Origin of the sequence: Escherichia sp. MOD1-EC6475, from assembly GCF_003046645.1 — a bacterium.
In the GTDB taxonomy this organism is placed as follows: Bacteria; Pseudomonadota; Gammaproteobacteria; order Enterobacterales; family Enterobacteriaceae; genus Escherichia; species Escherichia ruysiae.
In genome coordinates this window covers 1-43,176 of the sequence record NZ_PZKQ01000037.1, presented here as the reverse complement: position 1 = coordinate 43,176, position 43,176 = coordinate 1, and the positions used below count along the sequence as shown (strand labels likewise).

Genomic DNA, 43,176 nt, shown 5'->3' with positions numbered 1-43,176 from the left:
ATATAGGGGCAAATCCACCCTGTCAGTTTATTATTGCTTTTGATATGCCAGATATGAAAAATATTTGTTTGTTTTTTTCACCATCATATATATCACCATTTTACAATGGAGTATTCTCACTGGTAATATTTCCTTCAAATTAATACCGGCAAGGCGTTAATTTGAAGAGTGAGTGTCATACTGAGAGAAGGGGAATATATTGCTGATGTTTTTAGGGAGTGGAAGGTTGCTATATAGATATGTATGGTTATAAAAAATTATAGAAATATTGCATGTGTTATTTTTAATATTTTTATTTCGACCGTGTCAGGGTTACCTTGCACAGTACATAATCGCTCTGTTACTAATGTTAAAAAGAAAACCGCGATTACCCTGTGTTTGTATATTATAGCTTATCATTTTTCCTGAAAAGACATAGAAGTCAGGAAGGAGTAGTGCGAGTTTATTATCTTCAACTTGATCAATAATATCGAACTTATTTATTTTGTTGGAGGTGAGATGCAACGTATTATAATTTTCAGTCCATGTATATTCAATATCACGTCGAATTGCTTTATAAGCCTTTGTGTTTTGTTTCCATGTACCGCTGAGTGCAACTATACCTGTCTTTTTGTTTTTATTATACATAAAGTCAAGAGTAAGATTGGCTTGTCCCTGGTCATTAAAAATAACCCAGTTAGCTGTACATTTTTCATTGTATGCGATTTGCTGTTTAGAATAATGATAGGTAATAAAAAGAACAAATCCGCTAATAAAACATAAAATAAGTATCAGGGCTTTTTTATAACGAGTCACGATTAATCCCACGATAAGATAAAGTTAAACAACTTGCAACTTCGTTATTTATATGGCTTTTTTTGCAGGCCATAACAATCAAGCCCGGAAACGATCTGGCGAGAGGGAAATATAGCCATGGATATTTCTTGCAGTCAATTCCTGACGCTAATATATGCTTTTTATATTTATCAAAATCTTTCAGGCCATTAATGCTATCTTCTGTTACATTAAAATGACAACCATTTATTTCTGCAACAGTCCTGTAATCTCTAAAGAATGGTTTGGGTTGATTATTATTCCATAGTAAAAATGCGGTAAGCAAACCCACACCAAATGCACTTAACATGAGTAAATAAAATTTAGAGTGCCGGAGTATGTTCCTGACATGATTATCTGGAGCAGAATTTATCTCTTTAACCCCATCTGTAACGTTCAAACTGAGGGGAGAGTTGTGCTTTTGAACATCTATTGCAGAGAGGGGGGTATGATTTTCTATGTTGATATCGTTATTGAGTTTGAACCCTTTTCTCGGCACGGTTGCAATAAGCGAATGAGTCGTATCACCAACCGCGCGAAACCCACGCCTGATAATCGATATGTTTTGGTATAACGTGTTGACCGGTACACGCATACCTTCTTCTTCCCAGACTCTGGAGAAAAAGTCCTGCTGGGCGACCACATCTGGAAAAGCTTCGAGTAGCAACGATAAACACCTGCTTGCGGGCGTTGTCAGAACAACGTTCAACTCGGCGTCATGTACCGAAATTAATTTCTTGTGTTCCGGCCAGAACTCAATATTATTGTTAATAATCCAGTACATAGGTCAATAAAACACAGCATCAAGAAAATTCAAATGAGATAGTTTGGTAAGTATATTAGTATTCATCTAATAAATATATATTAATTTTATATTCATTATGACAATTATAATTGCAATATATTAATGCAACTTAAATAACCATATGTGTTAACAAATTTAACGGTTATAACGTCTACTTTTATGGTTTTTTCTCTCATGAATTTTTGAATAACACACAAAATTCACATGATTAAACTAAAAATTAACAAGCGGACTTGAAGCTCATCGTATAAAACACGGGCATCATTATAAATGCCCGTATATACAATAATTATTATTGCCGATAGTTACGCTTCAATGCTGAACTGAGTTTGAGCGTATAAATAATTCGTTTATTTTACCACCCATCCTTTTTTCAATTCTTTGCTTGTAGGCGTAGATGCTACGGATATCCATGTCGAGAGTGTCTGCAATCTGATATGGATTATAGCCAGAGACCATATGCCCCATTATGGTGAACTCCATTTGAGTCAACGTATTGCCTCTGGTAAATGACAGGTAACGACCAATAAACAACTGCCTGATCTTCTCGTTAGCAACATCCAGTCCATCATCATTATATATAATGGCTGATATTGCGGGGTTGTGTTTTCTCCAGTAATTAGCAAGAGATTGCATATTCCTGTCGCTTATCAACACAATTCCCATTTCCGTACTTGCAAGATACTCAATCCAGTCTTTATCCAGGAAAAGACGTAAAAAACTTACTGAAAAATCCACAAAAATGTATCCGCTTAATCGAGCATTGTGATTTTTACTTAATATGCCTTCAACCACGCCACGATTAAAATACGAACTATCTTCGGGCCACATACAAAAACAGGCGTTTGCACAATACTGCAAGCGCGGTGACTTTTCTGGCATTATTTGGCAATGCATTGAGCAACTATTGCATGTAAGACTTTTATATCTACTACAAAGTCTCATGTTAATAACCTCCCTATTCATAGATAATCGCATAATTTCATTGGTTATTGATGATGTCAATACACCCTGATTTAATAAGCTTTTAATTGGAATTTGCGTTTAATCTGTATTTGATATTATTCTCAATAAGATATTTAAGAATGCATCATTAAGTTTTAAATATGGCTTGATTTCACTCATTTAACCATGTTTGGCTTATCGCAAATCAGATAAATGCTTAATGCATTAGGAATATCTATACTGCAAATTGTTTTCGAATAACCAGACGATATCGTGTAAATCTAAGTGACGCATCTTAAATAGTCTTATTTAAGATGTTCAGATTTTTACTGAGGATAACAGCTTGATATTGTTTGTTTATGCTATAGATAGTCAGGAGGGTGATTAATGGTGGAGAGGCATTGTAAGAACTGGAATGGTTCAAAATAATGACTATTTTGAACCATTCTCATCAGCGATTAACTAAAGAACATTACCGATACGCACAGGATACCCACGATCAACGTAATTAGATTTCCGATGGAGCGCCAGGGTTTAAGGGCTGGGATGAGATACGTAGACAGTGTTGGCATGATAAAAAGAATCATGGCAATGAGCGGACCACTGATCGCGTAAATCATCGAAATTGCGTTAGGGTTGATGCAGCAAACGATGAAAGTAATCAGTGATACCAACATAATTGACAGCGCGCGGTTAAATGCACGGCTTTTTTTAACGCCCGCCTGCTGTAACGTGGTTTTGACTAATTCCGTCGCACCTTCAATAACGCCAAAGTAGGTGCCTAAAAATGATTTAGACATTGCAACTACCGCGACTATAATCCCAGAAATTGACAACCATGCAGGGGAATTTGGCAGCATAGACAGTGCCGATAAAATGGTGACGCCTTCCTCTTTGGCTGCCTCAATATATGAAGGTGGAATTGATAACAGGCAGCTAAACACGAAGAACAGCACGCTCACACAGATGATGAGATAAGCGACCTTCATAATTTTTTTGCATTTATCCATAGCGTGTTCGCCGTATTTTTCTCGTCTGTCGATGGCAAACGTAGAAATAATCGGAGTATGGCTAAAGGCGAAAACCATCACGGGAATCGATATCCATATCTGGTGAAGGGTATTCTGATTGAACTCTACCTGGGTTGTTAATAAAGAAGGCTGCCAGCTACCGACCAGGTAGATGGAAAGAAATAAGAAGTAAGCAATCAGCGGGAAAACCAAAAATCCCATTACCCGAATTGTGGCATGACGCCCCATCAGAAAAATAAGATTCAGGATTAACACAACGCCAAGACTCACCAGCATACGGATGCGTAGATCAATGACCATATGCTTCGCCAGCTGTTCAGTGAGTGAGTTGGTGATTGCCACTGCGTATATCAGTACAACGACAAAAAAGGCAATGAAGTACAGAGTGGTAATCAGATTACCGATCTTCTTGCCATAGTAGTGAGTTACCGCGCCAGTGATCCCTTCGCCTGCCGATGTTTTTGAAGAAAGGATGAACTGGCACAAGGCCTTATGTGGCCAATATGTTAAAGGCCAGGCGACCAGTGCAGTAATAAACAGGACCACCGCTCCTGCTGAACCTAATTGAATAGGAAGGAAGAGCGTGCCTGCGCCAACGGCTGTGCCGTAGAGTGCGAAGCTCCAGAGAGTTTCTTCTTTTGACCAAATTTTAGACATTATTTGAACGTATCATCTACAAATTAAACAAAATGGAGGGCAATTTACCATAAACCAGGCCGGACATGGGAGATTAACGCTATATCAACCTCTGGATTGGTGTGTTAGTAGATGCAAACCTTGCGTGCCAGTCAGATATCATCCTCCCTTCTTACGGTAAATTTCCTTTGTGATAAAAATCACTTTTTTTAAACATTTTGGATAATTGAAATTAACAATCATTTACTATTGCGCTGTTAATTGGTGCGAGGTTGTGATGAAAGATGTTGTGATTGTCGGTGCGTTACGAACACCTATCGGCTGCTTTCGTGGCGCGTTGGCTGGTCATTCTGCGGTAGAATTAGGCAGTCTGGTCGTGAAAGCATTATTAGAGCGCACCGGCGTTGCTGCACATGCGGTGGATGAAGTGATTCTTGGACAGGTTCTGACTGCCGGGGCAGGGCAGAATCCAGCACGGCAATCTGCCATTAAAGGTGGTCTTCCCAACAGCGTTTCGGCAATTACCATTAATGATGTTTGTGGTTCCGGGCTAAAAGCTTTGCATCTTGCTACTCAGGCGATCCAGTGTGGCGAGGCTGATATTGTTATTGCCGGTGGTCAGGAAAATATGAGTCGTGCGCCACATGTTTTGACTGATAGCCGCACCGGAGCACAGCTTGGCGATAGCCAATTGGTTGATAGCCTGGTGCATGATGGCTTGTGGGATGCATTCAATGATTACCATATTGGTGTCACTGCCGAAAATCTGGCGCGCGAATATGGTATCAGTCGTCAGTTACAAGATGCCTACGCACTTAGCTCACAACAGAAAGCGCGGGCGGCCATTGATGCCGGACGATTCAAAGATGAGATCGTCCCGGTCAGAACGCAAAGTAACGGGCAGTTACTGATTGTTGATACCGATGAGCAGCCGCGTACTGATGCCAGTGCCGAAGGGCTGGCTAGTTTAAATCCGTCATTTGATAGTCACGGTTCTGTTACCGCAGGAAATGCCTCATCCATCAATGATGGCGCGGCTGCGGTAATGATGATGAGCGAAGCTAAAGCACATGCGTTGAATTTACCCGTGCTGGCACGTATTCGCGCCTTTGCCAGCGTTGGTGTTGATCCTGCACTGATGGGTATTGCTCCTGTGTATGCGACTCGCCGTTGCCTGGAGCGTGTAGGCTGGCAGCTGGCTGATGTTGATCTTATTGAGGCTAATGAAGCATTTGCCGCGCAGGCGCTTTCTGTTGGCAAGATGCTTGAATGGGATGAACGCCGGGTCAATGTTAATGGCGGCGCGATTGCATTGGGTCATCCGATTGGCGCCTCTGGTTGCCGCATTTTGGTTTCTTTGGTTCATGAAATGGTGAAACGCAACGCTCGTAAAGGATTGGCTACACTCTGTATTGGTGGTGGTCAGGGGGTGGCGTTAACTATTGAGCGTGACGATTAGATCTGTATTTCTTCCTTATCAGTTAAACCTCTACCGCCATCAAGCTGCTTTATAATGATGGCTGGCACGTCTATGCATATCCCATATAGAACCTGACTTTTTCCTTTCCCCGGCTTATTCGTGATCGACACTACACTTTTCACAATCGCCTTCTTAAAAATGAAACAATGTTTTATTTTTAATTGAAAAGAGCACATCACGGGCTTATCATCCTTCAATAGAAAAACGAAACGATGTTTCACAATCGTTCTAATTTCACACTTCAATGATTATCGGAGGTTGATGTGGACGTAAGACAGAGCATCCACAGTGCGCACGCGAAAACGCTGGATACCCAAGGGCTGCGCAATGAATTTTTGGTTGAAAAGGTATTCGTCGCGGATGAGTACACCATGGTTTACAGCCACATTGACCGTATTATTGTTGGCGGCATTATGCCGGTAGCAAAAACGGTTTCCGTTGGCGGGGAAGTAGGAAAACAACTGGGCGTGAGCTACTTTCTTGAGCGTCGTGAGCTGGGCGTTATCAATATTGGCGGAACCGGTACGATTACCGTCGATGGCCAATGTTATGAAATCGGTCACCGCGACGCCCTCTATGTTGGTAAAGGTGCAAAAGAAGTTGTTTTTGCCAGCATTGATAGCGCCACTCCGGCGAAGTTTTATTACAACTGCGCACCTGCTCACACGACGTATCCCACCAAAAAAGTCACGCCGTCTGAAGTGTCTCCGGTTACGCTGGGCGATAATCTCACCAGTAACCGCCGCACGATTAACAAATACTTTGTGCCGGATGTGCTGGAAACCTGCCAGTTGAGTATGGGGCTAACGGAACTGGCACCGGGAAACCTGTGGAATACCATGCCGTGCCACACCCACGAGCGCCGGATGGAAGTTTACTTCTATTTCAACATGGACGATGACGCCTGCGTTTTCCACATGATGGGGCAACCGCAAGAAACGCGTCACATTGTGATGCATAACGAACAGGCGGTGATTTCCCCAAGCTGGTCTATCCATTCAGGTGTAGGAACCAGGGCTTATACCTTTATCTGGGGCATGGTCGGTGAAAACCAGGTCTTTGATGATATGGACCACGTTGCCATTAAAGATCTGCGCTAGTCGCGGATATACATGAATAAGGTATTCTCATGATTTTAAATGCATTTTCTCTTGAAGGTAAAGTTGCAGTTGTCACCGGTTGTGATACTGGGCTGGGGCAGGGAATGGCGTTGGGTCTGGCGCAAGCGGGCTGTGATATTGTTGGCATCAACATTGTTGAACCAACAGAGACCATTGAACAGGTCACTGCGCTGGGGCGCCGTTTTTTAAGCCTGACCGCCGATCTGCGTAAGATTGATGGTATTCCAGCACTGCTGGATCGTGCAGTGGCAGAATTTGGTCATATTGATATCCTGGTGAATAACGCCGGATTAATTCGCCGCGAAGATGCTCTCGATTTCAGCGAAAAAGACTGGGACGATGTGATGAATCTGAACATCAAGAGCGTGTTTTTCATGTCCCAGGCGGCGGCGAAGCACTTTATCGCGCAGGGCAATGGCGGCAAGATTATTAATATCGCGTCAATGCTTTCATTCCAGGGCGGGATCCGCGTGCCCTCATATACCGCATCAAAAAGCGGCGTAATGGGTGTGACGCGCCTGATGGCGAACGAATGGGCAAAACACAACATCAACGTTAACGCGATTGCTCCGGGTTACATGGCGACCAACAATACTCAGCAACTGCGGGCTGATGAACAGCGTAGTGCGGAAATTCTGGATCGTATTCCAGCGGGGCGTTGGGGGTTGCCGAGCGATCTGATGGGGCCGGTGGTGTTTCTGGCGTCCAGTGCTTCTGACTATGTTAATGGCTACACCATTGCCGTGGATGGTGGCTGGTTAGCACGTTAATTCATTTAGCTTACATTTATGACCCTGTCACATTGGCAGGGTTTTTTATTTCTGATAATCAACATAATCCATATCACGGCTATTAAATAATCCATATTAATTATCAATTGATAAGTTTTGTTGGTTTTATCTGCTTTAAAATTAGTTGCTTAATAATAATGTCATTAATTTCACTTAATTTTAAAAGTGTAATGTCCATCACATAACTGCATGTGGCAGCAATTTAATCCATATTTATGCTATTTCCGACCTGACACCTGAGTTAATTGTTCACGTATTTTTTCACTATGTCTTACTCTGTGCTGGCAGGAAAAAATGGTTACTATCAATACGGAATCTGCTTTAACGCCGCGCTCTCTGCGTGATACGCGGCGTATGAATATGTTTGTTTCGGTAGCTGCTGCGGTCGCGGGATTGTTATTCGGTCTTGATATCGGGGTTATCGCAGGTGCATTACCGTTTATCACCGATCACTTTGTGCTGACCAGTCGTTTGCAGGAATGGGTCGTCAGTAGCATGATGCTTGGCGCAGCAATCGGTGCGCTGTTTAACGGCTGGCTGTCATTCCGTCTGGGACGTAAATACAGCCTGATGGCTGGTGCTGTGCTGTTCGTATTGGGCTCAATAGGGTCAGCGTTTGCCACCAGTGTCGAAATGTTAATCGCGGCCCGTGTGGTTCTGGGGATTGCGGTGGGGATTGCCTCTTACACTGCGCCACTGTATCTCTCTGAAATGGCGAGTGAAAACGTGCGTGGCAAGATGATAAGTATGTACCAGTTAATGGTCACACTTGGCATCGTTCTGGCGTTTTTATCCGACACAGCATTCAGCTATAGCGGTAACTGGCGCGCAATGTTAGGTGTTCTTGCCTTACCGGCAGTTGTGTTGATTATTCTGGTGGTCTTCCTGCCGAATAGCCCGCGCTGGCTGGCGGAGAAAGGGCGTCATATTGAGGCGGAAGAAGTGCTGCGTATGCTGCGCGATACGTCGGAAAAAGCGCGAGAAGAACTCAACGAAATTCGTGAAAGCCTGAAATTAAAACAGGGCGGTTGGGCGCTGTTTAAGATCAACCGTAATGTCCGTCGAGCAGTGTTTCTCGGTATGTTGTTGCAGGCGATGCAGCAATTTACCGGTATGAACATCATCATGTACTACGCGCCTCGCATCTTCAAAATGGCGGGCTTTACGACCACAGAACAACAGATGATTGCGACTCTGGTCGTGGGGCTGACATTTATGTTCGCCACCTTTATTGCTGTCTTTACAGTAGATAAAGCGGGGCGTAAACCAGCACTGAAAATTGGTTTTAGCGTGATGGCATTGGGAACTCTGGTGCTGGGCTATTGCCTGATGCAGTTTGATAACGGAACTGCTTCCAGTGGTTTGTCCTGGCTCTCTGTTGGCATGACAATGATGTGCATTGCCGGTTATGCGATGAGCGCCGCGCCAGTGGTGTGGATCCTGTGCTCCGAAATTCAGCCGCTGAAATGCCGCGATTTTGGTATTACCTGCTCGACCACCACAAACTGGGTGTCGAACATGATTATCGGCGCGACCTTCCTGACTCTGCTCGATAGCATTGGTGCGGCAGGTACGTTCTGGCTCTACACTGCGTTGAACATCGCGTTTGTTGGCATCACCTTCTGGCTTATTCCGGAAACCAAGAATGTCACGCTGGAACATATCGAACGTAAACTGATGGCTGGTGAGAAATTGAGAAATATCGGTGTCTGATTTCACAGGCCGGATGTGCTGTACATCCGGCCTTTTTTTCGCTAATAGAGATCTGGCACCAGGCCGTTGAGGCGTTTGTCTCGTTCCTTAATCAGCCCTGTTGCGGTAACTCACACCAGGAGAGAGGAATGAAAACAATTGGTTTGCTGGGAGGAATGAGCTGGGAATCCACCATTCCTTACTATCGCCTGATAAATGAAGGTATTAAACAGCGACTTGGCGGGCTTCACTCTGCGCAAGTGCTGCTACATAGCGTCGATTTTCATGAAATAGAAGAGTGCCAACGTCGCGGTGAGTGGGACAAAACAGGAGAGATTCTTGCCAGTGCGGCGCTTGGATTACAGCGGGCTGGAGCAGAAGGTATTGTGTTATGTACCAATACGATGCACAAAGTTGCAGATGTCATCGAGTCTCGTTGCTCACTGCCTTTCTTACATATTGCGGATGCCACCGGGCGTGCCATCACCCGTGCTGGAATGACGCGCGTGGCGCTGCTGGGAACGCGCTACACCATGGAACAGGATTTTTATCGTGGACGGCTGGCAGAGCAATTTTCTATCGATTGTCTGGTGCCTGAAGCGGATGAGCGGGCGAAAATTAATCAGATTATTTTTGAAGAACTGTGTCTGGGGCAATTTACCGAAACGTCACGCGCTTATTATGCACAAGTCATTACTCGTCTCGCAGAACAGGGGGCACAGGGCGTGATTTTCGGTTGTACTGAAATTGGTTTACTGGTGCCAGAGGAGCGCAGTGTCCTGCCCGTGTTCGATACCACCGCTCTTCATGCCGAGGATGCCGTCGCCTTTATGCTGTCGTAACTCGCTACAAAATAGCGTTAAGTGAGGCAACCAGATTCGGTAAACCTGCCTGTAAGTGCTCACTAAATGCCTGCACCAGTGCTGATGACGGGCGGTGAAGGGGGCGAATCAGGCTAACGGTAAACGGAACTGCAATGCTAAATCGTCGCACCACTAAACCGCTTGCCGCATAATCCAGTGCGGTGAGCGGGTTAACCACGGAAACTCCCGCCCCCGCCCGTACCATCGCGCAGACTGACGCGGCGCTGTGGGTCTCCACAATCATGCGGCGTTTAACCTGATGTTCATTAAATAGTTGATCCAATAACTGGCGATAGCTGTCAGTACGGGAAAGGCTGATGTAATTCTCACCCTGAAAATCTTCCGGCGTTAATACCTCTTTTGCTGCCAGCGGATGCCCCTGCGGTAAAACACATACTTCATCTAAAGACAGTAATTCAGTACGTTCCGTACCCGCAGGTGTATGCAGCGTCTCGGTGAGGCCTAAATCATGGCGCTGGGCCGAGAGCCACTCTTCAAGTAGCGGCGATTCCTGCGGCACTATGTTTAAGCTGACTTCAGGATAGCGAGCCAGAAACGGTTGCATCAGTGGCGGCAAAAAAGACTGCGAAAAGACCGGCAGGCAGGCAATAGACAGTTCGCCCTGGCGAAACTCGCGCAAACTTTCTGCGGCACTGACAATGCGATCCAGGCCGTACCAGGATCGCTGCACCTCTTCGAACAGCCGCAGCCCTTGCACGGTAGGATGTAATCGTCCACGTACGCGCTCAAACAATTTCAGCCCAATCACTTTTTCAAAGCGCGCCAGTTCGCGGCTGACAGTGGGTTGTGAAGTATGTAGCAGTTGTGCCGCTTCAGTCAGGCTTCCGGCGGTCATCACCGCATGAAAAATTTCAATATGACGTAAGTTAACGGCGGCCATCTGCTTAATCTCATTCTTCGGTAATCCATATCATTTTTGCATAGACCTGGCATAAATCGATATTTTTTATTCTTTTTATGATGTGGCGTAATCATAAAAAAACACTTATTCAGATTGTTGACAATGTGCGCTTTGTTGATGCGCCTACAAGATCATGCAAATTCAATATATTGCAGGAGCCATGTAGGCCTGATAAACGAAGTGCATCAGGCAATGTTTTATTCGCCGTCAGCCTCACTTATTCGGAGTTTGTTATGCCACATTCACTGTTCAGCACCGATACCGATCTCACCGCTGAAAATCTGCTGCGCTTGCCCGCAGAATTCGGTTGCCCGGTTTGGGTCTACGATGCACAAATCATTCGTCGGCAGATTGCGGCTCTGAAGCAGTTTGATGTGGTGCGCTTTGCGCAGAAAGCCTGTTCCAATATTCATATTTTGCGCTTAATGCGTGAGCAAGGCGTGAAAGTAGATTCCGTCTCGTTGGGCGAAATCGAGCGCGCGCTGGCGGCGGGTTACAATCCACAAACGCATCCCGATGACATCGTCTTTACCGCTGATGTTATCGACCAGGCTACGCTCGAGCGTGTCAGTGAATTGCAAATTCCGGTGAATGCGGGTTCTGTCGATATGCTCGACCAACTAGGCCAGGTTTCGCCAGGGCATCGGGTATGGCTGCGCGTTAATCCGGGATTTGGTCATGGACATAGCCAAAAAACCAATACCGGCGGCGAAAACAGCAAGCACGGTATCTGGTATACCGATCTTCCCGCCGCACTGGAAGTAATACAGCGGCATCAATTGCAGCTGGTCGGCATTCACATGCACATTGGTTCCGGTGTTGACTATGCGCATCTGGAACAGGTGTGTGGTGCGATGGTGCGGCAGGTTATCGACTTTGATCAGGATTTACAGGCGATTTCTGCTGGCGGTGGGCTTTCAGTTCCTTATCAACAGGGAGAAGAAGCGGTTGATACCGAGCATTATTATGGCCTGTGGAATGCGGCACGTGAGCAGATCGCTCATCATTTGGGTCACCCTGTGAAACTGGAAATTGAACCGGGTCGCTTCCTGGTGGCGCAGTCTGGTGTGTTGATTACCCAGGTGCGAAGCGTCAAACAGATGGGGAGCCGCCACTTTGTGCTGGTTGACGCCGGGTTTAACGATCTGATGCGCCCGGCAATGTACGGCAGTTACCATCACATTAGCGCACTGGCGGCTGATGGTCATTCCCTTGAGCACGCACCAACGGTGGAAACCGTTGTCGCCGGGCCGCTATGTGAATCGGGGGATGTTTTTACCCAGCAGGAGGGGGGGAATGTCGAAACTCGTGCTTTGCCGGAAGTGAAGGCAGGGGATTATCTGGTACTGCATGATACTGGCGCATATGGCGCGTCAATGTCATCAAACTACAATAGTCGCCCACTGCTGCCAGAAGTTCTGTTTGATAATGGTCAGGCGCGATTGATTCGCCGTCGCCAGACCATTGAAGAATTACTGGCGCTTGAGCTGCTTTAATTGCGGCTAGTTGCTGGAGGCGTTATGACTTGTCTCCAGTGACGGTGTTGAAACTGAATGGCGACGTACCAGCGTTGGACTAAAGACGTTGGTAATTTCAGGAAGCGGGTGATTGTTCGCCAGAGCCAAAGCCAGTTCGGCAGCCTGAGTCGCCATCGTTACAATTGGATAGCGTACTGTCGTCAAACGCGGACGCACATAGCGCGATACCAGCACATCATCAAAGCCAATCAATGAAATCTCACCCGGTACATCAATACCATTATCATTGAGTACACCCATCGCGCCCGCCGCCATTGAATCGTTATAACAGGCCACGGCAGAGAAATTTCGCCCCCTTCCCAGCAGTTCAGTCATTGCCTGTTCGCCGCCGCTTTCATCCGGTTCGCCAAAAGTTACCAGCCGATCATTGGCCGGAATACCGCTTTCGGCAAGGGCATCGTAATAACCCTGCAGACGATCTTCGGCGTCAGAAATAGAGTGGTTAGAGCAGAGATAACCAATGCGAGTATGGCCTTGTTGAATCAAATGACGCGTCGCCAGCCAGGCGCCATAACGATCGTCCAGTGCGATGCAACGATTCTCAAACCCCGGAAGGATCCGGTTGATCAGCACCATACCGGGCATTTGTTTCATCAATGCTGTCAAATCGGCATCGGGAATCATTTTGGCATGAACGACCAGTGCGGCGCAGCGATGGCGGATCAACTGCTCAATGGCCTGACGTTCTTTTTGCTCGTTGTGGTAACCATTACCAATCAATAAAAAATTACCCGTGTGATAAGCCACCTGTTCAACCGCTTTCACCATTGCGCCGAAAAAAGGATCAGAGACATCGCCAACAATCAAACCAACGGTTTCGGTGGCCTGTTGTGCCAGCGCCCGGGCGTTGGCGTTCGGGTGATAGCTAAGAGACTCCATTGCACTATGTACAGCCAGCCGGGAAGCTTCGCTGGCTTTGGGAGAATTATTAATGACGCGGGAAACTGTGGCGACTGAAACGCCTGCCAGTCGGGCTACATCCTTTATGGTCGCCATGAAAATACCTTTGTGGGTAAACGCTTACATTCTGTCAGTGTTACGGAAAACGTCCGTTGGTTCAAGGGGTGTGGTACTTTCAGCGCGGGGAATGTGAGCGAAACGCAAATAAGTAAGACAAAAAAAGAGATTGCAAACCTTTGGTTACACTTTGCGAAACGCTGTTGCGATTGACCGCTGGTGGCGTTTGGCTTCAGATTGATAAAGTGGTGATCCCAGAGGTATTGATAGGTGAAGTCAACTTCGGGTTGATCACATGAATTACACCAACCTGCGCAGATGCGCAGGTTTTTTTTGTCTGTCATCAATCTGTAACAGTAACCGATAATTTACACACCTGGTTGCATTTCCCTTCACTCCTTTGCGTTTTCTCGCTGGCGAACAGTCTGTGTGCAGACCACAATCAAGATCCCAGAGGTATTGATTGGTGAGATTATTCGGTACGCTCTTCGTACCCTGTCTCTTGCACCAGCCTGCGCGGATGCGCAGGTTTTTTTTCGCACCCATTTTACTGTCGCTCGCGTTCTCCTTCTGGTGTAATCTCGCACCATTCGCTTTTACTGAAGAATGAGCAAAGGGAGTTGGAATGCTTTTTAGCTTTTTTCGTAATTTGTGCCGTGTCCTGTACCGTGTTCGCGTGACAGGCGACACCCAGGCACTGAAGGGCGAGCGCGTTCTTATCACGCCCAATCACGTCTCATTTATTGATGGCATATTGCTGGCACTGTTTTTACCCGTTCGCCCTGTTTTTGCCGTTTACACCTCCATCAGCCAGCAGTGGTATATGCGTTGGCTGAAATCATTTATCGACTTCGTTCCCCTCGACCCGACGCAACCTATGGCAATTAAACATCTGGTACGTCTGGTGGAACAGGGGCGACCGGTGGTGATTTTCCCTGAAGGACGAATCACGACAACCGGCTCGCTGATGAAAATCTACGATGGCGCGGGTTTTGTCGCTGCGAAGTCAGGTGCGACAGTCATTCCAGTGCGTATTGAAGGGGCGGAACTTACGCACTTCAGCCGCCTGAAAGGTCTGGTTAAACGTCGCTTGTTCCCGCAAATTCATCTGCATATTTTGCCACCAACGCAGGTACAGATGCCGGATGCGCCGCGTGCCCGTGACCGTCGCAAAATCGCTGGCGAAATGCTGCATCAAATTATGATGGAAGCGCGTATGGCAGTGCGCCCGCGTGAAACGTTGTACGAATCCTTTTTGAGTGCGATGTACCGCTTCGGTGCGGGTAAAAAGTGTGTCGAAGATATCAATTTTACCCCTGACACCTATCGTAAATTACTTACCAAAACGCTGTTTGTCGGGCGCATTCTTGAAAAATACAGTGTTGAAGGGGAACGCATCGGCTTAATGCTGCCCAATGCGGGCATCAGTGCGGCAGTGATTTTCGGAGCCATCGCACGTCGTCGCATTCCCGCAATGATGAACTACACCGCCGGGGTAAAAGGGCTGACCAGCGCCATTACGGCGGCTGAAATCAAAACCATCTTCACTTCCCGCCAGTTTCTCGATAAAGGCAAACTCTGGCATCTGCCGGAACAGTTAACTCAGGTACGTTGGGTCTATCTGGAAGATTTAAAAGCGGACGTCACCACTGCCGACAAAGTGTGGATCTTCGCGCATCTGCTGGTGCCGCGCCTCGCACAGGTAAAACAGCAGCCAGAAGAAGAGGCGCTGATCCTCTTTACCTCCGGTTCTGAAGGTCATCCGAAAGGTGTTGTCCATAGCCATAAAAGCATTCTGGCGAACGTCGAGCAGATTAAAACCATTGCCGACTTCACCACCAATGACCGCTTTATGTCGGCATTGCCACTGTTCCACTCTTTTGGTCTGACTGTTGGCCTGTTTACGCCACTGCTGACGGGGGCGGAAGTATTCCTTTATCCAAGCCCGCTGCATTACCGCATTGTGCCGGAACTGGTGTACGACCGCAGTTGTACCGTGCTCTTTGGTACCTCGACCTTCCTCGGTCACTACGCGCGCTTTGCCAACCCGTATGATTTCTATCGTCTACGCTATGTGGTGGCAGGCGCAGAGAAACTGCAAGAAAGCACCAAACAGCTTTGGCAGGATAAATTTGGCCTGCGCATTCTTGAAGGTTACGGTGTGACGGAATGCGCGCCCGTGGTGTCCATCAACGTACCGATGGCGGCGAAACCAGGTACGGTAGGGCGTATTTTGCCTGGTATGGATGCTCGGCTGCTGGCGGTTCCGGGTATCGAAGACGGTGGCCGCCTGCAACTGAAAGGGCCGAACATTATGAACGGCTACCTGCGGGTAGAGAAGCCGGGCGTGCTGGAAGTGCCCACCGCCGAGAATGTTCGCGGCGAAATGGAGCGCGGCTGGTATGACACGGGCGATATCGTGCGTTTCGACGAGCAGGGCTTTGTGCAGATTCAGGGGCGCGCGAAACGCTTTGCCAAAATTGCAGGCGAAATGGTGTCGCTGGAAATGGTGGAACAACTGGCCATTGGCGTTTCTCCAGACAAGATGCATGCCACTGCGATTAAGAGCGATGCCAGCAAAGGTGAGGCGCTGGTGCTTTTCACCACGGACAGTGAACTGGCGCGCGATAAACTGCAACAGTATGCCCGCGAGCACGGCGTGCCGGAACTTGCCGTACCGCGCGACATTCGCTATCTGAAACAGATGCCATTACTGGGCAGCGGTAAACCTGACTTTGTCACGTTGAAAAGCTGGGTAGACGAAGCGGAACAACACGATGAGTGAGTCAGTGCACACTAACACTTCGCTGTGGTCGAAGGGGATGAAAGCGGTTATCGTCGCGCAGTTTCTCTCTGCGTTTGGCGATAACGCGCTGCTGTTTGCCACTCTGGCGTTACTGAAAGCACAGTTCTATCCGGAGTGGAGTCAGCCCGTCCTGCAAATGGTGTTTGTAGGTGCTTACATTCTTTTTGCGCCGTTTGTCGGGCAGGTGGCCGATAGCTTTGCCAAAGGTCGGGTGATGATGTTTGCCAACGGTCTTAAGCTGCTGGGTGCTGCCAGTATCTGCTTTGGCATCAATCCCTTTCTCGGCTATACGCTGGTCGGCGTGGGAGCAGCGGCGTATTCACCGGCGAAATACGGTATTCTCGGCGAATTAACCACGGGTAGTAAGTTAGTAAAAGCTAACGGTTTAATGGAAGCTTCTACCATAGCGGCGATTTTGCTCGGTTCCGTAGCCGGTGGTGTACTGGCAGACTGGCATGTTCTTGTCGCTCTGGCAGCATGTGCGCTGGCCTATGGTGGTGCGGTCGTCGCCAATATCTACATTCCAAAACTGGCGGCGGCGCGTCCGGGGCAGTCGTGGAATCTCATCAACATGACCCGCAGTTTCCTGAATGCCTGCACCTCGTTATGGCGCAATGGAGAAACGCGTTTTTCGCTGGTAGGCACCAGTTTGTTCTGGGGAGCAGGCGTCACGCTGCGTTTCCTGTTAGTACTTTGGGTGCCGGTGGCGCTGGGCATTACCGATAACGCCACGCCGACCTATCTCAACGCCATGGTGGCGATTGGCATCGTGGTTGGTGCCGGCGCGGCAGCGAAGCTGGTCACGCTGGAAACCGTTTCACGCTGTATGCCCGCCGGGATTTTAATTGGCGTGGTGGTGCTGATTTTCTCCCTGCAACATGAGCTGCTGCCAGCCTATGCCTTGCTGATGTTGATTGGCGTGCTGGGCGGCTTTTTTGTCGTTCCATTGAATGCGTTACTCCAGGAACGAGGTAAAAAAAGCGTCGGGGCGGGGAATGCGATTGCAGTACAGAACCTTGGCGAAAATAGCGCCATGTTGTTGATGTTGGGCATTTACTCGCTGGCGGTCATGGTGGGTATTCCTGTCGTGCCCATTGGCATTGGCTTCGGTGCGCTGTTTGCGCTGGCAATAACGGCGCTGTGGGTCTGGCAACGCCGTCATTAATATTTAACGCCGGGTAAGCCCGGCGTTAATGCTTAAGGTGCCGGATAAGTATAAACCTGATGCACCGCTTCAATTTCAGTTAATACGTCTTCGCTCAACTCCAGATGTAAACTTTCGATGTTAGTTTTCAACTGTTCCATCGTCGTTGCGCCCAGCAGCGTGCTGGCAACAAACGGTTGGCGGCGTACAAAAGCGAGCGCCATCTGAGCAGGATCGAGACCATGACGTCTGGCAATATCAACATATGCCGCGACAGCTTTTTGCGTTTGCTCACCACTATAACGGGTGAAGCGACTAAAGAGCGTATTACGCGCACCAGCCGGTTTTGCACCATTGAGATATTTACCGGTCAGCGTGCCGAAACCCAGGCACGAATAGGCCAGTAACTCGACGCCTTCATACTGGCTGACTTCCGCCAGACCCACTTCAAAGCTGCGGTTTAACAGACTATAGGGGTTCTGAATAGTGACGATGCGCGGCAGATCGTGTTTGTCCGCCAGATGTAGATAACGCATTACGCCAAATGCGGTTTCATTCGACACGCCGATATAACGAATTTTCCCTGCGCGTTGGTATTCTGCCAGTGCATCCAGCGTATCCAGCAGCGAAACCGCAGGCGCGGAATCCGTCCAGCTATAACCGAGTTTGCCGAAGCAGTTGGTCGGGCGCTGCGGCCAGTGTACCTGATAAAGATCGAGGTAATCAGTCTGTAGGCGCTTGAGGCTGTCATGCAGAGCTTCGCGGATATTCTTCCTGTCCAGCGCCTGATCCGGGCGAATACCCTTGTCATTGTTGCGCGACGGTCCGCTCACTTTAGAGGCGATAATTAATTTTTCGCGGTTGCCATGTTTTGCCAGCCAGTTACCGACATAGGTTTCGGTCAGACCCTGAGTTTCGGGGCGAGGCGGTACAGGGTACATCTCGGCAACGTCGATAAGATTAATGCCCTGAGCAACGGCATAGTCGAGTTGTGCGTGGGCGTCGGCTTCGCTGTTCTGTTCACCAAACGTCATCGTGCCAAGCCCCAGCGTGCTGACTTCCAGCGAGCTGTGGGGTATACGGTGATATTGCATAGCCGTTTCCTTTTTATAATCACGACATAAGGAATATAAAAATGGCAGAGGGAAGGGAAAAGGGAAAGCGAAAAATCTTAAGGCCAGCCGGATGCTGACCTTATTTTTTAACGTTCAATAATTTGCGAGACATCATCGCGGTTAATTTGCATCGCGTTACCTTGTTGATCGTGATAACTCACAAGCCCGGTATCATCGTCAATTTCCGGTTTTCCATCAGTCAGGATCATTCGACCATCTTTAGTTGCCATCACATAATCGCTGCTACAACCGGAAACAGCAAATGCCAGTCCGACTGCGGAAATTAATACTGCCCATTTTTTCATCCGGTTATCCTCATTAAGCCCATCAATGATAATAGTCTGTTTATAATCTGACGTTATACATCTTGAAAGCAGGAAAGTCTTAAACTGTGAGAATAAAGGGAAGACGTTCGCTCTCCCACAGGAGAGCGAACGGAATATCAGAGCGGATTCTTTTTATTGCGAATCAGGTTGAGGCTTTCTACTGCAATGGAGAAGAACATCGCGAAGTAGATGTAACCTTTCGGTACGTGGATATCGAAACTTTCCAGGATCAGGGTAAAGCCCACTAGAATCAGGAAAGAGAGCGCCAACATTTTCACTGATGGATGGCGTTCAACAAAATCACCAATCGAACGTGCGGCGAACATCATCACGCCTACGGCAATGACTACGGCCGCCATCATAATAAACAAGTGATCCGACAGACCCACGGCGGTAATCACCGAATCGAGGCTGAAAATAATATCCAGCAGCATAATCTGCACGATAGCGCCGAGGAATGATGAAACACGTGTTTTCAGCCCTTCTTCTTCGCCTTCGATAGACTCGTGGATCTCCTTACTGGCTTTCCAGATAAGGAACAGACCACCCAGCAGCAGAATCAAATCACGAGCGGAAATTTCCTGATTGAAAATTGTAAAAAGCGGATTCGTCAGGCGCGTAACCCAGGCAATCGACGCCAGCAGCGCCAGACGCATAACCATGGCTCCTGCCAGTCCCAGACGCCGCGCGTGACCACGCTGTGCGGTGGGCAACTTTGCGACCACCAGAGAAAGGAAAATAATATTATCGATCCCAAGAACGATCTCCAGCAGCGTCAGCGTACCGAGCGCAAGCCAGGCGTTAGGATCGGTTATCCATGCAAATAACATCTAAAAAGCCCTGCCAAAAAAATGAAGCGGTAATTATATGCCCGGAATGCAGCAGGTCAAAGCGATGGCTACTGGATCAAAAAATGACGCGCCAGCAGTGCGCTGGTGAAATTCTTTTTCAGATAAAATCCGCGCGGCAATGTCAGAATTCGTTCACCCTCGGCGCCAATGGCTTCGGTGAGAGCTTTCGCATTCGCCGCTTTCGGTCGTATTTGCAAATATTCCCCGTGACGAGCGGTGATTCGCTCAACCTGACCGAGGACAATCATATCCATTAATTCTTCCCAGTCTTCGCGTAGCTGGCGGTCTTCCTCTTCGTTCGGACTCCACAGCAACGGTGCTCCTACGCGACGCTGCGCCAGTGGGATGCTGCGCTCGCCTTCAACCGGTATCCATAACACCCGTTTGAGTTTGTGGCGCACGTGGCTGGTTTCCCAGGTCACACCGCTATTGCCAGTTAACGGTGCAACACAAACGAATGTCGTTTCCAGCGGGCGACCAAGAGTATCTACAGGTATAGTTTTGAGTTCCACGCCTAAAGCGGCAAAATCTTGTTCAGGTTTACTTCCTGCGCTGGCGCCAAGCCAGATCTCCAGTAACACACCGATCCAACCTTTATCGCGTTTTAAATTCTCCGGCGTAACCAATCCGGCAAGTGCTGCCAGTTCACCAAGGGTGTAACCAGAAAGTTGCTGTGCTTGCGCTAATAACTGCGCTTCAGTTTCGGGGGGAGGGGGCAATGGGCGAGGTTGAGACATGGCATTACACCTTGATTAAAAAATAAGCAGCTATTTTGTACCGAATATTCAGAGTGTAACTTTTTCCACAAGCGTTATTCAATTCTATGATTTATCTTGTTTTTTAATTCACAGGTGACGGTGTTGCGCAACGTCCTGGTGGGTTTTCCAATTCTGGTCACTGAAAATAAACAGGATCTTACACCATGTTATCCACAGAAAGCTGGGATAACTGTGAAAAACCCTCACTACTGTTTCCATTTACAGCCTTGACGTGCGACGAAACTCTAATTTTTAGTGGTTCGGTGCTTAACTTAGTGGCACATTCTGTGGATAAATACGACGTTGGTTGATCTTTCGCCAACGCGTAAATGAGTGGTGTGACATGGGTCACGAATTTGTCTGTTTTATCAATATTTATGTATTTAATATATTGATTAATAACGAATATTTTAAAGTGTATTTTAGCGGCTGATTCAGAGTGCTCTGGGTTTTCCCGTGGTAATTCCGTAGTTCTTCACAACTCTATCCACAGAAAAGGTGAATAAAAACGGCTATCCACCCCTTCCTCTGTTTATAACTCTGCACTTAACTGTGAGTTATTCAATTGTTATTAGTGTGTAATGCCTTGCAGAGAGTGGTTTACCGTCTTCCTGGAGTATGAAACAATCATTCGTATATAAAGCTTTATTTTGAGGTAGTCCGGTGATTGATGACGATGGCTACCGCCCAAACGTAGGTATCGTGATTTGTAATCGTCAGGGGCAAGTAATGTGGGCCCGGCGATTTGGTCAGCACTCCTGGCAATTTCCGCAAGGCGGAATTAATCCCGGAGAATCCGCAGAACAGGCGATGTACCGTGAATTGTTTGAAGAAGTAGGATTAAGCCGTAAAGACGTTCGAATCCTTGCTTCAACGCGTAACTGGTTGCGCTACAAATTACCGAAACGTTTGGTGCGTTGGGACACGAAGCCGGTGTGTATCGGCCAAAAACAAAAATGGTTTCTCTTGCAGCTGGTGAGCGGCGATGCGGAAATCAATATGCAAACCAGCAGTACACCAGAGTTTGACGGCTGGCGATGGGTAAGTTACTGGTATCCGGTCAGACAGGTGGTGTCATTTAAACGTGATGTCTACCGTAGGGTAATGAAAGAGTTCGCAAGTGTTGTGATGGCGCTGCAAGAAAATACGCCTAAACCACAAAACGTATCTGCTTATCGACGTAAAAGAGGTTAAGTCACGCCCATTATGCTCACTCGCCTGCGCGAAATAGTCGAAAAGGTAGCCAGCGCACCACGCCTGAATGAGGCGTTAAATATTCTGGTTACCGACATCTGTCTTGCGATGGATACCGAGGTCTGTTCGGTCTACCTGGCCGATCACGACCGACGTTGTTACTACCTGATGGCGACCCGGGGATTAAAAAAGCCACGTGGTCGCACCGTAACGCTCGCGTTTGATGAAGGGATCGTCGGCCTGGTTGGCAGGCTGGCGGAACCGATAAACCTTGCGGATGCGCAAAAACACCCCAGCTTCAAATATATCCCCTCCGTAAAAGAAGAACGTTTCCGCGCGTTTTTAGGCGTGCCAATTATTCAACGTCGCCAGTTACTTGGTGTACTGGTGGTACAGCAACGAGAGTTGCGGCAGTACAACGAAAGTGAAGAATCTTTCCTGGTGACGCTTGCCACCCAGATGGCAGCTATTCTTTCTCAGTCGCAGTTGACTGCCTTGTTTGGGCAATATCGCCAGACGCGAATCCGCGCATTACCGGCAGCGCCCGGCGTGGCGATTGCTGAAGGCTGGCAGGATGCCACGTTACCCTTAATGGAACAGGTGTATCAGGCATCAACGCTGGATCCGGCTCTGGAACGCGAGCGACTGACCGGGGCGCTGGAAGAAGCGGCTAACGAGTTTCGTCGCTACAGCAAACGCTTTGCTGCCGGTGCACAAAAAGAAACGGCGGCTATTTTCGATCTTTACTCACACCTGCTTTCTGACACGCGTCTGCGTCGCGAATTATTTGACGAGGTGGATAAAGGCTCAGTTGCAGAGTGGGCGGTGAAAACGGTCATTGAAAAATTCGCCGAACAGTTTGCTGCGCTAAGTGATAGCTATCTCAAAGAGCGAGCCGGTGATTTACGTGCGCTGGGCCAGCGATTGTTGTTTCACCTTGATGATGCCAACCAGGGGGCGAACGCCTGGCCGGAACGTTTCATTCTGGTGGCTGATGAACTGTCAGCGACAACCCTTGCAGAGCTGCCTCAGGATCGCTTAGTCGGCGTTGTCGTGCGCGATGGCGCAGCCAACTCCCATGCTGCGATTATGGTACGTGCGCTGGGGATCCCTACCGTGATGGGCGCGGACATTCAGCCTTCGGTGCTGCATCGTCGCACACTGATCGTTGACGGTTATCGTGGTGAATTGCTGGTCGACCCGGAGCCGGTGTTGCTGCAAGAATATCAGCGGCTGATTAGCGAAGAGATAGAGCTTAGTCGTCTGGCGGAAGATGACGTCAATTTACCCGCGCAGTTAAAAAGCGGCGAGCGCATAAAAGTCATGCTCAATGCGGGATTAAGCCCGGAACATGAAGAAAAACTGGGCAGTCGCATTGATGGTATCGGTCTTTATCGCACCGAAATCCCTTTCATGCTGCAAAGTGGTTTCCCGTCGGAAGAAGAACAGGTGGCGCAGTATCAGGGGATGCTGCAAATGTTCAATGATAAACCCGTCACTCTGCGTACGCTGGATGTGGGAGCCGACAAGCAACTGCCTTACATGCCGATCAGCGAAGAGAATCCATGCCTGGGATGGCGTGGGATTCGCATTACGCTCGATCAGCCGGAGATCTTTTTGATCCAGGTGCGGGCGATGTTGCGCGCCAATGCTGCAACGGGCAACCTGCACATTCTGTTGCCAATGGTCACAAGCCTCGATGAAGTTGACGAAGCGCGTCGCCTGATTGAACGTGCCGGACGTGAAGTTGAGGAGATGATCGGTTACGCAATTCCCAAACCACGCATCGGTATCATGCTGGAAGTACCTTCAATGGTATTTATGCTGCCGCATCTGGCAAATCGGGTTGATTTTATCTCTGTTGGCACCAACGATCTGACTCAATACATCCTGGCCGTTGATCGCAACAACACCCGGGTCGCGAACATTTATGACAGCCTTCATCCTGCAATGTTACGTGCTCTGGCGATGATCGCCCGTGAGGCGGAAACGCAGGGAATCGATCTGCGTTTATGCGGTGAAATGGCGGGCGATCCCATGTGCGTGGCAATCCTCATTGGGCTGGGGTATCGCCATCTGTCGATGAACGGACGTTCTGTCGCGCGCGTCAAATACCTGCTGCGGCGCATTGATTTTGCCGAAGCAGAAAATCTTGCGCAGCGCAGCCTGGAAGCGCAACTGGCGACCGAAGTTCGTCATCAGGTCGCGGCATTTATGGAGCGTCGCGGTATGGGCGGGTTGATTCGCGGGGGGTTATAGCGCGGATCATATACATATCTTTTAACGGTATCCGGCAACCAGCCAGGTTCCCTTGTGCTATTATTCGCACCTTTGGAGCGCCTGAAACCTGCGGCGCGCATTTCAATCGCTGTTCTCTTTCAGCGAAATAACAAGAACTTGTGGTGACAGATGACCAGTAGCTATCTGCATTTTCCGGAATTTGATCCGGTCATTTTCTCAATAGGACCCGTTGCGCTTCACTGGTACGGCCTGATGTATCTGGTGGGTTTCATTTTTGCAATGTGGCTGGCAACACGTCGGGCGAATCGTCCGGGCAGCGGCTGGACCAAAAATGAAGTTGAAAACTTACTCTATGCGGGCTTCCTCGGCGTCTTCCTCGGTGGACGTATTGGTTATGTTCTGTTCTACAATTTCCCGCAGTTTATGGCCGATCCGCTGTATCTGTTCCGTGTCTGGGACGGCGGCATGTCCTTCCACGGCGGCCTGATTGGCGTTATCGTGGTGATGATTATCTTCGCCCGCCGCACCAAACGTTCCTTCTTCCAGGTGTCTGATTTTATAGCACCGCTCATTCCATTTGGCCTTGGAGCCGGGCGTCTGGGCAACTTTATTAACGGTGAATTGTGGGGGCGCGTTGATCCGAACTTCCCGTTTGCCATGCTGTTCCCAGGCTCCCGTACTGAAGACATTCTGCTGCTGCAAAACAACCCTCAGTGGCAATCCATTTTCGACACCTACGGCGTACTACCGCGTCACCCGTCGCAACTTTACGAAATGCTGCTGGAAGGTGTGGTGCTGTTTATTATCCTCAACCTGTATATCCGTAAACCGCGCCCGATGGGGGCTGTCTCGGGCTTGTTCCTGATTGGCTATGGCGCGTTTCGCATCATTGTTGAGTTTTTCCGCCAGCCCGATGCGCAGTTCACCGGCGCATGGGTGCAGTACATCAGCATGGGGCAAATTCTTTCCATCCCGATGATTGTCGCGGGTGTTTTCATGATGGTCTGGGCATATCGTCGCAGCCCACAGCAACACGTTTCCTGAGGAACCATGAAACAGTATTTAGAACTGATGCAAAAAGTGCTCGACGAAGGCACACAGAAAAACGACCGAACCGGAACCGGAACGCTTTCCATTTTTGGTCATCAGATGCGTTTTAACCTCCAGGATGGATTCCCGTTAGTGACAACCAAACGTTGCCACCTGCGTTCCATTATCCACGAGCTGCTGTGGTTCCTGAAGGGCGACACTAACATTGCTTATCTGCACGAAAACAATGTCACCATCTGGGACGAATGGGCCGATGAAAACGGCGATCTTGGTCCGGTTTATGGTAAACAGTGGCGCGCCTGGCCCACGCCGGATGGTCGTCATATTGACCAGATTACTACGGTACTGAACCAGCTGAAAAACGACCCGGATTCCCGCCGCATTATTGTTTCGGCATGGAACGTAGGCGAACTGGATAAAATGGCGCTGGCTCCATGCCATGCGTTCTTCCAGTTCTATGTGGCAGACGGCAAACTCTCTTGCCAGCTTTATCAGCGTTCCTGCGACGTCTTCCTCGGCCTGCCGTTTAACATTGCCAGCTACGCGTTACTGGTGCATATGATGGCGCAGCAGTGCGATCTGGAAGTGGGTGATTTTGTCTGGACCGGTGGCGATACGCACCTGTACAGCAATCATATGGATCAAACCCATCTGCAATTAAGTCGTGAACCGCGTCCGCTGCCGAAGCTGATTATCAAACGTAAACCTGAATCCATCTTCGACTACCGTTTCGAAGACTTTGAGATTGAAGGCTACGATCCGCATCCGGGAATTAAAGCGCCGGTTGCTATCTAAATTACGCAACATCCTGCCAGAGCCGACGCCAGTGTGCGTCGGTTTTTTTTATCCTTCGCTAAATTCTTCGAGACGCCTTCCCGAAATTTTGCAACGCCTTGCAACAGCGTAAATAGTCCGGAAGACGCGCCGAAGAATGAGAAACTGGCTCTCGTCTTTTTTTCTCCTCGCTCCATACTGCCGGCATGAAAACACAACGTGGTTATACGCTGATTGAAACGCTGGTTGCGATGCTGATTTTGGTCATGCTAAGCGCAAGTGGACTCTATGGCTGGCAATACTGGCAGCAGTCGCAACGGCTCTGGCAAACCGCCAGCCAGGCGCGGGACTATTTGCTCTATTTACGTGATGATGCCAACTGGCATAACCGCGACCACAGTATCAGCGTCATCAGGGAGGGGAAGTTATGGTGTCTTGTGAGTTCTGCCGCAGGGGCGAATGCCTGTCATGGCAGTTCACCGTTGGTCTTTGTGCCACGCTGGCCCGACGTAGAAATGAACGACCTGACGCCTTCGCTCACTTTCTTTGGCCTGCGCAATACCGCATGGGCCGGGCATATTCGCTTCAAAAATTCAGCGGGAGAGTGGTGGCTGGTGGTTTCGCCGTGGGGAAGGCTCCGGCTTTGCCAGAAAGGAGAAACAGAAGGATGCCTGTAAAAGAGCAAGGATTTTCTCTGCTAGAAGTTTTGATTGCTATGGCGATCAGTAGCGTACTGTTGCTGGGGGCTGCTCGATTTCTGCCTGCATTACAGCGTGAAAGTTTGACGAGCACCCGCAAGCTGGCGCTGGAAGATGAAATCTGGCTGCGGATATTTACCGTTGCGAAGCATCTCCAGAGAGCAGGTTATTGTCATGGTAGCTGCACTGGCGAGGGGCTGGTCATTGTCGGACAGGGTGACTGTATCATTGTGCAGTGGGATGCGAACAGTAACGGTATCTGGGAGAGCGAACCGGTAAAAGAGTCCGACCAGATTGGATTTCGTCTGAAGGAGCATGTGCTGGAAACGCTACGTGGTGCGACATCTTGTGAAGGTAAGGGCTGGGATAAAGTCACTAATCCGGATGCTATCATTATCGACACTTTTCAGGTCGTGCGTCAGGATGTCAGCGGTTTCTCGCCGGTGTTGACGGTGAATATGCGGGGCGCCAGTAAGGCTGAACCACAAACCGTAGTGGATGCCAGCTATAGCGTAACAGGATTCAACCTGTGAATAGTGAACGGGGAGTTTCATCGCTGGCACTGGTTCTAATGTTGCTGGTTTTGGGCAGCTTGCTGCTACAGGGAATGAGCCAACAGGATCGCAGTTTTGCCTCTCGGGTGACTATGGAAAGCCAGTCATTGCGCCGCCAGGCTATCGTACAGTCGGCGCTGGAATGGGGCAAAATGCACTCCTGGCAGACACAACCCGCAGTTCAGTGCTCACAGTACGCTGCAACCGGTGCCCGAGTTTGTCTGCGTCTACTGGCAGATAATGAAATCTTGCTGATTGCCGGTTATGAAGGCGTTTCATTATGGCGAACAGGCGAAGTCATCGATGGAAACATTGTTTTTTCGCCACGCGGCTGGAGTGATTTTTGTCCGCAGAAAGAGGGGGAGTTATGTCAGCTTCCCTGAAGAATCAACAAGGCTTTAGCCTGCCGGAAGTGATGTTGGCGATGGTGCTGATGGTGATGATTGTTACTGCGTTATCGGGGTATCAGAGAACATTAATGAACAGTCTTGCCAGCAGAAACCAGTATCTGCAACTCTGGCGGCATGGCTGGCAGCAAACGCAACTGCGCGCGATTTCGCCACCTGCCAACTGGCAGGTTAACCGAATGCAGACATCGCAGGCGGGATGTGTCAGCATCAGCGTTACGTTAGTTTCACCCGGGGGCAGAGAAGGCGAGATGACCCGCCTGCATTGCCCGAATCGTCAGTAGTCAGGAGCCGCTATGCTAAGGGTCTACCATTCCAATCGTCTGGACGTGCTGGAAGCGTTGATGGAGTTTATCGTCGAACGCGAACGGCTGGACGATCCTTTCGAACCAGAAATGATTCTGGTGCAAAGTACCGGTATGGCGCAGTGGCTGCAAATGACGCTGTCGCAGAAGTTTGGCATTGCGGCAAACATTGATTTTCCGCTGCCGGCGAGCTTTATCTGGGATATGTTCGTCCGCGTATTGCCGGAGATCCCTAAAGAGAGCGCCTTCAACAAGCAAAGCATGAGCTGGAAACTGATGACTCTGCTGCCGCAATTGCTGGATCGCGAAGATTTTACCCTGTTGCGTCATTACCTGACTGACGATAGCGACAAGCGCAAGCTGTTTCAGCTTTCCTCAAAAGCGGCGGACCTGTTTGACCAGTATCTGGTCTATCGCCCGGACTGGCTGACACAGTGGGAAGCGGGACATCTGGTTGAAGGGTTGGGAGAAGCGCAGGCCTGGCAAGCTCCCTTGTGGAAGGCGCTGGTGGAATATACCCATGAACTGGGGCAACCGCGCTGGCACCGTGCCAATCTCTATCAACGCTTTATCGAAACGCTGGAGTCCGCGACGACCTGCCCGCCGGGATTACCTTCGCGCGTCTTTATATGCGGTATTTCCGCGTTACCGCCTGTTTATCTACAGGCGCTACAGGCGCTGGGTAAACATATTGAAATCCATCTTCTGTTTACCAACCCTTGCCGTTATTACTGGGGCGATATTAAAGATCCGGCTTATCTGGCGAAACTGCTGACTCGCCAGCGGCGACACAGTTTTGAAGATCGCGAATTGCCGCTATTCCGCGATAGCGAAAACGCCGGACAGTTGTTTAACAGCGACGGCGAACAGGATGTTGGTAACCCGCTACTGGCCTCATGGGGAAAGCTGGGGCGCGACTACATCTATCTGCTTGCTGATCTCCAGAGCAGTCAGGAGCTGGACGCATTCGTTGATGTTACGCCAGACAGCCTGCTGCATAACATCCAGTCCGACATTCTCGAACTGGAAAATCGTGCCGTTGCGGGCGTGAATCTGGCAGAGTTTTCCCGTAGCGATAATAAACGTCTGCTTGATCCACAAGATAACAGCGTCACCTTCCACGTATGCCACAGCCCGCAGCGCGAAGTGGAAGTTTTGCACGATCGCCTGCTGGCGATGCTGGAAGAAGATCCGACACTTACTCCACGCGACATCATCGTGATGGTGGCCGACATCGACAGCTATAGTCCGTTTATTCAGGCTGTATTTGGTAGCGCACCTGCGGATCGTTACCTGCCTTATGCCATTTCCGACCGTCGGGCGCGGCAGTCACATCCAGTACTGGAAGCATTTATTAGCCTGTTATCACTGCCTGACAGCCGCTTTGTGTCGGAGGATGTGCTGGCGCTGCTGGACGTGCCGGTACTGGCGGCGCGGTTTGATATCACCGAAGAAGGGCTACGTTATTTACGTTTGTGGGTTAATGAATCCGGCATTCGCTGGGGGATTGATGACGACAACGTTCGCGAGCTGGAACTCCCCGCCACCGGGCAACACACCTGGCGATTTGGCCTGACGCGCATGTTGCTGGGCTATGCAATGGAGAGCGCCCAGGGCGAGTGGCAATCGGTTCTGCCTTATGATGAATCGAGCGGCTTAATTGCGGAACTGGTAGGGCATCTGGCGTCACTGCTAATGCAACTGAATATCTGGCGTCGCGGGTTAGCGCAGGAGCGCCCGCTTGAGGAGTGGCTGCCGGTTTGTCGCGATATGCTTAACGCCTTCTTCCTGCCGGATGCGGAAACTGAAGCGGCGATGACGCTTATCGAACAACAATGGCAAGCGATTATCGCCGAAGGTTTAGGTGCGCAGTATGGCGACGCGGTGCCGCTGTCGCTGTTACGTGATGAACTGGCACAACGCCTCGATCAAGAACGTATCAGCCAGCGTTTTCTTGCAGGTCCGGTTAACATTTGTACGCTGATGCCAATGCGTTCAATCCCGTTCAAAGTGGTTTGCCTGCTGGGAATGAACGATGGTGTTTATCCGCGCCAGCTTGCGCCATTGGGCTTTGATTTAATGAGTCAGAAACCGAAACGTGGCGATCGTAGCCGTCGCGATGATGACCGCTATCTGTTCCTGGAAGCGTTAATTTCCGCGCAGCAAAAACTCTATATCAGCTATATCGGGCGTTCCATTCAGGATAACAGTGAACGTTTCCCGTCGGTGCTGGTGCAAGAACTGATCGACTACATTGGACAAAGTCATTATCTGCCGGGTGATGAAGAGCTTAACTGTGATGAAAGCGAGGTACGGGTAAAAGAGCATCTTACTTGCCTCCATACCCGGATGCCGTTTGATCCGCAAAACTACCAGCCTGGCGAGTTACAAAGCTATGCACGTGAATGGCTACCGGCAGCCAGCCAGGCAGGCAAGGCGCATTCTGAATTTGTCCAGCCTTTACCGTTTACCTTGCCGGAAACCGTGCCGCTGGAAACACTACAACGATTCTGGGCGCATCCGGTGCGAGCGTTTTTCCAGATGCGTTTACAGGTGCACTTCCGTACCGAAGACAGCGAAATTCCCGATACCGAACCATTTATTCTTGAAGGGCTTAGCCGTTATCAAATTAATCAGCAGTTATTAAATGCGTTGGTGGATCAGGATGATGCAGAACGCTTGTTCCGCCGCTTCCGGGCGGCAGGGGATTTACCGTACGGCGCTTTTGGTGAAATTTTCTGGGAAACGCAGTGTCAGGAGATGCAGCAGCTTGCTGACAGAGTCATTGCCTGTCGCCAGCCGGGGCAAAGTATGGAAATCGATCTCGCCTGCAACGGTGTGCAGATAACTGGGTGGTTGCCGCAGGTTCAGCCGGATGGCCTGTTGCGCTGGCGTCCCTCTTTGCTCAGTGTGGCACAGGGAATGCAACTTTGGTTAGAACACCTTGTCTACTGTGCCAGTGGTGGTAACGGTGAAAGCCGCCTTTTTCTACGCAAAGACGGCGAGTGGCGTTTCCCGCCGCTTGCAGCCGAACAGGCTTTACATTACCTCTCCCAACTGATTGAAGGGTATCGTGAAGGGATGTCCACGCCGTTGCTGGTGTTACCTGAAAGTGGCGGCGCATGGCTAAAAACCTGTTATGACGCGGAAAACGATGCCATGCTGGATGACGATTCCACGTTGCAAAAAGCTCGTACGAAATTCCTTCAGGCTTACGAAGGCAACATGATGGTGCGTGGTGAAGGTGATGATATCTGGTATCAACGGCTCTGGCGGCAATTAACGCCAGAGACAATGAAAGCCATCGTTGATCAGTCGCAGCGTTTCCTGTTACCGCTGTTTCGTTTTAATCAGTCATGAGTTCTGTATAAAAATTGCGCAATCCATCTGCTTACTTTATGATGCGCACCAGTCACGGACTGATGGTTATATAGACACTGGCTGGCTCGTTCAGCACAAGATTATATTCTGCCGGATGATTTTCTTTAAGCTATTGAATCTGGTTGAAAAATAAAGTTGATAATGAGGTTCGTGAATGCCCCGCAGCACCTGGTTCAAAGCATTACTGTTGTTTGTTGCCCTTTGGGCACCCTTAAGTCAGGCAGAAACGGGATGGCAGCCGATTCAGGAAACCATCCGTAAAAGTGATAAAGATAACCGCCAGTATCAGGCTATACGTCTGGATAACGGTATGGTGGTCTTGCTGGTTTCTGATCCGCAGGCGGTTAAATCGCTTTCGGCGCTGGTAGTGCCCGTTGGGTCGCTGGAAGATCCTGAGGCGTATCAGGGGCTGGCGCATTACCTTGAACATATGAGTCTGATGGGGTCGAAAAAGTACCCTCAAGCAGATAGCCTCGCTGAATATCTCAAAATGCACGGCGGCAGTCACAATGCCAGTACGGCACCATATCGCACCGCTTTCTATCTGGAAGTGGAAAACGATGCCTTGCCTGGTGCAGTAGACCGCCTGGCCGATGCCATCGCTGAACCCTTGCTCGACAAGAAATATGCTGAACGTGAACGTAATGCAGTGAACGCAGAATTAACCATGGCGCGCACGCGTGACGGGATGCGCATGGCGCAGGTCAGCGCAGAAACCATTAACCCGGCGCACCCAGGTTCAAAGTTTTCTGGCGGTAACCTGGAAACCTTAAGCGACAAACCCGGTAATCCTGTGCAGCAGGCGCTGAAAGATTTCCATGAGAAATATTACTCTGCCAATCTGATGAAGGCGGTTATCTACAGCAATAAACCATTGCCGGAACTGGCAAAAATGGCGGCGGACACCTTCGGTCGCGTGCCTAACAAAGAGAGCCAGAAACCGGAAATTACCGTACCGGTAGTCACCGACGCGCAAAAGGGAATTATCATTCATTACGTCCCGGCACTGCCGCGTAAAGTTCTGCGCGTCGAGTTTCGCATCGATAACAACTCGGAGAAGTTCCGTAGTAAAACGGATGAGTTGATTACCTATCTGATTGGTAATCGCAGCCCAGGTACACTTTCTGACTGGCTGCAAAAGCAGGGATTAGTTGAGGGCATTAGCGCCAACTCCGATCCTATCGTCAACGGCAACAGCGGCGTATTAGCGATCTCTGCGTCCTTAACCGATAAAGGTCTGGCGAATCGCGATCAGGTTGTGGCGGCCATTTTCAGCTACCTCAATCTGTTACGCGAAAAAGGGATTGATAAACAGTATTTCGATGAGCTGGCGAATGTGCTGGATATCGACTTCCGTTATCCGTCAATCACCCGTGATATGGATTACGTCGAATGGCTGGCGGATACCATGATTCGCGTTCCTGTTGAGCATACGCTGGACGCGGTAAATATTGCCGATCGGTATGATGCTAAAGCAGTAAAAGAACGTCTGGCGATGATGACTCCGCAGAACGCGCGTATCTGGTATATCAGCCCGAAAGAGCCGCACAATAAAACGGCTTACTTTGTTGATGCGCCGTATCAGGTCGATAAAATCAGTGAACAAACCTTCGCTGACTGGCATAAAAAAGCCGCTGACATTGCGCTCTCCTTGCCGGAGCTTAACCCCTATATTCCTGACGATTTCTCGCTGATTAAGTCAGAGAAGAAATACGACCATCCAGAGCTGATTGTTGATGAGTCGAATCTGCGCGTGGTGTATGCGCCAAGCCGTTATTTTGCCAGCGAGCCCAAAGCTGATGTCAGCCTGATTTTGCGTAATCCGAAAGCCATGGACAGCGCCCGCAATCAGGTGATGTTTGCGCTCAATGATTATCTCGCAGGGCTGGCGCTTGATCAGTTAAGCAACCAGGCGTCGGTTGGTGGCATAAGTTTTTCCACCAATGCTAACAACGGCCTTATGGTTAATGCCAATGGTTACACCCAGCGCCTGCCGCAGCTGTTCCAGGCTCTGCTGGAAGGCTACTTTAGCTATACCGCTACGGAAGATCAGCTTGAGCAGGCGAAATCCTGGTATAACCAGATGATGGATTCGGCAGAAAAGGGCAAAGTGTTCGAGCAGGCGATTATGCCCGCGCAGATGCTCTCGCAGGTGCCGTACTTCTCGCGAGATGAGCGACGTAAAATTTTGCCCTCCATCACTCTGAAAGAGGTGCTGGCCTACCGCGACGCCTTAAAAACGGGGGCACGACCAGAGTTTATGGTTATCGGCAACATGACCGAATCACAGGCAACAACGCTGGCGCGCGATGTGCAAAAACAGTTGGGCGCTGATGGCACAGAGTGGTGTCGTAACAAAGATGTGCTGGTTGAGAAAAAACAGTCCGTCATCTTTGAAAAAGCCGGTAACAGTACCGACTCTGCCCTGGCAGCGGTTTTCGTACCGACTGGCTACGATGAATACACCAGTTCAGCCTACAGTTCTCTGCTGGCGCAGATTGTACAGCCGTGGTTCTACAATCAGTTGCGTACCGAAGAACAGTTGGGTTATGCCGTGTTCGCGTTTCCTATGAGTGTGGGTCGCCAGTGGGGCATGGGCTTCTTGCTGCAAAGCAATGATAAACAGCCTTCATACCTGTGGGAGCGATACAAAGCCTTTTTCCCAACCGCAGAGGCAAAATTGCGGGCGATGAAGCCAGAAGAGTTCGCGCAAATTCAGCAGGCGGTCATTACCCAGATGCTGCAGGCTCCGCAAACGCTCGGCGAAGAAGCATCGAAGTTAAGTAAAGATTTCGATCGTGGCAATATGCGCTTCGATTCGCGTGATAAAATTGTGGCACAGATAAAACTGCTGACGCCGCAAAAACTGGCCGATTTCTTCCATCAGGCGGTGGTCGAGCCGCAAGGCATGGCTATCCTGTCGCAGATTTCCGGCAGCCAGAACGGGAAAGCCGAATATGTACATCCTGAAGGCTGGAAAGTGTGGGAGAACGTCAGCGCGTTGCAGCAAACAATGCCCCTGATGAGTGAAAAGAATGAGTGATGTCGCCGAGACACTAGATCCTTTGCGCTTGCCCTTACAGGGCGAGCGCCTGATTGAAGCCTCTGCCGGCACAGGCAAAACCTTTACGATTGCGGCGCTCTATTTGCGCCTGTTACTTGGACTAGGCGGTTCCTCCGCCTTTCCCCGCCCATTGACCGTTGAAGAACTGCTGGTGGTTACCTTTACCGAGGCTGCCACTGCAGAATTGCGCGGTCGTATCCGTAGCAATATTCATGAATTACGCATCGCCTGTCTGCGTGAAACCACAGACAATCCGCTGTATGCACGCCTGCTGGAAGAGATCGACGATAAAGCGCAAGCCGCGCAGTGGTTGCTGTTAGCTGAGCGACAGATGGATGAAGCAGCAGTCTTTACCATCCACGGTTTTTGCCAGCGAATGCTCAACCTGAATGCCTTTGAATCCGGCATGTTGTTTGAGCAGCAGCTGATTGAAGACGAGTCTCTACTGCGCTACCAGGCCTGCGCCGATTTCTGGCGTCGCCATTGCTATCCGTTACCGCGTGAAATTGCCCAGGTAGTCTTTGAAACCTGGAAAGGGCCGCAGGCGTTGCTGCGCGATATTAATCGTTATCTGCAAGGCGAAGCGCCGGTTATCAAAGCACCGCCGCCCGATGATGAAACGCTGGCTTCCCGCCACGCGCAAATTGTGGCGCGTATTGATGCGGTAAAACAGCAGTGGCGTGACGCAGTAGGTGAACTGGATGCGCTGATTGAATCTTCCGGTATTGATCGCCGCAAGTTTAACCGTAGCAATCAGGCTAAATGGATAGACAAGATCAGTGCCTGGGCAGAAGAAGAGACCAACAGCTACCAGTTGCCTGAGTCGCTGGAAAAATTTTCTCAGCGTTTCTTAGAAGATCGCACAAAAGCAGGGGGCGAGACGCCGCGCCACCCGTTATTTGAAGCGATCGATCAATTGCTTGCCGAACCATTATCGATCCGCGATCTGGTGATCACCCGCGCATTGGCTGAGATCCGTGAAACAGTCGCACGTGAAAAACGTCGCCGTGGCGAACTGGGCTTTGACGACATGCTAAGTCGGCTGGATTCCGCGCTGCGTAGCGAAAGCGGAGAGGCGCTGGCAACGGCGATCCGTACGCGCTTTCCGGTGGCAATGATCGACGAATTTCAGGATACCGACCCCCAGCAGTACCGGATTTTCCGCCGTATCTGGCACCATCAGCCGGAAACGGCGTTATTGCTGATTGGTGACCCGAAACAGGCCATTTACGCATTCCGTGGTGCAGATATCTTCACCTACATGAAGGCGCGTAGCGAAGTTCACTCTCACTACACCTTAGATACCAACTGGCGTTCTGCGCCGGGAATGGTGAACAGTGTGAACAAACTTTTCAGCCAGGCTGATGACGCTTTCATGTTCCGCGAAATTCCGTTTATTCCAGTGAAATCAGCCGGAAAAAATCAGGCGCTGCGTTTTGTATTTAAAGGTGAAACGCAGCCTGCGATGAAAATGTGGCTGATGGAAGGCGAAAGCTGCGGTGTTGGCGATTATCAAAGTACCATGGCGCAGGTATGCGCTGCGCAAATCCGCGACTGGCTACAGGCCGGGCAGCGGGGCGAAGCATTGCTGATGAACGGCGACGACGCGCGTCCTGTTCGCGCCTCGGACATCAGTGTGCTGGTACGCAGCCGCCAGGAGGCCGCCCAGGTGCGCGATGCTTTAACGCTGCTGGAAATCCCTTCCGTTTACCTTTCGAACCGCGACAGTGTTTTTGAAACACTGGAAGCGCAGGAGATGCTTTGGCTGTTGCAGGCTGTAATGACGCCTGAACGTGAGAACACTCTGCGCAGTGCGTTAGCAACGTCGATGATGGGGTTGAACGCCCTGGATATCGAAACGTTGAATGATAACGAAAATGCGTGGGATGCAGTCGTCGAAGAGTTTGATAGGTATCGACAAATCTGGCGCAAACGCGGCGTTATGCCGATGCTGCGGGCGCTGATGTCGGCGCGCAACATTGCAGAAAACCTGCTGGCCACGGCAGGTGGCGAGCGTCGTCTTACCGATATCTTGCATATCAGCGAACTGCTACAAGAAGCCGGAACGCAGCTGGAAAGTGAACATGCGCTGGTACACTGGTTATCGCAACATATCCTCGAACCCGACAGTAACGCTTCCAGCCAGCAAATGCGCCTCGAAAGTGACAAACATCTGGTGCAGATCGTCACGATCCATAAATCGAAAGGACTGGAATATCCGCTGGTCTGGTTGCCGTTTATCACCAATTTCCGTGTCCAGGATCAGGCGTTCTATCACGATCGTCATTCGTTTGAGGCTGTACTTGATCTTAACGCTGCGCCAGAAAGCGTCGATCTCGCCGAGGCCGAACGTCTGGCGGAAGATCTGCGTTTGCTTTACGTGGCGCTGACGCGTTCGGTCTGGCATTGCAGTCTCGGCGTTGCGCCGCTGGTGCGCCGTCGTGGCGATAAAAAAGGTGACACCGACGTCCATCAAAGTGCGCTCGGGCGCTTGCTGCAAAAAGGGGAACCACAAGATGCGGCAGGGCTTCGCGCCTGTATTGAGGCTCTGTGCGATGATGATATCGCCTGGCAAACGGCACAAACGGGTGATAACCAACCCTGGCAGGTTAATGATGTTTCTACAGCAGAACTGAATGCGAAGACGCTACAACGTTTGCCCGGCGATAACTGGCGCGTCACCAGTTATTCTGGTTTGCAGCAGCGTGGTCACGGTATCGCTCAGGATCTGATGCCACGGCTGGATGTTGACGCCGCAGGCGTGGTTAGTGTTGTTGAAGAACCTACGTTAACACCGCATCAGTTTCCGCGCGGCGCCTCACCGGGGACGTTCTTGCACAGTTTGTTTGAGGATCTGGATTTTACCCAGCCGGTTGACCCGAACTGGGTGCGAGAAAAACTGGAACTTGGCGGCTTTGAACCGCAGTGGGAACCTGTGTTGACCGAGTGGATCACCGCTATTCTTCAGGCGCCGCTCAATGAAACTGGCGTCACGCTGAGTCAGCTTTCCGCCCGCGATAAACAGGTGGAGATGGAGTTTTACCTGCCGATTAGCGAGCCGCTTATTGCCAGCCAGCTTGATGCGCTAATCCGCCAGTTTGACTCGCTATCCGCTGGCTGCCCGCCGCTGGAGTTCATGCAGGTGCGCGGCATGTTAAAAGGCTTTATCGACCTGGTGTTTCGCCATGAAGGGCGTTATTACCTGCTCGACTATAAATCCAACTGGCTGGGTGAAGACAGTTCGGCTTACACCCAACAGGCTATGGCAGCGGTGATGCAGGCACACCGCTATGATCTGCAATATCAGCTTTATACCCTGGCGCTGCATCGTTATCTGCGCCATCGAATTGCTGATTACGACTATGAGCGCCACTTTGGCGGCGTTATCTATCTGTTCCTGCGTGGTGTTGATAAAGAACATCCGCAACAAGGAATTTACGCAACCCGCCCCGATGCCGGGTTGATTGCGCTGATGGATGAGATGTTTGCCGGTATGAGCCTGGAGGAGGCGTAATGAAATTGCAAAAGCAATTACTGGAAGCTGTGGAGCACAAACAGCTACGCCCGCTGGATGTGCAGTTCGCCCTGACCGTGGCGGGTGATGAACATCCCGCCGTCACCCTTGCGGCGGCACTGTTAAGCCACGACGCTGGGGAAGGGCACGTCTGTTTGCCGCTTTCACGACTGGAAAATAACGAGGCGTCACATCCGCTGTTGGCGACCTGTGTCAGTGAAATCGGTGAGCTACAAAATTGGGAAGAGTGCTTGCTAGCTTCACAAGCGGTCAGCCGGGGAGATGAACCAACGCCAATGATCCTTTGTGGCGATCGCCTTTACCTGAATCGCATGTGGTGTAATGAGCGCACAGTGGCGCGATTTTTCAACGAAGTGAATCATGCCATTGAGGTTGATGAAGCTCTACTGGCGCAAACCCTGGACAAACTTTTTCCAGTAAGCGATGAAATTAACTGGCAAAAAGTTGCAGCGGCAGTGGCGCTGACGCGGCGGATCTCGGTGATTTCCGGCGGCCCTGGCACCGGTAAAACGACCACCGTAGCGAAGTTGTTGGCTGCGTTAATTCAGATGGCAGACGGCGAACGCTGCCGTATCCGACTGGCCGCGCCAACGGGGAAAGCTGCTGCGCGCTTAACTGAATCGCTTGGCAAGGCTTTGCGCCAGTTACCGCTGACCGATGAACAAAAGAAACGCATACCGGAAGACGCCGGCACCTTGCACCGCTTGCTGGGCGCGCAGCCGGGCAGTCAGCGTTTACGTCATCATGCTGGTAACCCACTGCATCTTGATGTGCTGGTGGTCGATGAAGCATCAATGATCGATCTGCCTATGATGTCGAGACTGATCGACGCCTTACCCGATCATGCCAGAGTGATCTTTCTTGGCGATCGCGATCAACTGGCTTCCGTTGAGGCTGGGGCTGTGCTGGGCGATATCTGCGCTTATGCCAACGCAGGGTTTACCGCAGAGCGTGCCGGGCAATTAAGTCGTCTGACAGGAAGTCACGTTCCAGCGGGAAGTGGCACAGAAGCGGCATCTTTGCGCGATAGCCTCTGCCTGCTGCAAAAAAGCTACCGTTTCGGCAGCGATTCTGGCATTGGTCAGTTAGCTGCGGCGATCAACCGTGGTGATAAAACGGCAGTGAAAACGGTTTTTCAGCAGAATTTTACTGACATCGAAAAACGGCTTTTGCAGAACGGCGAAGACTATATTGCGATGCTTGAAGAAGCTCTTGCGGGTTACGGACGTTATCTGGATCTGCTACAAGCACGTGCCGAGCCGGATTTAATCATTCAAGCGTTCAATGAATACCAGCTATTGTGCGCCCTGCGGGAAGGGCCATTTGGCGTCGCTGGACTGAATGAGCGAATTGAACAGTTTATGCAACAGAAGCGCAAAATTCATCGTCATCCGCACTCGCGCTGGTACGAAGGCAGGCCGGTAATGATTGCCCGCAATGACAGCGCGCTTGGGTTGTTCAATGGTGATATCGGGATTGCGCTGGATCGCGGGCAGGGAACGCGCGTCTGGTTTGCGATGCCAGATGGCAATATCAAGTCAGTGCAACCGAGCCGCCTGCCGGAGCACGAAACTACGTGGGCGATGACGGTACATAAATCGCAGGGATCGGAGTTCGACCATGCGGCGTTGATTTTACCGAGCCAGCGTACACCGGTGGTAACACGAGAGCTGGTTTACACTGCGGTAACCCGTGCGCGTCGCCGTTTGTCGCTATATGCCGATGAGCGCATATTGAGTGCGGCAATCTCCACGCGCACCGAGCGGCGTAGCGGGCTGGCAGCGTTGTTTAGTTCGCGGGAATGAACGTGATTGCCTGATGCGACGCATGGGCGTCTTATCATGCCTGGAGGTATTGCGTATGCCGCATCCGGCTATATCCATCGCTTACCCTAAATCCGCCATCAACACCTTTGATTTACGCTGGTAGTTGTACATCTGCTTTTTGCTCTCCGGCAGTGAGTCAATATCCACCGGGGTAAATCCGCGCTCCTGGAACCAGTGAATACTGCGCGTGGTCAGCACAAACAATTTGCTTAACCCGCTCTGCTTCGCCTGAGCGGCAATGCGTTCCAGTAAAACCTCGCCCCGTGATGAACTACGGTAATCCGGGTGTACCGCCACACAGGCCATTTCCCCAATTTTCTCTTCCGGGAACGGATAGAGCGCGGCGCAGGCAATAGTCGTGTTATCGCGCTGAATAATAGTGAATTTGTCGATTTCCATCTCCAGTTGTTCGCGAGAACGACGTACCAGAATGCCTTGCTGCTCCAGCGGGCGAATCAACTCCAGAATACCGCCAATATCGTTGATTGTTGCGCGACGGATCTGCTCCGCGCTTTCCATCACAATCTGCGTACCGATACCGTCACGTGAGAACAGCTCTTGCAACAGCGCGCCATCTTCCTGATAACTGATTAAATGACAGCGACGAACACCGCTGCGACAGGCTTTCACCGCGCCACGCAAAAAGCGCACCGTACCAGAGTTGTAATCGCCTTTCTCTTCCTGGGCTTCTACTCGCGCTTGCGCCTCGTTAGGGAAAAGTTCGGAGACAATATCGCCATCGTCATTGGTGACGCCCTGTGAAGAGCAAAAACCAATCATCTTCTCAGCTTTCAGTTTGATGGCCAGTTGTGTGGCAATCTCTTCCGAGGTCAGGTTAAAGCTCTCGCCAGTGACCGAAACCGCCACCGGGCCCATCAGCACAATGGCACCGCTATCCAGTTGGCGATGAATCGCTTCTTCGTCAATCCGCCGGATGCGCCCGCTATGGCAGTAATCCACGCCGTCATCGACGCCCAGCGGCTGGGCAATAATAAAATTGCCACTGACGACGTTGATATGAGCGCCCTGCAACGGTGTGTTGTTGAGGCTCATCGACAGGCGTGCTGTGATGTCTAGTTGCAATGTCCCCGCAGCCTGCTTCACCAGCTCCAGCGTTTTGCCGTCAGTCACGCGTATATTCTTGTGGTACAGCGGTTCGTGATGATGCGCCGCCAGATTCGCGTCGATCTGTGGACGCGCGCCATAGACGACGACCAGACGTATACCGAGGCTGTGCAATAGCCCAATATCATTAACGATACTGGAGAAATTCTCATGCTCAATGGCTTCGCCGCCGAGCATGATGACAAACGTTTTTCCCCGGTGAGTGTTGATATAGGGAACCGAATGGCGGAATCCCTCGACCAGCTCGGTTTTACGTTCCTTCACCACGGCACACCTCTTTGCATGATTATTCGAAATTAATGTATTTTTATTCTGTTTTTTTGTCGTGTGCAAGTGCAAATTTTACGCATGAGCAACTTTTTTATCAGTAATGCCGTGAATATAAAAAGAATGTTTACCGTTTTATAGATGACAGATTATGCGTCTTTCGCTAAAGTTTCCGGTCAAATTGGTCGTTTACTTGTTACACAGCTTAGATTTTTTGCTCGGGAGAGGCATGTCAGGATCCAATACTGCAATCAGCCGTCGTCGTTTACTGCAAGGCGCGGGTGCCATGTGGCTATTGAGCGTAAGTCAGGTCAGCCTGGCTGCGGTCAGCCAGGTCGTGGCGGTGCGCGTCTGGCCTGCGTCCAGCTATACCCGTGTGACGGTTGAATCAAATCGTCAGCTGAAATATAAGCAGTTCGCGTTGAGTAATCCTGAGCGCGTGGTGGTGGATATTGAAGATGTAAACCTGAACTCGGTGCTCAAGGGGATGGCGGCACAAATTCGTGCTGACGACCCGTTCATCAAGTCAGCTCGTGTCGGGCAATTTGATCCGCAAACCGTGCGGATGGTTTTTGAATTAAAGCAAAACGTAAAACCACAGATGTTTGCCCTCGCGCCGGTTGCCGGATTTAAAGAGCGTCTGGTGATGGATCTCTATCCGGTCAATGCGCAGGATATGCAAGACCCGCTGCTGGCTCTGCTGGAGGATTACAACAAAGGCGATCTCGAAAAACAGGTGCCGCCTGCGCAAAGTGGTCCGCAGCCAGGTAAGGCAGGGCGCGATCGCCCGATTGTCATCATGCTTGACCCTGGCCACGGTGGCGAAGACTCCGGCGCAGTGGGGAAATACAAAACGCGTGAAAAAGACGTGGTATTACAAATTGCCCGCCGTCTGCGCTCTCTGATCGAGAAAGAGGGCAATATGAAGGTGTACATGACGCGTAATGAAGACATCTTCATTCCATTGCAAGTGCGCGTAGCAAAAGCACAGAAACAACGTGCTGACCTGTTTGTCTCTATCCATGCAGATGCCTTTACCAGCCGCCAGCCGAGCGGTTCCTCGGTGTTTGCGCTTTCGACCAAAGGCGCAACCAGTACTGCGGCAAAATATCTGGCGCAAACCCAGAACGCCTCGGACTTAATTGGTGGTGTGAGCAAAAGCGGCGACCGCTATGTCGACCACACCATGTTTGATATGGTGCAGTCGCTGACCATTGCCGACAGCCTGAAGTTTGGTAGGGCAGTACTAAATAAACTTGGTAAAATCAACAAGCTGCATAAAAATCAGGTCGAGCAGGCCGGGTTTGCCGTGCTGAAAGCGCCTGATATTCCCTCCATTCTGGTCGAAACGGCGTTTATCAGTAACGTTGAGGAAGAGCGCAAACTGAAAACGGCGACTTTCCAGCAGGAAGTTGCAGAGTCCATTCTTGCGGGAATTAAAGCGTATTTTGCCGATGGAGCGACGCTGGCGAGAAGGGGATGATGTTTTAATTTATCCATTCAATTAATTTATATTTAATTGAATGGATATTATTTATATGAATGTTAAACGATGATTTTGTGACTGCTGTCGAATATTTGAAAGTTAGCTTGAAAAATAAGCCTGGCGTCTCTTTTATTAAAGGCAATCCCGTGTAAGGTATAGGCATTAGTTAATCATCTTGTAACTGTTAAATCAGGCAAGGCAATGTTTGAAGTAATTATTACTTCTGACGTGCCTTGCCTTTTTTTTTGGAGCCATGAAATGATCATCGAAAAAGTCATGAACAATAATTGTGTGCAGGCATCGATGAATGGACAGGAGGTTATCATTTCTGGACCTGGTGTCGGTTACAACAAAAAATATGGTATGCCTGTACCCGAACATCCGGCTAACCGAATTTTTTATGTCAGGAATGAGCAAAAAAATAAACTCTACAAACTGATTGAGCATGTGGATATTGAGTATGTATTTGTGGCTGAAAAGATAGTGCAATATGCGGAGATCAATCTTGAAAAAAAGCTAAATCCATCGCTACTGCTCATTCTTGCCGATCACATTTCGAATGCAATATCCCGAGTCGCCTCCGGAATACAAATTAATAATGTTTTCCTTGAGGAAATCAAAGCGTTGTATAAAGCAGAATATGCGATAAGTCGGGATGGGTGATGCTGCCAACTT

General features: G+C 50.0%; 33 protein-coding genes and 1 pseudogene. 23 read left to right on the top strand and 11 right to left on the bottom strand.

Annotated features, from left to right (window positions below; translation table 11 throughout):
• Positions 1-312 precede the first annotated feature (312 nt).
• From A7589_RS12860 to A7589_RS12845, 4 genes are all read right to left on the bottom strand, one after another.
• Complete coding sequence (locus A7589_RS12860; RefSeq protein ID WP_000199214.1) at positions 313-795, bottom strand: YqeJ family protein; 483 nt, start codon at positions 793-795, stop codon at positions 313-315.
• Complete coding sequence (locus A7589_RS12855; RefSeq protein WP_108188868.1) at positions 782-1,597, bottom strand: winged helix-turn-helix domain-containing protein; 816 nt, start codon at positions 1,595-1,597, stop codon at positions 782-784. The genes A7589_RS12860 and A7589_RS12855 overlap by 14 nt, the downstream gene beginning before the upstream one ends.
• A 333-nt stretch (positions 1,598-1,930) precedes the next feature.
• Positions 1,931-2,563, bottom strand: coding sequence for a helix-turn-helix transcriptional regulator (locus A7589_RS12850; protein WP_010354900.1), 633 nt, complete (start codon positions 2,561-2,563; stop codon positions 1,931-1,933).
• A 458-nt stretch (positions 2,564-3,021) separates the two neighbouring features.
• On the bottom strand, positions 3,022-4,251 hold the full coding sequence (locus tag A7589_RS12845; protein WP_000036850.1) for an amino acid permease: 1,230 nt from the start codon (positions 4,249-4,251) through the stop codon (positions 3,022-3,024).
• A 256-nt stretch (positions 4,252-4,507) separates the two neighbouring features.
• On the opposite strand from A7589_RS12845, the gene A7589_RS12840 reads away from it, so the two are divergent.
• The 5 genes from A7589_RS12840 to ygeA all read left to right on the top strand — a co-directional run bounded on the left by A7589_RS12840 (position 4,508) and on the right by ygeA (position 10,156).
• A complete protein-coding gene (locus tag A7589_RS12840) occupies positions 4,508-5,689 on the top strand; it encodes an acetyl-CoA C-acetyltransferase (RefSeq protein ID WP_000656049.1) in 1,182 nt (393 codons plus the stop codon).
• A gap of 284 nt (positions 5,690-5,973) precedes the next feature.
• Positions 5,974-6,810 carry a 5-dehydro-4-deoxy-D-glucuronate isomerase gene (gene kduI, locus A7589_RS12830; protein ID WP_000383242.1) on the top strand — a complete coding sequence of 279 codons (837 nt, stop codon included), beginning with the start codon at positions 5,974-5,976 and terminating at the stop codon, positions 6,808-6,810.
• Between the two features lie 29 nt (positions 6,811-6,839).
• Positions 6,840-7,601: a 2-dehydro-3-deoxy-D-gluconate 5-dehydrogenase KduD gene (gene kduD / locus A7589_RS12825; RefSeq protein WP_000602499.1), complete on the top strand. Its 762-nt coding sequence runs from the start codon at positions 6,840-6,842 to the stop codon at positions 7,599-7,601.
• Between the two features lie 315 nt (positions 7,602-7,916).
• A complete protein-coding gene (araE, locus tag A7589_RS12820) occupies positions 7,917-9,335 on the top strand; it encodes an arabinose-proton symporter AraE (protein WP_108188867.1) in 1,419 nt (472 codons plus the stop codon).
• Positions 9,336-9,463: 128 nt separating this feature from the next.
• Positions 9,464-10,156, top strand: a complete 693-nt coding sequence (gene ygeA / locus A7589_RS12815; RefSeq protein ID WP_000848676.1) for an amino acid racemase — start codon at positions 9,464-9,466, stop codon at positions 10,154-10,156.
• A 4-nt stretch (positions 10,157-10,160) separates the two neighbouring features.
• Here ygeA and lysR read toward each other — a convergent pair whose 3' ends face one another.
• Complete coding sequence (gene lysR, locus A7589_RS12810) at positions 10,161-11,078, bottom strand: DNA-binding transcriptional regulator LysR (RefSeq protein WP_000741843.1); 918 nt, start codon at positions 11,076-11,078, stop codon at positions 10,161-10,163.
• A gap of 254 nt (positions 11,079-11,332) precedes the next feature.
• Here lysR and lysA point away from each other — a divergent pair, with 254 nt between their 5' ends.
• Positions 11,333-12,595 carry a diaminopimelate decarboxylase gene (lysA, locus tag A7589_RS12805; protein WP_001120727.1) on the top strand — a complete coding sequence of 421 codons (1,263 nt, stop codon included), beginning with the start codon at positions 11,333-11,335 and terminating at the stop codon, positions 12,593-12,595.
• A 6-nt stretch (positions 12,596-12,601) separates the two neighbouring features.
• Here the strand turns inward: lysA and galR are convergent, their stop codons facing one another.
• A complete protein-coding gene (galR, locus tag A7589_RS12800; RefSeq protein WP_000201035.1) occupies positions 12,602-13,633 on the bottom strand; it encodes an HTH-type transcriptional regulator GalR in 1,032 nt (343 codons plus the stop codon).
• A 586-nt stretch (positions 13,634-14,219) separates the two neighbouring features.
• Here galR and aas point away from each other — a divergent pair.
• A complete protein-coding gene (gene aas, locus A7589_RS12795) occupies positions 14,220-16,379 on the top strand; it encodes a bifunctional acyl-ACP--phospholipid O-acyltransferase/long-chain-fatty-acid--ACP ligase (protein ID WP_000899033.1) in 2,160 nt (719 codons plus the stop codon).
• Positions 16,372-17,565 (top strand): lysophospholipid transporter LplT, encoded by a 1,194-nt coding sequence (lplT, locus tag A7589_RS12790; RefSeq protein WP_000004643.1) that lies wholly within the window; start codon positions 16,372-16,374, stop codon positions 17,563-17,565. The genes aas and lplT overlap by 8 nt, the downstream gene beginning before the upstream one ends.
• A gap of 32 nt (positions 17,566-17,597) precedes the next feature.
• Here the strand turns inward: lplT and A7589_RS12785 are convergent, their stop codons facing one another.
• The 4 genes from A7589_RS12785 to mutH form a co-directional block, all read right to left on the bottom strand.
• Positions 17,598-18,638: an NADP(H)-dependent aldo-keto reductase gene (locus A7589_RS12785; RefSeq protein WP_001199282.1), complete on the bottom strand. Its 1,041-nt coding sequence runs from the start codon at positions 18,636-18,638 to the stop codon at positions 17,598-17,600.
• A 107-nt stretch (positions 18,639-18,745) separates the two neighbouring features.
• The gene (gene ygdR / locus A7589_RS12780; protein ID WP_000758660.1) at positions 18,746-18,964 is read right to left on the bottom strand and encodes a lipoprotein YgdR; all 219 of its coding nucleotides are present in this window, start codon (positions 18,962-18,964) and stop codon (positions 18,746-18,748) included.
• Between the two features lie 137 nt (positions 18,965-19,101).
• The gene (locus A7589_RS12775) at positions 19,102-19,815 is read right to left on the bottom strand and encodes a TerC family protein (protein WP_000895630.1); all 714 of its coding nucleotides are present in this window, start codon (positions 19,813-19,815) and stop codon (positions 19,102-19,104) included.
• Between the two features lie 68 nt (positions 19,816-19,883).
• Positions 19,884-20,573 (bottom strand): DNA mismatch repair endonuclease MutH, encoded by a 690-nt coding sequence (mutH, locus tag A7589_RS12770; RefSeq protein WP_108188866.1) that lies wholly within the window; start codon positions 20,571-20,573, stop codon positions 19,884-19,886.
• Between the two features lie 185 nt (positions 20,574-20,758).
• Here mutH and A7589_RS23510 point away from each other — a divergent pair, with 185 nt between their 5' ends.
• From A7589_RS23510 to recD, 13 genes are all read left to right on the top strand, one after another.
• A complete protein-coding gene (locus A7589_RS23510) occupies positions 20,759-20,905 on the top strand; it encodes a hypothetical protein (RefSeq protein ID WP_016159643.1) in 147 nt (48 codons plus the stop codon).
• A 352-nt stretch (positions 20,906-21,257) separates the two neighbouring features.
• Positions 21,258-21,788 (top strand): RNA pyrophosphohydrolase, encoded by a 531-nt coding sequence (gene rppH, locus A7589_RS12765; RefSeq protein ID WP_000564488.1) that lies wholly within the window; start codon positions 21,258-21,260, stop codon positions 21,786-21,788.
• Between the two features lie 12 nt (positions 21,789-21,800).
• Positions 21,801-24,047, top strand: a complete 2,247-nt coding sequence (ptsP, locus tag A7589_RS12760) for a phosphoenolpyruvate--protein phosphotransferase (protein WP_000957933.1) — start codon at positions 21,801-21,803, stop codon at positions 24,045-24,047.
• A 150-nt stretch (positions 24,048-24,197) separates the two neighbouring features.
• The gene (gene lgt, locus A7589_RS12755) at positions 24,198-25,073 is read left to right on the top strand and encodes a prolipoprotein diacylglyceryl transferase (protein ID WP_000204656.1); all 876 of its coding nucleotides are present in this window, start codon (positions 24,198-24,200) and stop codon (positions 25,071-25,073) included.
• 6 nt (positions 25,074-25,079) lie between these two features.
• A complete protein-coding gene (gene thyA / locus A7589_RS12750) occupies positions 25,080-25,874 on the top strand; it encodes a thymidylate synthase (protein WP_000816226.1) in 795 nt (264 codons plus the stop codon).
• A gap of 185 nt (positions 25,875-26,059) precedes the next feature.
• The gene (locus A7589_RS12745; protein WP_000857036.1) at positions 26,060-26,530 is read left to right on the top strand and encodes a prepilin peptidase-dependent protein; all 471 of its coding nucleotides are present in this window, start codon (positions 26,060-26,062) and stop codon (positions 26,528-26,530) included.
• On the top strand, positions 26,521-27,084 hold the full coding sequence (locus tag A7589_RS12740) for a prepilin peptidase-dependent protein (RefSeq protein WP_001144305.1): 564 nt from the start codon (positions 26,521-26,523) through the stop codon (positions 27,082-27,084). The genes A7589_RS12745 and A7589_RS12740 overlap by 10 nt, the downstream gene beginning before the upstream one ends.
• The gene (locus tag A7589_RS12735) at positions 27,081-27,488 is read left to right on the top strand and encodes a DUF2509 family protein (RefSeq protein ID WP_105282708.1); all 408 of its coding nucleotides are present in this window, start codon (positions 27,081-27,083) and stop codon (positions 27,486-27,488) included. The genes A7589_RS12740 and A7589_RS12735 overlap by 4 nt, the downstream gene beginning before the upstream one ends.
• Positions 27,473-27,796, top strand: a complete 324-nt coding sequence (locus A7589_RS12730) for a prepilin-type N-terminal cleavage/methylation domain-containing protein (RefSeq protein WP_001276468.1) — start codon at positions 27,473-27,475, stop codon at positions 27,794-27,796. Before A7589_RS12735 ends, A7589_RS12730 begins: the two co-directional genes overlap by 16 nt.
• A gap of 12 nt (positions 27,797-27,808) precedes the next feature.
• Positions 27,809-31,177, top strand: a complete 3,369-nt coding sequence (gene recC / locus A7589_RS12725; protein ID WP_000946863.1) for an exodeoxyribonuclease V subunit gamma — start codon at positions 27,809-27,811, stop codon at positions 31,175-31,177.
• Positions 31,178-31,352: 175 nt separating this feature from the next.
• The gene (gene ptrA, locus A7589_RS12720; RefSeq protein ID WP_001138175.1) at positions 31,353-34,241 is read left to right on the top strand and encodes a pitrilysin; all 2,889 of its coding nucleotides are present in this window, start codon (positions 31,353-31,355) and stop codon (positions 34,239-34,241) included.
• A complete protein-coding gene (gene recB / locus A7589_RS12715; RefSeq protein WP_010354915.1) occupies positions 34,234-37,776 on the top strand; it encodes an exodeoxyribonuclease V subunit beta in 3,543 nt (1,180 codons plus the stop codon). Before ptrA ends, recB begins: the two co-directional genes overlap by 8 nt.
• On the top strand, positions 37,776-39,602 hold the full coding sequence (gene recD, locus A7589_RS12710) for an exodeoxyribonuclease V subunit alpha (protein WP_108188865.1): 1,827 nt from the start codon (positions 37,776-37,778) through the stop codon (positions 39,600-39,602). Before recB ends, recD begins: the two co-directional genes overlap by 1 nt.
• A gap of 81 nt (positions 39,603-39,683) precedes the next feature.
• Here recD and argA read toward each other — a convergent pair whose 3' ends face one another.
• Positions 39,684-41,015 (bottom strand): amino-acid N-acetyltransferase, encoded by a 1,332-nt coding sequence (gene argA, locus A7589_RS12705; protein WP_000237966.1) that lies wholly within the window; start codon positions 41,013-41,015, stop codon positions 39,684-39,686.
• Between the two features lie 229 nt (positions 41,016-41,244).
• Here argA and amiC point away from each other — a divergent pair, with 229 nt between their 5' ends.
• Positions 41,245-42,498, top strand: a complete 1,254-nt coding sequence (amiC, locus tag A7589_RS12695; protein WP_000016908.1) for an N-acetylmuramoyl-L-alanine amidase AmiC — start codon at positions 41,245-41,247, stop codon at positions 42,496-42,498.
• Positions 42,499-42,759: 261 nt separating this feature from the next.
• Positions 42,760-43,158, top strand: a pseudogene (locus tag A7589_RS12690) (CAT RNA binding domain-containing protein); the annotation flags it as partial.
• Between the last annotated feature and the right edge of the window lie 18 nt (positions 43,159-43,176).

Coding starts and splice junctions, on each gene's coding strand:
- A7589_RS12855 (WP_108188868.1), bottom strand. CDS start 1,597: ATGTACTGGATTATTAACAATAATATTGAGTTCTGGCCGGAACACAAG.
- A7589_RS12850 (WP_010354900.1), bottom strand. CDS start 2,563: ATGAGACTTTGTAGTAGATATAAAAGTCTTACATGCAATAGTTGCTCA.
- A7589_RS12845 (WP_000036850.1), bottom strand. CDS start 4,251: ATGTCTAAAATTTGGTCAAAAGAAGAAACTCTCTGGAGCTTCGCACTC.
- A7589_RS12840 (WP_000656049.1), top strand. CDS start 4,508: ATGAAAGATGTTGTGATTGTCGGTGCGTTACGAACACCTATCGGCTGC.
- kduD (WP_000602499.1), top strand. CDS start 6,840: ATGATTTTAAATGCATTTTCTCTTGAAGGTAAAGTTGCAGTTGTCACC.
- araE (WP_108188867.1), top strand. CDS start 7,917: ATGGTTACTATCAATACGGAATCTGCTTTAACGCCGCGCTCTCTGCGT.
- ygeA (WP_000848676.1), top strand. CDS start 9,464: ATGAAAACAATTGGTTTGCTGGGAGGAATGAGCTGGGAATCCACCATT.
- lysR (WP_000741843.1), bottom strand. CDS start 11,078: ATGGCCGCCGTTAACTTACGTCATATTGAAATTTTTCATGCGGTGATG.
- lysA (WP_001120727.1), top strand. CDS start 11,333: ATGCCACATTCACTGTTCAGCACCGATACCGATCTCACCGCTGAAAAT.
- galR (WP_000201035.1), bottom strand. CDS start 13,633: ATGGCGACCATAAAGGATGTAGCCCGACTGGCAGGCGTTTCAGTCGCC.
- aas (WP_000899033.1), top strand. CDS start 14,220: ATGCTTTTTAGCTTTTTTCGTAATTTGTGCCGTGTCCTGTACCGTGTT.
- lplT (WP_000004643.1), top strand. CDS start 16,372: ATGAGTGAGTCAGTGCACACTAACACTTCGCTGTGGTCGAAGGGGATG.
- A7589_RS12785 (WP_001199282.1), bottom strand. CDS start 18,638: ATGCAATATCACCGTATACCCCACAGCTCGCTGGAAGTCAGCACGCTG.
- ygdR (WP_000758660.1), bottom strand. CDS start 18,964: ATGAAAAAATGGGCAGTATTAATTTCCGCAGTCGGACTGGCATTTGCT.
- A7589_RS12775 (WP_000895630.1), bottom strand. CDS start 19,815: ATGTTATTTGCATGGATAACCGATCCTAACGCCTGGCTTGCGCTCGGT.
- mutH (WP_108188866.1), bottom strand. CDS start 20,573: ATGTCTCAACCTCGCCCATTGCCCCCTCCCCCCGAAACTGAAGCGCAG.
- A7589_RS23510 (WP_016159643.1), top strand. CDS start 20,759: ATGTTATCCACAGAAAGCTGGGATAACTGTGAAAAACCCTCACTACTG.
- ptsP (WP_000957933.1), top strand. CDS start 21,801: ATGCTCACTCGCCTGCGCGAAATAGTCGAAAAGGTAGCCAGCGCACCA.
- lgt (WP_000204656.1), top strand. CDS start 24,198: ATGACCAGTAGCTATCTGCATTTTCCGGAATTTGATCCGGTCATTTTC.
- thyA (WP_000816226.1), top strand. CDS start 25,080: ATGAAACAGTATTTAGAACTGATGCAAAAAGTGCTCGACGAAGGCACA.
- A7589_RS12745 (WP_000857036.1), top strand. CDS start 26,060: ATGAAAACACAACGTGGTTATACGCTGATTGAAACGCTGGTTGCGATG.
- A7589_RS12740 (WP_001144305.1), top strand. CDS start 26,521: ATGCCTGTAAAAGAGCAAGGATTTTCTCTGCTAGAAGTTTTGATTGCT.
- A7589_RS12730 (WP_001276468.1), top strand. CDS start 27,473: ATGTCAGCTTCCCTGAAGAATCAACAAGGCTTTAGCCTGCCGGAAGTG.
- recC (WP_000946863.1), top strand. CDS start 27,809: ATGCTAAGGGTCTACCATTCCAATCGTCTGGACGTGCTGGAAGCGTTG.
- ptrA (WP_001138175.1), top strand. CDS start 31,353: ATGCCCCGCAGCACCTGGTTCAAAGCATTACTGTTGTTTGTTGCCCTT.
- recB (WP_010354915.1), top strand. CDS start 34,234: ATGAGTGATGTCGCCGAGACACTAGATCCTTTGCGCTTGCCCTTACAG.
- recD (WP_108188865.1), top strand. CDS start 37,776: ATGAAATTGCAAAAGCAATTACTGGAAGCTGTGGAGCACAAACAGCTA.
- amiC (WP_000016908.1), top strand. CDS start 41,245: ATGTCAGGATCCAATACTGCAATCAGCCGTCGTCGTTTACTGCAAGGC.